Annotated in this window: 58 protein-coding genes, 3 tRNA genes and 4 pseudogenes (2 of these 65 running past the window's edge); 32 read left to right on the top strand and 33 right to left on the bottom strand. The window is 56.2% G+C overall.

All coding sequences use genetic code 11. The features are described 5' to 3' along the window. Positions 1-752, top strand: the 3' portion of a protein-coding gene (gene rssB / locus PMI32_RS16995; protein WP_032828718.1) for a two-component system response regulator RssB. 430 nt of this gene lie to the left of the window's left edge; only the last 752 of its 1182 coding nucleotides appear in the window; its start codon lies beyond the left edge, outside the window; the stop codon is at positions 750-752. Beyond that, entirely contained in the window at positions 752-1234 is a 483-nt protein-coding gene (rssC, locus tag PMI32_RS17000) for an anti-sigma factor antagonist RssC (protein WP_007935262.1), read from the top strand. The genes rssB and rssC overlap by 1 nt, the downstream gene beginning before the upstream one ends. Before the next feature lie 206 nt (positions 1235-1440). Here rssC and tal read toward each other — a convergent pair whose 3' ends face one another. Both tal and dusA read right to left on the bottom strand, forming a co-directional pair. Next, a complete protein-coding gene (gene tal, locus PMI32_RS17005) occupies positions 1441-2367 on the bottom strand; it encodes a transaldolase (RefSeq protein ID WP_008028427.1) in 927 nt (308 codons plus the stop codon). Between the two features lie 178 nt (positions 2368-2545). Further along, the gene (gene dusA / locus PMI32_RS17010; protein ID WP_081501765.1) at positions 2546-3556 is read right to left on the bottom strand and encodes a tRNA dihydrouridine(20/20a) synthase DusA; all 1011 of its coding nucleotides are present in this window, start codon (positions 3554-3556) and stop codon (positions 2546-2548) included. Between the two features lie 102 nt (positions 3557-3658). Here dusA and PMI32_RS17015 point away from each other — a divergent pair, with 102 nt between their 5' ends. Further along, complete coding sequence (locus PMI32_RS17015; protein WP_032828728.1) at positions 3659-4783, top strand: site-specific integrase; 1125 nt, start codon at positions 3659-3661, stop codon at positions 4781-4783. Position 4784: 1 nt separating this feature from the next. On the opposite strand, the gene PMI32_RS17020 is transcribed toward PMI32_RS17015, so the two are convergent. Together PMI32_RS17020 and PMI32_RS30280 are read right to left on the bottom strand one after the other, a co-directional pair. Then, positions 4785-5060 (bottom strand): pyocin activator PrtN family protein, encoded by a 276-nt coding sequence (locus PMI32_RS17020; protein ID WP_008028421.1) that lies wholly within the window; start codon positions 5058-5060, stop codon positions 4785-4787. Positions 5061-5066: 6 nt separating this feature from the next. Next, the gene (locus PMI32_RS30280; RefSeq protein ID WP_157214361.1) at positions 5067-5492 is read right to left on the bottom strand and encodes a DNA cytosine methyltransferase; all 426 of its coding nucleotides are present in this window, start codon (positions 5490-5492) and stop codon (positions 5067-5069) included. A 30-nt stretch (positions 5493-5522) separates the two neighbouring features. Here PMI32_RS30280 and PMI32_RS30620 point away from each other — a divergent pair. The 6 genes and pseudogenes from PMI32_RS30620 to PMI32_RS17040 all read left to right on the top strand — a co-directional run. Next, positions 5523-5714, top strand: a pseudogene (locus PMI32_RS30620) (phage tail sheath family protein); the annotation flags it as partial. Next, positions 5707-5949, top strand: a pseudogene (locus PMI32_RS0128795) (phage tail protein); the annotation flags it as partial. The pseudogenes PMI32_RS30620 and PMI32_RS0128795, both read left to right, overlap by 8 nt. Continuing rightward, positions 5924-6130: a tail protein X gene (locus PMI32_RS17025; protein WP_008028415.1), complete on the top strand. Its 207-nt coding sequence runs from the start codon at positions 5924-5926 to the stop codon at positions 6128-6130. The pseudogene PMI32_RS0128795 and the gene PMI32_RS17025, both read left to right, overlap by 26 nt. A 94-nt stretch (positions 6131-6224) precedes the next feature. After that, positions 6225-7271, top strand: a complete 1047-nt coding sequence (locus PMI32_RS17030; protein ID WP_008028412.1) for a phage late control D family protein — start codon at positions 6225-6227, stop codon at positions 7269-7271. A 56-nt stretch (positions 7272-7327) separates the two neighbouring features. Then, positions 7328-7891, top strand: a complete 564-nt coding sequence (locus tag PMI32_RS17035; RefSeq protein ID WP_008028409.1) for a glycoside hydrolase family 19 protein — start codon at positions 7328-7330, stop codon at positions 7889-7891. Beyond that, complete coding sequence (locus PMI32_RS17040; RefSeq protein WP_008028408.1) at positions 7873-8415, top strand: lysozyme; 543 nt, start codon at positions 7873-7875, stop codon at positions 8413-8415. Before PMI32_RS17035 ends, PMI32_RS17040 begins: the two co-directional genes overlap by 19 nt. Positions 8416-8539: 124 nt before the next feature. On the opposite strand, the gene PMI32_RS17045 is transcribed toward PMI32_RS17040, so the two are convergent. The 4 genes from PMI32_RS17045 to PMI32_RS17060 form a co-directional block, all read right to left on the bottom strand. After that, a complete protein-coding gene (locus PMI32_RS17045; protein WP_008028406.1) occupies positions 8540-9469 on the bottom strand; it encodes a DUF6236 family protein in 930 nt (309 codons plus the stop codon). A 70-nt stretch (positions 9470-9539) separates the two neighbouring features. Continuing rightward, positions 9540-9755, bottom strand: a complete 216-nt coding sequence (locus PMI32_RS17050) for a hypothetical protein (protein WP_008028403.1) — start codon at positions 9753-9755, stop codon at positions 9540-9542. A 300-nt stretch (positions 9756-10055) separates the two neighbouring features. After that, positions 10056-10412, bottom strand: coding sequence for a DUF6572 domain-containing protein (locus tag PMI32_RS17055; protein WP_008028400.1), 357 nt, complete (start codon positions 10410-10412; stop codon positions 10056-10058). A 10-nt stretch (positions 10413-10422) separates the two neighbouring features. Continuing rightward, positions 10423-11619: an S-type pyocin domain-containing protein gene (locus tag PMI32_RS17060; RefSeq protein ID WP_008028398.1), complete on the bottom strand. Its 1197-nt coding sequence runs from the start codon at positions 11617-11619 to the stop codon at positions 10423-10425. A gap of 170 nt (positions 11620-11789) precedes the next feature. Between PMI32_RS17060 and PMI32_RS17065 the strand changes: the two genes are divergently transcribed. The 4 genes from PMI32_RS17065 (at position 11790) to PMI32_RS17080 (ending at position 14387) form a co-directional block, all read left to right on the top strand. Continuing rightward, positions 11790-12041: a hypothetical protein gene (locus tag PMI32_RS17065; RefSeq protein ID WP_008028396.1), complete on the top strand. Its 252-nt coding sequence runs from the start codon at positions 11790-11792 to the stop codon at positions 12039-12041. Positions 12042-12253: 212 nt separating this feature from the next. Then, positions 12254-12607, top strand: coding sequence for a lamin tail domain-containing protein (locus PMI32_RS17070; protein WP_008028394.1), 354 nt, complete (start codon positions 12254-12256; stop codon positions 12605-12607). Positions 12608-12888: 281 nt separating this feature from the next. Further along, positions 12889-13203, top strand: coding sequence for a hypothetical protein (locus PMI32_RS17075; RefSeq protein WP_008028393.1), 315 nt, complete (start codon positions 12889-12891; stop codon positions 13201-13203). A gap of 311 nt (positions 13204-13514) precedes the next feature. After that, complete coding sequence (locus PMI32_RS17080; RefSeq protein ID WP_157214360.1) at positions 13515-14387, top strand: hypothetical protein; 873 nt, start codon at positions 13515-13517, stop codon at positions 14385-14387. Positions 14388-14576: 189 nt separating this feature from the next. On the opposite strand, the gene PMI32_RS30275 is transcribed toward PMI32_RS17080, so the two are convergent. The 4 genes from PMI32_RS30275 to PMI32_RS17095 form a co-directional block, all read right to left on the bottom strand. Continuing rightward, positions 14577-15359, bottom strand: coding sequence for a hypothetical protein (locus PMI32_RS30275; protein ID WP_157214359.1), 783 nt, complete (start codon positions 15357-15359; stop codon positions 14577-14579). 372 nt (positions 15360-15731) lie between these two features. Further along, the gene (locus PMI32_RS17085) at positions 15732-16004 is read right to left on the bottom strand and encodes a hypothetical protein (RefSeq protein ID WP_008028388.1); all 273 of its coding nucleotides are present in this window, start codon (positions 16002-16004) and stop codon (positions 15732-15734) included. Between the two features lie 218 nt (positions 16005-16222). Then, positions 16223-17101, bottom strand: a complete 879-nt coding sequence (locus PMI32_RS17090) for a hypothetical protein (protein WP_008028386.1) — start codon at positions 17099-17101, stop codon at positions 16223-16225. A 296-nt stretch (positions 17102-17397) separates the two neighbouring features. Beyond that, positions 17398-17607 (bottom strand): hypothetical protein, encoded by a 210-nt coding sequence (locus PMI32_RS17095; protein WP_008028385.1) that lies wholly within the window; start codon positions 17605-17607, stop codon positions 17398-17400. A 377-nt stretch (positions 17608-17984) separates the two neighbouring features. Between PMI32_RS17095 and PMI32_RS17100 the strand changes: the two genes are divergently transcribed. Continuing rightward, positions 17985-18422 (top strand): hypothetical protein, encoded by a 438-nt coding sequence (locus PMI32_RS17100; protein ID WP_008028381.1) that lies wholly within the window; start codon positions 17985-17987, stop codon positions 18420-18422. A gap of 239 nt (positions 18423-18661) precedes the next feature. Here PMI32_RS17100 and PMI32_RS17105 read toward each other — a convergent pair whose 3' ends face one another. The 3 genes from PMI32_RS17105 to PMI32_RS17115 all read right to left on the bottom strand — a co-directional run bounded on the left by PMI32_RS17105 (position 18662) and on the right by PMI32_RS17115 (position 20500). Beyond that, on the bottom strand, positions 18662-19396 hold the full coding sequence (locus PMI32_RS17105; protein WP_008028379.1) for a S24 family peptidase: 735 nt from the start codon (positions 19394-19396) through the stop codon (positions 18662-18664). Positions 19397-19432: 36 nt separating this feature from the next. Next, positions 19433-20026, bottom strand: a complete 594-nt coding sequence (locus tag PMI32_RS17110; protein WP_008028378.1) for a toll/interleukin-1 receptor domain-containing protein — start codon at positions 20024-20026, stop codon at positions 19433-19435. A 264-nt stretch (positions 20027-20290) separates the two neighbouring features. Further along, the gene (locus tag PMI32_RS17115) at positions 20291-20500 is read right to left on the bottom strand and encodes a hypothetical protein (RefSeq protein ID WP_008028375.1); all 210 of its coding nucleotides are present in this window, start codon (positions 20498-20500) and stop codon (positions 20291-20293) included. A gap of 432 nt (positions 20501-20932) precedes the next feature. Here PMI32_RS17115 and PMI32_RS30615 point away from each other — a divergent pair. From PMI32_RS30615 to PMI32_RS29705, 5 genes and pseudogenes are all read left to right on the top strand, one after another. After that, positions 20933-21097: pseudogene (locus PMI32_RS30615) on the top strand (site-specific integrase); the annotation flags it as partial. 353 nt (positions 21098-21450) lie between these two features. Then, on the top strand, positions 21451-22533 hold the full coding sequence (locus PMI32_RS17120) for an acyltransferase family protein (RefSeq protein ID WP_008028372.1): 1083 nt from the start codon (positions 21451-21453) through the stop codon (positions 22531-22533). A gap of 255 nt (positions 22534-22788) precedes the next feature. Further along, complete coding sequence (locus tag PMI32_RS17125; protein ID WP_008028371.1) at positions 22789-23766, top strand: hypothetical protein; 978 nt, start codon at positions 22789-22791, stop codon at positions 23764-23766. A gap of 95 nt (positions 23767-23861) precedes the next feature. After that, the gene (cysC, locus tag PMI32_RS17130; protein WP_032828725.1) at positions 23862-24488 is read left to right on the top strand and encodes an adenylyl-sulfate kinase; all 627 of its coding nucleotides are present in this window, start codon (positions 23862-23864) and stop codon (positions 24486-24488) included. Further along, positions 24481-24621: pseudogene (locus PMI32_RS29705) on the top strand (transposase); the annotation flags it as partial. The gene cysC and the pseudogene PMI32_RS29705, both read left to right, overlap by 8 nt. Positions 24622-24654: 33 nt before the next feature. Here PMI32_RS29705 and PMI32_RS17135 read toward each other — a convergent pair. The 3 genes from PMI32_RS17135 to PMI32_RS17145 all read right to left on the bottom strand — a co-directional run bounded on the left by PMI32_RS17135 (position 24655) and on the right by PMI32_RS17145 (position 28152). Continuing rightward, positions 24655-25461 (bottom strand): metallophosphoesterase, encoded by an 807-nt coding sequence (locus tag PMI32_RS17135; protein ID WP_223414622.1) that lies wholly within the window; start codon positions 25459-25461, stop codon positions 24655-24657. 9 nt (positions 25462-25470) lie between these two features. Next, positions 25471-27342 carry an acyltransferase family protein gene (locus PMI32_RS17140; RefSeq protein ID WP_008028364.1) on the bottom strand — a complete coding sequence of 624 codons (1872 nt, stop codon included), beginning with the start codon at positions 27340-27342 and terminating at the stop codon, positions 25471-25473. A 270-nt stretch (positions 27343-27612) separates the two neighbouring features. Next, positions 27613-28152, bottom strand: a complete 540-nt coding sequence (locus tag PMI32_RS17145) for a hypothetical protein (RefSeq protein ID WP_008028362.1) — start codon at positions 28150-28152, stop codon at positions 27613-27615. Between the two features lie 297 nt (positions 28153-28449). Between PMI32_RS17145 and PMI32_RS17150 the strand changes: the two genes are divergently transcribed. Continuing rightward, positions 28450-28668 carry a hypothetical protein gene (locus PMI32_RS17150; RefSeq protein WP_008028360.1) on the top strand — a complete coding sequence of 73 codons (219 nt, stop codon included), beginning with the start codon at positions 28450-28452 and terminating at the stop codon, positions 28666-28668. 68 nt (positions 28669-28736) lie between these two features. On the opposite strand, the gene PMI32_RS17155 is transcribed toward PMI32_RS17150, so the two are convergent. From PMI32_RS17155 to PMI32_RS17180, 6 genes are all read right to left on the bottom strand, one after another. Beyond that, entirely contained in the window at positions 28737-29522 is a 786-nt protein-coding gene (locus PMI32_RS17155) for a transporter substrate-binding domain-containing protein (protein ID WP_008028358.1), read from the bottom strand. Positions 29523-29614: 92 nt separating this feature from the next. Then, on the bottom strand, positions 29615-30550 hold the full coding sequence (gene copD, locus PMI32_RS17160; protein ID WP_008028356.1) for a copper homeostasis membrane protein CopD: 936 nt from the start codon (positions 30548-30550) through the stop codon (positions 29615-29617). 3 nt (positions 30551-30553) lie between these two features. Beyond that, positions 30554-30925, bottom strand: coding sequence for a copper homeostasis periplasmic binding protein CopC (gene copC, locus PMI32_RS17165; protein WP_008028354.1), 372 nt, complete (start codon positions 30923-30925; stop codon positions 30554-30556). 54 nt (positions 30926-30979) lie between these two features. Then, entirely contained in the window at positions 30980-31891 is a 912-nt protein-coding gene (locus PMI32_RS17170) for a copper resistance protein B (RefSeq protein WP_008028352.1), read from the bottom strand. 10 nt (positions 31892-31901) lie between these two features. Then, entirely contained in the window at positions 31902-33593 is a 1692-nt protein-coding gene (locus PMI32_RS17175; RefSeq protein ID WP_008028350.1) for a copper resistance system multicopper oxidase, read from the bottom strand. Between the two features lie 115 nt (positions 33594-33708). After that, a complete protein-coding gene (locus tag PMI32_RS17180) occupies positions 33709-34413 on the bottom strand; it encodes a murein L,D-transpeptidase catalytic domain family protein (protein ID WP_008028349.1) in 705 nt (234 codons plus the stop codon). Between the two features lie 81 nt (positions 34414-34494). Here PMI32_RS17180 and PMI32_RS17185 point away from each other — a divergent pair, with 81 nt between their 5' ends. Beyond that, the gene (locus PMI32_RS17185) at positions 34495-36240 is read left to right on the top strand and encodes a L,D-transpeptidase family protein (protein WP_008028347.1); all 1746 of its coding nucleotides are present in this window, start codon (positions 34495-34497) and stop codon (positions 36238-36240) included. A 135-nt stretch (positions 36241-36375) separates the two neighbouring features. Beyond that, the gene (locus PMI32_RS17190; RefSeq protein WP_008028345.1) at positions 36376-37167 is read left to right on the top strand and encodes a WaaZ-like lipopolysaccharide core biosynthesis protein; all 792 of its coding nucleotides are present in this window, start codon (positions 36376-36378) and stop codon (positions 37165-37167) included. 90 nt (positions 37168-37257) lie between these two features. Here PMI32_RS17190 and PMI32_RS17195 read toward each other — a convergent pair whose 3' ends face one another. Then, on the bottom strand, positions 37258-38100 hold the full coding sequence (locus PMI32_RS17195; RefSeq protein ID WP_008028343.1) for a LysR substrate-binding domain-containing protein: 843 nt from the start codon (positions 38098-38100) through the stop codon (positions 37258-37260). Positions 38101-38207: 107 nt separating this feature from the next. On the opposite strand from PMI32_RS17195, the gene PMI32_RS17200 reads away from it, so the two are divergent. The 3 genes from PMI32_RS17200 (at position 38208) to PMI32_RS17210 (ending at position 41356) form a co-directional block, all read left to right on the top strand. After that, a complete protein-coding gene (locus PMI32_RS17200; protein WP_008028342.1) occupies positions 38208-38912 on the top strand; it encodes a haloacid dehalogenase type II in 705 nt (234 codons plus the stop codon). A 16-nt stretch (positions 38913-38928) separates the two neighbouring features. Then, positions 38929-39720, top strand: a complete 792-nt coding sequence (locus tag PMI32_RS17205; protein ID WP_008028340.1) for an aldolase — start codon at positions 38929-38931, stop codon at positions 39718-39720. Positions 39721-39784: 64 nt separating this feature from the next. After that, positions 39785-41356: a GGDEF domain-containing protein gene (locus PMI32_RS17210; RefSeq protein ID WP_008028338.1), complete on the top strand. Its 1572-nt coding sequence runs from the start codon at positions 39785-39787 to the stop codon at positions 41354-41356. A 30-nt stretch (positions 41357-41386) separates the two neighbouring features. Here the strand turns inward: PMI32_RS17210 and PMI32_RS17215 are convergent, their stop codons facing one another. Continuing rightward, the gene (locus tag PMI32_RS17215; RefSeq protein ID WP_008028336.1) at positions 41387-41974 is read right to left on the bottom strand and encodes a GNAT family N-acetyltransferase; all 588 of its coding nucleotides are present in this window, start codon (positions 41972-41974) and stop codon (positions 41387-41389) included. A 192-nt stretch (positions 41975-42166) separates the two neighbouring features. On the opposite strand from PMI32_RS17215, the gene PMI32_RS17220 reads away from it, so the two are divergent. Further along, on the top strand, positions 42167-42994 hold the full coding sequence (locus PMI32_RS17220) for an arylamine N-acetyltransferase family protein (RefSeq protein WP_008028335.1): 828 nt from the start codon (positions 42167-42169) through the stop codon (positions 42992-42994). A 1-nt stretch (position 42995) separates the two neighbouring features. Here the strand turns inward: PMI32_RS17220 and PMI32_RS17225 are convergent, their stop codons facing one another. Both PMI32_RS17225 and PMI32_RS17230 read right to left on the bottom strand, forming a co-directional pair. Then, positions 42996-43328 (bottom strand): BrnA antitoxin family protein, encoded by a 333-nt coding sequence (locus PMI32_RS17225; protein WP_008028332.1) that lies wholly within the window; start codon positions 43326-43328, stop codon positions 42996-42998. Positions 43329-43331: 3 nt separating this feature from the next. After that, positions 43332-43613 carry a BrnT family toxin gene (locus PMI32_RS17230; protein ID WP_008028329.1) on the bottom strand — a complete coding sequence of 94 codons (282 nt, stop codon included), beginning with the start codon at positions 43611-43613 and terminating at the stop codon, positions 43332-43334. Positions 43614-43870: 257 nt separating this feature from the next. Here PMI32_RS17230 and PMI32_RS17235 point away from each other — a divergent pair, with 257 nt between their 5' ends. Then, positions 43871-45388, top strand: a complete 1518-nt coding sequence (locus tag PMI32_RS17235; protein ID WP_008028327.1) for a nucleobase:cation symporter-2 family protein — start codon at positions 43871-43873, stop codon at positions 45386-45388. A gap of 210 nt (positions 45389-45598) precedes the next feature. Here the strand turns inward: PMI32_RS17235 and PMI32_RS17240 are convergent. Then, positions 45599-45674, bottom strand: a tRNA-Asn gene (locus tag PMI32_RS17240). A 227-nt stretch (positions 45675-45901) separates the two neighbouring features. Here PMI32_RS17240 and PMI32_RS17245 point away from each other — a divergent pair. After that, complete coding sequence (locus PMI32_RS17245) at positions 45902-46132, top strand: hypothetical protein (RefSeq protein ID WP_008007186.1); 231 nt, start codon at positions 45902-45904, stop codon at positions 46130-46132. Here PMI32_RS17245 and PMI32_RS17250 read toward each other — a convergent pair. Both PMI32_RS17250 and PMI32_RS17255 read right to left on the bottom strand, forming a co-directional pair. Then, positions 46129-46338 (bottom strand): hypothetical protein, encoded by a 210-nt coding sequence (locus tag PMI32_RS17250; protein WP_008028325.1) that lies wholly within the window; start codon positions 46336-46338, stop codon positions 46129-46131. The genes PMI32_RS17245 and PMI32_RS17250 overlap by 4 nt on opposite strands. Before the next feature lie 236 nt (positions 46339-46574). Further along, positions 46575-47771, bottom strand: coding sequence for an amino acid aminotransferase (locus tag PMI32_RS17255; RefSeq protein WP_008028323.1), 1197 nt, complete (start codon positions 47769-47771; stop codon positions 46575-46577). A gap of 338 nt (positions 47772-48109) precedes the next feature. Here PMI32_RS17255 and uvrB point away from each other — a divergent pair, with 338 nt between their 5' ends. Next, positions 48110-50125, top strand: coding sequence for an excinuclease ABC subunit UvrB (gene uvrB, locus PMI32_RS17260; RefSeq protein ID WP_008028321.1), 2016 nt, complete (start codon positions 48110-48112; stop codon positions 50123-50125). A gap of 156 nt (positions 50126-50281) precedes the next feature. On the opposite strand, the gene PMI32_RS17265 is transcribed toward uvrB, so the two are convergent. Both PMI32_RS17265 and PMI32_RS17270 read right to left on the bottom strand, forming a co-directional pair. Continuing rightward, positions 50282-51832 carry an MDR family MFS transporter gene (locus PMI32_RS17265; protein ID WP_008028319.1) on the bottom strand — a complete coding sequence of 517 codons (1551 nt, stop codon included), beginning with the start codon at positions 51830-51832 and terminating at the stop codon, positions 50282-50284. Beyond that, the gene (locus tag PMI32_RS17270; RefSeq protein ID WP_008028317.1) at positions 51822-52871 is read right to left on the bottom strand and encodes an HlyD family secretion protein; all 1050 of its coding nucleotides are present in this window, start codon (positions 52869-52871) and stop codon (positions 51822-51824) included. The genes PMI32_RS17265 and PMI32_RS17270 overlap by 11 nt, the downstream gene beginning before the upstream one ends. A 220-nt stretch (positions 52872-53091) precedes the next feature. Here PMI32_RS17270 and gltX point away from each other — a divergent pair, with 220 nt between their 5' ends. The 3 genes from gltX to PMI32_RS17285 form a co-directional block, all read left to right on the top strand. Beyond that, positions 53092-54573, top strand: coding sequence for a glutamate--tRNA ligase (gene gltX / locus PMI32_RS17275; protein WP_008028315.1), 1482 nt, complete (start codon positions 53092-53094; stop codon positions 54571-54573). A gap of 240 nt (positions 54574-54813) precedes the next feature. After that, positions 54814-54889, top strand: a tRNA-Ala gene (locus PMI32_RS17280). Positions 54890-54968: 79 nt separating this feature from the next. Further along, positions 54969-54973: transfer RNA gene (locus tag PMI32_RS17285), tRNA-Glu, on the top strand; it runs 71 nt beyond the window's last position.

Here is a 54973-nt window from a genome sequence, read left to right as displayed (position 1 = left end):
AGCTCGAAGCCAGCCTGAACCTGCTCCAAGAAGACCAGAATGCCGGTCGCCAGGTGCAGATGAACATGCTGCCGGTCAGCCCCTGGACCATCGACGAGTTCCAGTTTGCACACCAGATCATCCCGTCTTTGTATCTGTCGGGTGATTTCGTCGACTACTTTCGGGTCGACGAGCGTCGGGTAGCGTTCTACCTGGCGGACGTTTCCGGTCACGGCGCTTCTTCAGCCTTCGTCACGGTGCTGCTGAAGTTCATGACCACGCGCTTGCTGTTCGAATCCAAGCGCAACGGCACATTGCCGGAATTCAAGCCTTCAGAGGTCCTTGGTCATATCAACCGGGGCCTGATCAGTTGTAAGCTGGGTAAACACGTCACAATGGTCGGTGGAGTCATCGACGAGGAGACAGGTTTGTTGACCTATAGCATCGGTGGTCATTTGCCGTTGCCTGTGTTGTACACGCCAGACAGTGTTCGATATCTGGAAGGGCGTGGTCTGCCGGTGGGCCTCTTCAATGAAGCCACCTACGAAGATCACGTGCTGGAGCTGCCGCCGACGTTCAGCCTGACGCTGATGTCCGATGGCATTCTGGACCTTTTGCCAGAACCTACACTCAAAGAAAAAGAAGCGGCTTTGCCCCAGCGGGTCAAGGCAGCGGGCGGCACCCTGGATGGGCTGCGGCAGGTTTTTGGATTGGCCACGCTAGGGGAGATGCCGGATGATATCGCCCTGTTGGTGTTGAGCAGGAATCTTTAATGAGTACCGGTAGAATCCAGTTCGCCGAGCAGGACGGCACCTTCGTCCTGAAGTTCGTCGGTGAAGTTCGCCTGACCCTGTGTTCGGCGTTGGATGCGACTATTGAGCGGATCTTCACGGCGTTGAACTTCAACGCGATCGTGATCGACCTGACCGAGACCCGCAGCATCGACAGCACCACCCTTGGCCTGTTGGCTAAACTGTCGATCCTGTCGCGGCAGAAAGTCGGCCTGCTGCCGACCGTCGTCACCACCCACGAAGACATCACCCGTCTGTTGCAGTCCATGGGCTTCGAGCAGGTGTTCAACATCGTTGACCGCCCGATCCCGTGCCCTGAGTGCCTGACCGACTTGCCTGACCAGGACCAGTCGGAAGAAGTGGTGCGGATCAAAGTGCTGGAAGCGCACAAGATCCTCATGGGGCTGAATGATTCGAATCGTGAAGCGTTTCATGATCTGGTGAATGCGTTGGAGCGTCATTGATCCTTTGAAAGGGTAGGGGCAGGACTTGGCCCCATCGCCGGCAAGCCGGCTCCTACAGTTGAATGATCACGTGTAGGAGCCAGCTTGCTGGCGATGGCGGCCTGAAATCCCCCAAATTCCCAAGCACAAAACCCGCACCAAACAAACGCACACAAAAAAGGGCGAACCCATCAAGGTTCGCCCTTTTTGCATTGCGCTGAACTAGATCACAGCTTGGCCTGCAACAGCGCCTCAAGCTTCTCCTGGTCCCGGGCAAACTGACGAATCCCTTCTGCCAGTTTCTCGGTCGCCATCGCATCTTCGTTGGACAACCAACGGAACTGCGCTTCATTCAGGCTCAAGCGCGCTTCACCGGTATGACCCGGCGCCAATTTACGCTCCAGCTTGCCAGTGTCCGCCGCCAGTTTATCGATCAAGTCCGGGCTGATGGTCAGGCGGTCGCAACCGGCCAGTTGCTCGATCTGATTCAGGTTGCGGAAGCTCGCGCCCATGACCACGGTCTTGTAGTCATTGGCCTTGTAGTAGTTGTAGATACGCGTCACCGACTGCACGCCCGGATCATCCGCGCCGGTGTAGTCGTTGCCGTTGGCCTTCTTGTACCAGTCGTAGATGCGGCCCACGAACGGCGAAATCAGGAACACACCCGCATCGGCACACGCCGCCGCCTGGGCGAACGAGAACAGCAATGTCAGGTTGGTCTGGATGCCTTCTTTTTCCAGGATTTCGGCGGCGCGGATACCTTCCCAGGTGGAAGCGATCTTGATCAGCACGCGGTCGCGGCCGATGCCGGCCTTTTCATACAGCTCGATCAGACGGTGCGCACGCTTCAATACGGCGTCAGTGTCGAACGACAGGCGCGCGTCCACTTCAGTGGAAATACGGCCCGGAATCACTTTCAGGATCTCTTGCCCTACCGCGACGCCAAAACGGTCGCTGGCCAGGCCCACATCGCCCTTGCAGTCGCTGACACAAGCGTTCAACAACTCGGCATAGCCGGGAATGGCCGCGGCTTTGAGCAGCAGGGAAGGGTTGGTGGTAGCGTCCACCGGTTTAACGCGAGCGATCGCTTCGAAGTCGCCGGTGTCGGCAACCACGGTGGTCATCTGTTTGAGTTGTTCCAGCTTGGAAGTCATGGGCGTGCTCTGTCCTATGGGTCTAATGACATTACCCGAGCGCTGACAGCCACTCAAGGGCACATGTACGTATCGAAGGCCCCGGCGGTAACATCTGGAAAACGGATGTTTGAAAGGCGGGGCGCGGTGTCCGTAAATACGATGCCAAATCCGGGCGCAGGTTCAACGCGGGTGACCGTTAACGCCCTTCAAGCAACTCCGCCGCCTGATCCAGCAACGCCAGAGGCTCCTTGGCCTTATGAATATCCACCGACAATAACTGCCGAAACTTGCGCGCCCCCGGAAACCCGGTGCCCAGCCCCAGCACATGACGGGTGATGTGGTGCATCGAACCGCCTGCATCAATATGCGCCGCGATATAAGGCCGCAACTGCGCCAGCGCTTGCGCCCGAGTGATCACCGGCGCCGTGCTGCCGAACAGTTGCTGATCCACCTCAGCCATCACATAAGGATTGTGATACGCCTCACGACCGAGCATCACGCCGTCAAAGGTCTGCAAATGCTCGTGACAGGCCTCCAGCGTCTTGATCCCGCCGTTGAGAATAATCTCCAGCTCCGGAAAATCCGCCTTCAACCGCGCCGCCACGTCATAACGCAGGGGCGGAATGTCGCGGTTCTCCTTCGGCGACAACCCCTCCAGAATCGCAATCCGCGCATGCACCGTAAAACTCGTGCACCCGGCGTCGCGAACCGTGCCGACGAAATCACACAGCTCTTCGTAACTGTCCCGTCCGTTGATCCCGATCCGGTGCTTCACCGTCACCGGAATCGACACCGCATCACGCATCGCCTTCACACAATCAGCCACCAACTGCGGATGCCCCATCAGCACCGCGCCGATCATATTGTTCTGCACCCGATCACTCGGGCAGCCGACATTCAGGTTCACCTCGTCATAACCGTGCTCCTGCGCCATGCGGGCGCAAGCAGCCAGGTCCAGCGGAACACTGCCGCCGAGTTGCAGGGCGAGGGGGTGTTCGGCTTCGTTGTGACGCAGGAAACGATCGTGATCACCGTTGAGCAGCGCGCCGGTGGTGACCATTTCGGTGTAGAGGAGGGCGTGCCTGGAGAGCAGGCGCAGGAAGAACCTGCAATGCCTGTCAGTCCAATCCATCATAGGCGCAACGGAAAACCGCCGAGATAGCGCAGGGCTTGAGTTTACTGGGCTGGAGTGGGTGTTTGGTACCATTTGGCTCAACGTATTTATAGCGTGTTTTTAGGCGTTTTCAGGCGTTTTTTCGATGGCGCTGGTACAATGTACCAATCACTTTCGGAATTGTACCAGTCGACTATGGCAACGATCAGAGCACGAAAACGCACCGATGGCTCAGTCAGTTACACGGCACAGATACGCCTGTTTCGCGATGGAGCGCAAGTCTACCAAGAGAGCCAGACCTTCGCCCGGAAACAGGCGGCACAAGCGTGGGTGCGGCGACGTGAGGCAGAGCTAGATCAGCCTGGTGCGATTGAGCGAGCGAACCGCAAGGGCGTCACCGTACAGGACATGATCAAGCAGTACCTGGATGAAATGGAGAAAGTCCGGCCGCTGGGTAAAACCAAGGAAGCCACTCTAAATGCTATCGCGGCGACGGAGTTTGGCCAGACCATTGATTCCGCCATCAACAGTCAGCGATTGGTGGATTTTGCACTCTGGCGTATGAGCAAAGAGGGCGGCGGTGTCCAGCCGCAGACGGCCGGCAACGATCTGGCGCACCTTGGGGCCGTCCTCTCGATTGCACGGCCAGCTTGGGGGTATGAGGTCGATATCCACGCGATGGCAGACGCTCGAAAGGTGTTGAGAAAGCTGGGTTACAACATGAAAAGCCGCGAGCGGGATCGGCGACCGACCAAGGACGAGTTGGATAAGGTGCTGGAGCACTTTGTGGGTATTCAGCAGCGTCGCCCCAGTTCGATCAACATGCTCAAAGTCACCGGCTTCGCGTTGTTCTCCACGCGTAGGCAAGACGAGATCGGCCGAATGCTTTGGGAGGACGTCGATGAAGAGCGTCAGCGGGTGATGGTGCGGGACATGAAGAACCCAGGCCAGAAGATTGGCAACGATGTTTGGTGTCACCTCCCGGATGAAGCCTGGCGCATTCTGAAAAGCATGCCAAAGGAGCGTGCCGAGATTTTCCCCTACAACTCGTCATCGATCGCCACTGCATGGGCAAAGGCGTGCAAGTTTCTAATGATTGAAGATCTGCACTTCCACGATCTGCGGCACGACGGCGTGAGCCGGTTATTTGAAATGGACTGGGATATCCCTCGAGTGGCCAGTGTTTCCGGGCATCGGGATTGGAATTCATTGCGTAGATACACCCATCTGCGCGGGCGAGGTGACCACTATGCCGAATGGCCGTGGTTAGAGAAGATCATTCAGGCGCCCGTGAAGCTGGGCGCCTGGGGCAAGCAGTAAGTTAGCTGGCTCGGCGGAGTCCGTTGAGCTGGTTACATTCTTTTACCGCAGCCTCCCGTTGTATGTCTAAGTAGGCCGCCAAGTCCGTAATGTGGATTCCCTTAGCACTTTTCTGGCTTGGCTCAAGTCTAGTTATGGGAATCCGGATCTGGCCGGCCATTACTTTGCGCTGAAGCATGTCAGTAGTGAGGTGGGTAAAATAGTCTTTGCAAACTTGGCTTAGTGGAATGATTGTTTGCCCATCATATTGGGCCATAAGCAAAAACAAAGTTTTCATGCTGCCTCACCAATTAGGTCTTGATAGCTTCTCGAATGCTGTTGCTGCCACAAGTGGAACTTGTCCATTGCCAAGGGCTTTAATTCGGTCCACCCGATAGGCCACCCCATGAGCCACTCGACCCATTCCGGGTTCAACTGGCCACCGTCTGAAGCCATTACCGCGTGGTCCAATCGATCGTTCGATCGGTCGGCACCGGACTTGCGGGTCAGAGCGGCCTGCGACGACCCTTTCGCCATACTCGCTACCGGCGTCGGCCAAGTCCGTGCGACTGCAGTCCTCAGGTTTAACCCTCCTTTTCGTCCTTGATTCCCAGTGCCGCCTGCTCCGTCCGATCTCGTTGGAGTAGGCCACAAGCCAGGTTCTGTCCCGCTTGTGGGGCGCTCCAACGTCGGATGCTGAAACAATGCACCACTGCGCGTCATACCCCATTTCGGCAAGCTCACCGAGGACCAAGGCAAGTCCTCTTCGGCGATCGCCAAAGCGGCTGCTGCGATCTATGTGCGGGCCAAGGCGGTGATCGTCGCGATCGGCGTGCCCAAGCTGGAAGATCCCGCGCTGCAAACCTCCGCCATCATCGGTGGCGTTTTGGCTTCGGGCCAGCGTACTGGATTGCAGGCGCTGCTGGACGGCAAGAGCAAGCACAACGCCCAAGGGGCAGATTTTCCCGGGCTTCAAGGGCGGGCTGAAGCAGCTCGACACGTTGCGCTCGATCGGCGGCCAGCTTCAGCCGCTGACGCTGACCACGGGCTATGGCGACGTGCTGGGCACCTGGTGCCTGGAGAGCGTCGACGAGGATCAAAGCGCGCTGATGCAAGGCGGGATTCCGCGTAAACAAGAGTTCACCTTGGAGTTCACGCGTTATGGCGACGACATGCAGAACGTCTGACGGGGACTTGCTCGACACCATTTGCCATAACTTCTATGGCCACCTCAACGGCAGCGTCGAGGCGGTGCTTGATGCCAATCAGGGGCTGGCCGAGGAAGAGCAGCCGTTTCGTAGCGGCTTGCTCATTGTGTTGCCGGATCTGCCGACCCCGGTCATCGAGGCGGTCACGCTGTGGGATTGACCCTTTCCGGAGTCGCTGTCGGCGATTGATCGCGTTACGCGTAACGCACCTTTCCCCAAGCCCGCCCCGTGCGGGTTTTCTTTTGGAAAAAAATATGACCCCCATGTTTCGCATCGTGGCCGATGGCGTCGATATCACCGGCCTGATCAATGATCGGTTGATCCAGCTCAGAACCACCGACAAGCCCGGCATGGACTCGGACGAGTTCGAGTTGCGCATTGATGACCGTGACGGGCGGGTTGCGCTGCCTCGGCGCGGAGGCGGGGTCGAAATCTATCTGGGCTATCTCGAAACCAGTTTGGCGAGGCAGGGCCCTTATGTGGTCGACGAAGTCGAGGTCTCGGGTCCACCGGACACGATCGTGATCAAGGGCAAGGCCAGCGACATGCGTGGTAGTGGCAAGACCATTCGCAGTGGAAGCTGGGAAGAGGTGCCGCTGTCGAAAATCGTCAGCGATATCGCCGCGCGCAACGGCTGGGAGCCGGGCTGTCCGGTGGCCACCAAGGTCGCCCGGGCGGACCAGCTCAGCGAATCCGATTTCAATTTCATCACGCGCCTGGCTAAGCAATACGACTGCACGGCCAAGGTCGCGGACGGCAAGCTGTTGGTGATGCCGCGTCAGGGCGGGCAAAGCGCAAGCGGCAAGGAATTTGGCGCGATCACCATCACCCGCAAGGACGTCAGCCGCTGGCAGTTTCGCCTTGGCGATCGCAACACGCACGGCAAGGTGGCCACCAAGCACCAAGACAAGAAGGGCGGCAAGCTGGCGGTGGTCTCCCTGGACAACGACGACGCGCCGGCGGGCCTGCCGTCGGTGCACACCGATCGGCACATTCACCCAAACAAGACCGCTGCTGAGTCCGCGGCCAAGGCGCGCTTGGCGGCGTTCAACCGCTCCGGGGCCGGGGTGCGTTTCGAAATGCCTGGCCGCACGGATCTGTTTGCCGAACGACCGATCAATGCTCAAGGCTTCAAGGTTGGGCTTGATGGCGAGTATCTGGCGGACTCGGTCGAGCAGGTTTACACCCAAGCCGGGTGGTCGACCACGGTCGAGTGCAACGGTGGCAACAAGGGTAAAGCCAAAGCCAAGGGCAAGAAAAAGAAGGAGGTGAAGCCGGTCAAGGTCGTCAATCTCGGCTAATGCTTTTGCGTCCCCATTAACCCGCCGCGAGCGGTTTTTTTATGTCTGGAGTTTGTATGTCCATCACAGAGCAACAGCTGCAACACATCATGCTCAACGCCCGCCGCCAAGCGGGCGTTTTTGTTTCTGCACTCAACGCCGCTATGGCCCACCGGCAAATCAATACGCCTAAACGCCAGGCGGCATTCCTGGCCCAGGTCGGCCACGAGTCCGGACAACTGCAATACGTTCGGGAACTGGGTGGCGATCAGTACCTGAGCAAGTATGACACCGGCACCCTGGCCACTCGGCTGGGCAATACCCCGGAGGCCGATGGTGATGGCCAGCGCTATCGCGGTCGCGGCCTGATCCAGATCACCGGCCGTAACAACTATCGTCTATGCAGCCTGGCCCTGTTCGATGACGAGCGCTTGTTGCGCACCCCTGAGCTGCTCGAGCTGCCGCAATGGGCCGCCGAATCCGCCGCCTGGTTCTGGGCGCAAAACGGCCTCAACGAACTGGCCGACCGTGACCAGTTCAATAGCATCACCCGCCGGATCAACGGGGGACTGAATGGTCTGGCGGAGCGGTTGCAGCTGTGGGAGCGGGCGAGGGCAGTGCTATGCGTCTCGTCGATCTGATCCCGGCCCCGTATCGGCTGCTTGCGATGGGTGTGTTGTTGGTTGTGCTGCTCGGTGGTTCCGCCGCGATCACCTGGCAGGTTCAAGACTGGCGCTACGGTCAGCAGCTGGAACAACAAGCCCGCCTTCAGGCGGAAACCCTCAATGAACTGACATTGGCCGCAGCCGCCCGGCAACGTGCCGAACAAGACAAACGCCTGGCGCTCGAGCAGCGACTGTCAGCCAGCGAACAAACCCATTACCGAGCCCTGAGCGATGCCCAACGTGATCAAGGTCGCCTGCGCGACCGTCTTGCCACTGCTGATCTGCGCCTGTCAGTCCTACTCGACGCCACCGAGTCAGCCAGCGGCAGCGCAGTGTCAGCCACCACCGCCACCGGCGGCGTGGTTCATGGCCCCACAAGAGCCCAACTTGACCCAGCGCATGCTCAACGAATTATCGGCATCACCGACGCCGGCGATCAAGGATTGATCGCCTTGGCGGCCTGCCAGGCCTATGCCAAAGAAGTCTCAACGCCAAAGTGAAAAAGAGCGACCGGAGTGGATGCGTCAACATCCATCCCGGCCGCCGTCCCTGCAAGTCCAGCCAAGGCTCTTACTCCGTGCACGAAGCGCGGCGAGCCTAGCCAGTCGACCTTGGTCGGAGCAGTCACGAACAAAGATCTCTCTCGACGAGGTAGGCGTATTTGTAGGGGGAACGTGGTCTATTGATTTTTTGAAAGCCTAACTCAGAGGAGAGTTTGATCTGGCTTACAACGGCCGCACCGGCGGCTGATATTGCTGAAGTTGTTTGGCTTAGACCAAGTTCCGTGCTAAGAAGTTTGTACGTGCTTGCTGCTGTGGCTACTGCATTTTTAAGATCAAAATTTAAAGTTGCTTTAGTGCTGGAGAGTTTTACGGGGAATTGCCATTCGCGGGTTGTTTTGATAAGGTTGGCACAGCTTTTATCAATTTCTATTAAGGTTTTTTTTAGTTCACTTTCCATGAAGTCGGCAGAGCTTATTCCTCCAAATAGCTTCTCAAAGTGATCTCTAAATGCTAGTAGTTCGTCCCTTCTTCTAGCTTTGAATTCGAGGATTTCCGCGAGCGGTACTTCTTTTCCCGGGATCGGTACAGCGTTCAAAAGCTGTATTACAGTGCCTGTTTGGACATAGTCGTCACCCACCCGCGTAATAGCGTTTGCACCTTCATGGATTGACCATGCTCCTTCGTCTTCCTGCTCATACATCATCAGTGTCAGCTCTCGCGCTTCGAGCAAAAAGCCGCCGATGTCGGTGACAGCGCCGTTAAAATTTATTTTCGGAAGGGACAATACTCCGCAGGTTTGAAGATATTCAATGTCTGCTGGTATTGGTGTCCCGATAATATTATTTTGTGTCCATGCAAGCCGATCCCAGTATGTAAGTGCAAAGCGTAGGTCTTGGGTGTCAAAAGTGCCTGCGGTTATTGAATCTCCGTCGAGCGTGAATGGGTGAGAAAGTATCAGCCCTTTTACTGTGGAAATCTTGTTTTTATATTTTGACTCCGCCTGTTTTCCGTAGTGTGGGTCGTTCGCTTTTCTGTACTTTGCCTCGCCCATGGTGAGTCCTTGTATATGAGGTTGATAATTTTTTCTGGATTAAATTGTCTTGATGATTTTCGACGCTTGCTCACGAGTTGATTGCAAATAATAAATCAGCGGACCCGTTGCAATTGCGCCAGCCCAGCATCCAGCGCTGTAGCAGCATCGACGATTCGTCGCACGGCAGGTGCTTTGAGTAATCCTTGAACATAGGGAAGCCACCCTTGTGTTTGGGCACCTCTAGGGCGAGCTGACTGTGGTAAATCCTTTCCAGCACATCTGGTAGTGAGTTATCACCTGGCATGGGGTCGACTCCTTTTCGAGAACCCCAAGCATAGCAGCGGCGGTGATGAATAGGTTTAGGGCAAAATTAGGGCAAGCCCGGGGCCGCCATGGGCCGGAGGACGCCATGAGCAAAAGACGAAAACACTGTAATTACTGGCCTTAAGCGGACTACAAGGATGCGAGAAGGGGTTCGAATCCCTATCTATATCAGGTCGTGACGGCGACCGTTCTTCTAACTGCGGACCCTGCACGATGGCAGGGACCGGCCGCATGCTCTGCAGTATGCAGAAAAGGGGCTCGGTACTGGCTATATTGCTGATCACATGTTGCGAATGTCTTCGTTTGCTTTGAGCACGAACTCAAAACCGATTCCCACTTCCTTTAGCGTCTGTGCAACGCGGTCAACGAAGAACTCGGCTTGCTCTGGCAGTTCGTACAGGCCGTTAATGCGGATTATGGGCAGCTTGCCTCTGGATGGCGGGTAGCTTTCCAATATCTCGCCGCTTTCTATGAAGGCAATGTAGGTATTGATTTTCTCTTGCAGCAACAGCAGGTGCTCACCCTGTTGGGCTTTGTCGCCCCATTTGAGGTGGTCGGTAATAACCAGAATTACGTTTTTGGGCTCCCACTCTGGTACGGCAATAATATCGACGACTTTCGTTTCTACGATGGACATGTCTGCTCCCTCAGAGGGGTGGATCAGGTCGAAGGATTTCGACTCTGGTGGGCGGTATCTTGGTGCCACCGGGGAAACCGGGTTTCCCTTTACCTACGATGGTTGCACCAGTTTTCTCAATTTCAGGGAAGGCTGCTTTCTGATTCTTGGTCAGTGGTGCGGTTTCAGATGACTTGCATTCAACGCATGAAATCTCGCCGTCAGTGTCCCGGCCCATCATATCAATCCGGGTCTTAACACCGCTGTCGGTTTTAACCGTAACCTCGCGGGCGGCTTCGGGCTTGGTTTTGCTGTACTCGCCATAAGAATCGTCTTCAAAGGCCTTGCCCTGTTTCTTGTTGTTCTCCAACTGTGTGCTAAGCACAATGTAGATTGGCTCAATACCCGAGTCAGGGAACCAGATAATTGCATCTTGGAACTCAGGGGGATGCGCGGGATTCGCCAGCACCGTGTCAGATTGTGCTGTCGGCGGATACACCCACACGGGGGGCAATTGTGGGGCGCCTTCCAGGGCAGGAATACCCAGCACACCGTCAGGACTTTCCGCTGGGGTCCAAGTGAGCCCAATCCCGTTGCCGATGTCAGCGACATATGTCTCGCCGACTTTCTCGCCCTTGATGACGGGGACATTTTCCCATTCCGCTTTACCGCCCGTGTAGAAGCCGTAAGCGTTGACGGAGCCGTCCGGCAATGTCTTCACGTTGACCCGCACACGGGTGCGGCCAGTTTCAAGTGTTGCGTACTGGTCGTTCGTGTAGAAAGCGCTGTCGGGTGAAATGCTGGTGTTCGGTATCAGCATTCCAACGATGCCCGTTACAAAGCCTGCAGCAACAACGCCTGATCCTTCCAGTAGACCCAGTGACAGTGATCCGCCGAGACGTTGAGCAATTGCACTGCCAGTAGCAGACCCGCCCACCAGTTGCAGTGGAGTGCCTTCGGCGGTAATCGCTGCCCCGGTGCCAAGCACAGCCCACAGTCCGTAGTCGGCCAGTTTCTCAACAGGCACAAATCCGGCTGGGTTCTTGTGATTGATTACGCCATCAGGGAGGTTACAGCTCTTGGCGAACACACAGCCCATTGTGTCAGGCTTGTCTTCTGGCTTCGGTGCAAAGTCTTTGTATTCCGCCCAGTGCTGAGCGTGAGTATCAACAGGTTCTACGCCGCTGTTGCGATAGCCTTTCGGCGGGTTTGGTACATAACCGCTCATGCAGCGTCCCTTGTTCGTCCTTGGAGGTTCCCGGCCTGAGGCTGGGGCAGAATGACGTTACCGGGAAGCACAAGCGCTGGCAGTAGGACAATTCCTGTTAGCAGTGCTGATTTTCCTGTTCCATGTCATTGCAGAGAGCGGATGGTAACCGCACTAGCATGAGGGTTTGAATGGTGGCATTTTGCGCACCTGCTGCCATCGTTACGAAAATTGGCTTCTGGCTGATTGCAATCATCATTGCGGGCCGGGCAGGGGTGAATGGCGAAGGGAGTGATCATGACCTGGGAGCCCTCGGCTTTGATAAGGCAGTTCTGATGTGGCTGGCCGATGTTCAGGATTGTTGCGGAGAGGGGGGCTCGTCGAAGCGCTGGTGTCTGTTTCTATTCGGTCGGCGTCTTAGAAAAACACAAACAGACACCTGAACAGACACCTAGTTGAAGCGGGTAAGGCTGGAGGCCTTGAAAATAGTGGAGCGGGTGAAGGGAATCGAACCCTCGTTATCAGCTTGGGAAGCGGAGGTCGATACGGGTCCCAACGACACCTGCGGCTATGAACAATTCACTCGGGTGATTCCAAAATGCTATCTTTTGGCTTGCGGTTGGTGATCCTTAACAGCAAGCAACAGGAGTTAGAGATGGATATCGCGGTTCTAAGCGTCCATGGCCACGGTAAGGCCGATGAGGAATACGTGCTACTGAAGGTAAGTGTTGATTGCGAGTTGTCCTACTACGCGCTCATCGACACGACGTACGACGGTGAGAAGATCACAGATAAAAATAGACACGTATTTTGGTTTCCAAAAAAGGAAGTAAAAGCCGGGGATGAGATTGTTCTGCGGACCAAGGTAGGGAAAAACTCTTGGTCTACCGCAACTTCAGGTCGTAGGCATACTCTTTATTGGAACCTGAAATCAGCCGTGTGGAACGACACCGGGGACGCGGCGACGTTGTTAAGGCTCCAGACTTGGAAAACCCTAAAAGTCAGGTGATGTCTCTTAATTGTCACCCCTTCGGGGGTGGCATTTACGTATTGAAGGCAACCTGGGCAACCTGGGCAGGTTGGCTGAGGCGGACATGGGATAGGGCCGGTCGGCCGACGCCGGGGACTATTGGTGACCCGCTAGCCTAAAGGTAAATTCCATCCCATACCAAGGCCAGTTGCAGCGGTTTTTGTGCCTGTCAGGTGACCTGATCAGACTAAATTGGTACAACCAGATAGCGCCTAAGTGATCCAAGGCTCATTCCGTCTACCCAACCCCAGGAAGTGCCCATGTCCCTGCCGCAAACCCTGACCTACCGGCAGCGCCTCGCCGAATTGCCCCTCGACGTGGCCGCGCTAACCTCCGATATCGCCGCCGCCTTGCGCCCGGAACAGCAGCGGCTACCTCTGGAGGATCTCGAGCGTGTGCTGTTCGAGCACGTGAATGCCGTCGCGCAGAAAATCCCCTCCTGCGCCACCCGCCTGGCTGTCTGGCTCAACCTCCTGGCCAATGCCAGGGTTCAGGCCATAGATCACCGCGAGGTAGAGGCTTTCGTTAATACGGCGGTCAAATTGGGCGGGCCGTCCAGCGTGGCGCCGGCATAAGCGGCTGATACGTTAACGTACCGTCTTGAAGCTTTTCCCCTGTTGCACCGACCCATAGGGAATGCCCATGCCTTGGGTTATCTAGCGTGATCATAAATAAGTGAAGGGCGGTGCTCGGGGGTGGGGCAAAAATGGGGCAAACCGTACGCCAATCCATGCCATTCAATGCCAATCATGCGTTTATGCATGCCGTGGTGATATGCGTTGAGCCCACATAAACACAGGGGTTTGGGCTTAACGAGCGAAATACTCCAGCACAATTGGCGTATGGATCAGCGCACTAGCTACAGGCATAGTAGGAGTCACCCTCTTTGAGCAGTTATGAAATCATGCACGAGCTGACATACACCTCCGTGTGCAGGAACAACGGCGTGATTATTTTTGACGCGCTTGCAAAGACAGAATTGCAAACTGGGCGGCGTCTGCATGAGGATCTATTAGATTTCAGCAATCAGATTGAACGACGTGGGTATTGCACCTATTACCCTGTTAAAAGCAAGCAGATGATGGTCGCTGCGTTGAAGACAGTACTAAACGAATGTCGGTCGGGAGTACTCTATCCAGTTCTTCACTTCGAATGTCACGGGGATCCAAGCAAAGGCATCTATATTCATGCGAGCGATGAGTACATTGGCTGGGACGAATTAGTACGCTACATAAACGAAATAAACGTGGCGACAAGAAACAACGTCGGCGTCGTTCTTGCCGCATGCTTCGGATTTGAAATCTCCAAGTTTGTTAATTTCGCATCACCCTGTCCTTTCAATTTTGTTATAGCGGCGCAGGATGAAATACTTGCAGGTCAACTTCAGGAAGTATTAATCGGGTTGTATAAGGCTACGATGAGTTCAGGGGATCTTGAAGCGGGGCTTCGTTCGCTCGACGATAGGCTGAATTTTTTTCACTGTGGTAAATGGTTCTATCAGAATTTGGCATCATATATGATAAATAACTTCAATGCGGTAGGCCGGAGCGACCTCGTTGAAGCGATTGTGAGCAGTCGAGTTGCTAAAGCCGGTTACCAAAGTCGTGAGCTGGTTAGATTTGAGCGAGCTCGAGCCAAAAAATATTTGAAAACTCCTCAGAACTTCTACAGGCAGGCGTCGAGGAGATTCTTCCACGATAAGGTGCCTATTTCGTACGAAGACTTCAATGCCTTCGTGGGAGCGAAAAAACGGAAATAGGTTGCGTTAATATTTCGGGCGTTCTAAGGGCTGTTACAGGTCGCTGCGGGCCACAGTCAGCCAAAAACGGTGGTCTACCTTGAACAACTCAGACGCCTCAGTCGACTCGCCCTGGAACAGTACAATTTGTTCGGCGCGTTCTTTGGGTGTGGTCGGCAAACTAAGGATAGTGCTCGGCAATGTCCGCTGTTACCTGTAAAAAAGTGGCGCAAGTTTGTATATTACTTCGTCGCGAACTATTTCTATGAGCTCGCTTAGTAGTCCGCTAACTACAAATCTAGAAGCTGGGCCATCCTCTTCAAATAACAAGTGCATGTCTAGTACTTCTATTTTTGCTCCTTGTGGAATACCATTTTCTGGAAGAGCGCCATATCCAAACTCTCTGCCATGCTGAATGTATACGCCAGCACTCAAGCTGGCTGGCTGTTGAAGGTTGTAGCTCTGACTCACGCCTCCACCTACACCCCCTACTATATTAGGAGACCTATGTTTATCTGCATTCCACAACGCGTGAAGTACAGATATACGGTGGGCGGGCAAGGTTCCATTATAAGGTTGGAGTCTTTCTATCAAGTCTTGCGCAGATTGTGGAAATTGTTTTATGGCGATTAGCTCGGGTGTCTCGATTTTTCTTTTGTATTCTTCTTCGGTTTTGAGAACTGGAAAATACAATCTGTCTGGTTTTGCTTTTTGATCAGTTGACAGATAGATTTTCCCAAGGCTCCATATGATGTTATCTAAAATGGAGCGCAGGTTATGTATGCAGTCGCCAGCGATGACTCCAAGGGCCTTTGGTGGATCTTGATGAACGTTGTAGGAAAATCTAATGCACTTTGCGCCATTGTCTTCATAGTTTTCTACGCGTATTCCAAAAGGACTGGTTGCGAGGAAAGCATCTGCTTCGTGTATGAACTCATTTAAATGTTTAATGGCTCGGTTAAGCTTGGCTGTTGAGTTTTCTAAGTAGTCCATGTGTATGCAGTTCGCTATATTGGTTTTAAGACGTCGTCATTCGTGGCCTATGGGCACCTCGCTTCAGTTAAGCTGAACGCATCTGAGCTTGAATGGTTAGGGCAGAATTAAGGGCAAATTCTAGGCCTCCATAGGCCGCAGCGCACCTTTTGAAGATTGTAAAATGGCCGTTTTTTCCAGCCTGGAGCGGTCCTTAGAGATTTGAGAAGGGGTTCGAATCCTTAGGCATGCCCCTCAAAGACGGTCGTGCCGCATTCGACCCTTTATAGATAGTCCCCTCCCCCTACCCGAATCGCCAAGGGCCTGCATCGATCCCTTGGCGACCCGGTGCACACGCCCCGCTTGTAACGTTTGTTAGGCAATGCAAACAGTTTATTTACAACTGAATTGAACTTCGGCACCAGCATATGATGAGTAGGGGGCATATGGTTTAGCAGTGGAGCTTTGTACGTAAAGCTCCTTACCTTGTTTTTTACAAAAAGCAGCAGACTCTTTTAGTATCTCTACCTTCACAGCGCTACCGTTATAGGCCATCGCATCCTCCTTTTCATATACGTAGTTGCCTCCGCCAAGGTCAACGATGCCAGAGTTCGTCGCGCAGCCGAACAACGCGAGGAGAGCAACTGTAGGGATAGCGATTCGCATATTTTTTCCTTAAAAATTGAATGGCCTAACTATAAGTAGACGACACATCTGTCGTAGCGACAACGTGCACAATACTGGCGCATTAGCAGCGTGTCCAAGGTCTGCTTTTGGCCGGTACCTGACGGTCACCATTGGCTGGGACCGTCCAAGTCAGATGTAACAGGTGGTCAATATGGACGCAACAGGCTCGGCAGACCGGTGCAAGTACGCAACGACCGTTACCAGGTATCCCCGATATCATCATTGTCCGCACTAAAGCATGCGTTGGTGATGTCTGCTATATCCAGAAGAGATAGGCCTAGTACGTTGTTGTACGGCGCCAGTTGTGCCCAAGCCTCGTCTTCCGTCATGTGGGGAAGATGCTTGACGAGTTCTAGCTCGCTACCCATCTCATTGCACCTAACGATCGCGTTGGCAAATCCGCCTTGCCGGCTGTTGACCAAGCAATAGGCCTGGCGAAGATCAGGTGCGCAGCCAGTGATTGATTCAATGAATGTGTAGGAGAGCGGCAGTGACATCGCGCCGGTAAAGTTCGTCGCCGTGCCGGTGCCAGGGTGCAGGGTGATGCACCAGACTGTGAGCGTGAAGTCGACGCGGCCCTGTGCATTGGCAAATGTCATCACAGTGGGGGTGTGATCCAGGCGGCTGTAATCGGGCGCGTGCGGACCAAATGGCACTTTGTGCTCCGTGCTGCTTCCCGGTGTCAGCGCGTCCGTAAAACTCCAGTACCGTAGTTTCGGATCACCTTCCGGGTCAGGCCTCGAGCAACTGGGCACGGAGAAGCCTGCTGGGTTCAAGGAATGCTTGGTCAGGTGATTGCGCACCTTATCCGGCAGCCGCCATGGAGCATCAATACCGGTGGTTATGAACGTCTTCGGTGGCGCGGACGGCACTTCGAGCAAGGCAATGCCAACATGGGTATTGTCGGGCGTGTGGTTGGGCAAGATTGCGCATGCCCCATTCCAGTCGTTGAAGCCGAGCAGCCTACTGAGCATTTCACGCTGAGCCGCGAGTTTGCTGAGACGGCCCAGAGCTTTTGATGTGGAGTGGAGGATCTGCGACAGCAGTTTTACATCGCTTGAAGATAGCGCGGACATACGAGGCACCAGATAATCGACCCATGTGCATCTGGTTCCCCCTCTTACAGACACTAGATCGAGTTGATTTAGGGCCTAGCATGAGTGTGTCGCGCCCTCCGTAGCGGAGGAGGAAAGCATTTACCGTGCACAGGCGTGCGATGGGGGAGGCTGGGGCTTCCAAAACCAACGATAGGTTATGGCCAATTCGGGTTCGCTGCAATAGGTACCGCTTTTCTGGAGATCGATACCTCATGGTGAGCCTACTGATCCTTGTGGGAGCTTTCCACTTTTGGCTGATAGCTGCCTCTAAGATTTCACTCGGGCGACATCAGCACCGCAAGCGTCAGTTTGATGAACTCCTCGTTCTTGTCGATGGTGTCCAGGGCGCCGCGCACGTTGTTCGCCACTTCGGCGGCGCCTCGTTGCTCGACCCAGTTAGACAGTTCGAGGATGGCGGCTTCAAGGGCCAGTTGGTTTTCGTTGATCTTGTAGAGCAGGGAAGGGAGCAGGTCTGAGTTTGGCATCGTGAATCCTCAATGGAGGTTTCAGCCTAGCAGTGGAGTCTGGGAAAACCAGAAACAGACACCTCAACAGACACCTAGTTGACGCGGGGGAGGCTGGAGGCCTTGAAAATAGTGGAGCGGGTGAAGGGAATCGAACCCTCGTTATCAGCTTGGGAAGCTGACTCCGGCTAGTGGCAGTCGGCACCTAGAAAGTAGAAAGCTGATCAACCTGCGTCCCATCCACCACATTGTCCGTCAGTACCCAAGCAACGTATGATGTGCATCCGGTGGAAGGTCTACAAACGTCTGAAACAGCACGCTCTGTAGCTGGCTATGACGCCAATGGACATCATGCAGCACTTATTCACGTATCGACGGACTGAGAAGGTAAAATTTTAATGGAGTTTCTGATCGGGGCAGTAGTCGCTGGACTTGTTATTTTTTTTGTCATAGTGAAATCCAAGACTGACAAATTCAACAAGCTTTCACGTATGCACTTTCCCAACTGGGTCGCCCTGTATTCCAATAGTCAAATGCCCGAAAACCTCGGCATGGCGCGTGCACTGATTCTCCAGACTTTCCACCTAGCAGCAGAATTTGGTGCTATCACTGCCCAGGAAAAGAAAGAGCTTGATGCACGCTCTATGAGGGAAGATCCTATATATCTGCTCAATGGTTGGTTCGAGCATGCCTTACCAGTCGTAAGACGCGTATTCGGTGATGCAGAAATCACGATATCAGAAGCTCGAATGATTGGAGTGTTGATGCTCGTTTCCATGAAGGGCATGAGTCCGGAACGTGACCTTTACGACTTCCTGCTACGCTTCAAAGGTTAGACTCGCTCGATCAAGCATAGCAGCGGCGGTGTTGAATGGTTTAGGGCAAAATTAGGGCAGATTCAAGGCCGCCATGAACCGCAGGACGCCATGAAGTGAATGCAAAAGTACCGTAATTTCTGGCCTTAAGCGGTCTACAAGGATGCTGGAAGGGGTTCGAATCCCTATTCTTTTGCTGACTATTATTGATTTACCCCTCGAATCTCATCCTCATATGACGCCTCGTCGAGCAGACACGATTATAATTTATGGACGTGCAGCTCAGACTCCTTTATCAGGTATTGTATTTCCGAAGACATTAGCGCAGCCTTCACTGATTGTTCTGATTTAATATCGCGTGAACTTAGAGCATTCGGTAGAAATGGCCAATTTGTTAGTATAAGGCCGCCGATGTCTACTATGGCTGTTTTTGTAACTCCCTCGTATTTGTAAATTATGGCATATGCTGCGTTTTCGTTATAAATTATCCCATTGAAATTTTGTGTGTTTCTAGCGGCAACTGCATAGCCTTCAAATTTCTTATGGTATTCCAGTGATGGCGGATTTGCGGTTTTGCACTTAATAATTCCGTTGTGAGTGGAGATATAGATTTCAAATAGCTTCGCTGAATAAGGGTTTAGCTCATACTGCTCTTCATTCAGGTAGTAGTTGGATACAGGGTCTGTATTTACTGCAAGGCTTTCTAAGCCTTTTATGACTAGTGGTGGATGAGGTTTATGAACGGACAAAATAACGTGCCGGTCTACAACTGCATAAATTTCGTGCACGGTTAAGGGTTTGTCTTTGAGGTTTGTAATTACGATATCGCTCAGGCGCGTCGCCGTTAATCTTTCGTGTAAAGTGCTATAAGAAATTTGGACTTTGTGTCCTATTTTTTTCCATCCCAGAAATAGGGTAAGCGGTAGTAAGATGATGCCGGGCGTTATTCGTAAGAAAGAATCAATATAAGGCCACGCAACATGAATCCATGACATGAATGTTCTCCATTTGCGGCTAAGCGCACTCTTGCGCTATTGAGTCCACTCTGACCATTTACATTCTTTGCAGGTTATTACGTAGTAAACTTCATCTCGCCGATTATCGGTCAGACTACGTCTTTCAAATTTATCCTCTCCGCATTCTGGGCAGCGCTTAAAGGGTAGAGGGTCGCCCGTTGTCTGATTGTCAAAGGTTAGTTCATTTATTCGCTCTTTTAGCCTTCTAACTAACGCGGCTTCAGAAGGATCTCCACATATCTGGGCTGCAATTTTCCCAAGAGATTTACTTGATCTTGAAGTAAACCCTCGGTAATCAGCCACCAATGTTGGAAGTGGCGTGTCGTCCATCATGATGGGGATTATTCGTAAGCTTTCGTCATCAACTCGGCGCCTGATATAGGCCCTAAGCTCTGTTCCAACCCAGTTAGATGCTGCTGCTTCCTTTGACCAAAGGAGAACGAACACGTCTGTGATGCTCAAGCCATCTTCGATGCTCCCAGTCAACGATTCGCCAGGGCGAATCGTCCACTCGTCGAACCACACGCTTTCTCCGTGCTCGACAAGAGCCATCGCGAGAAGACGTGCCTGAGACTTCTGCTTCTTGTTGTGACTTATGAAGATTTGCATTTGATTCTCGCTAACACGAAACTATAAATAGACACCAATGGGCGCATTTAAATACTCAATTGGTGTAAGACATAACGTATTGAGACCAGCGAACTGCTCTGGAGTAGGGGGCGAAGTGAATACGTGGATTAAATGCACCATTCCTACAGTTCCTTTATCTGGCGATCTTCAGGCTTGCGCAAGGCTAACCTCAGAGGAAGCCGCTCACAATACCGGCTCTACCAACCTATCGCGACCGACTGCTTTTGGCCTGCCTGTAAGATTTCACTCGGGCGACATCAGCACCGCAAGCGTCAGTTTGATGAGCTCCTCGTTCTTGTCAATGGTGTCTAGGGCTCCGCGCACGTTGTCCGCCACCTCGGCGGCGCCTCGTTGCTCGACCCAGTTGGACAGTTCCATGATGGCAGCTTCGAGAGCCAGCTGGTTTTCGTTGATCTTGAAGAGCAGAGAGGGGAGTAGATCTGAATTCGGCATGCGTGGTTCCTCCGTGAAAAGAAAATCGTAGCAGCTTGAAAGCTTCGTGAGACGGATGGATTCATGGAGGTTGGGCGCCAATGCACAAAGGTAATTGACAGTAGCGACAGTGCTCGGGATTGGAGCCGGAAGAGGTTGCTTAAAATTTGCTACATGGGCGGCGAGAGGAGACAGAATTTAATTATGGAGGAATATAGTTGGTACGAAATTGGTACGGAGATTTTTTGGCCGCCATGTGGGCCTTTATTTTATGGCGTGTGGCGGTAAGTAAGTCCAGTCCATCATGGGCGCCACACTGAAGCGACGAGACGGCTCAGGACGGGCAGGGCTAGTGTTTACAGGCGCTTCAGGTTTTTCGAAATTCATTGATACTGATCTTTTATACAGCGGTTTTTACCCATTTTTCCTTGTTTTCCAAACTCGGTTGCTACAATGTATCAACCGAATTCGGCAATGTACCAACTGGAAATGGGCACGATCACATCACGCAAGCGCAAGTACAACTCGACGGCCTAAATGGCGCAGATACGGATCAATCGGGACGGGAAAGCAGTTTATCAGGAAAGCCAAGCCTTCGACCGCAAGCAGGTCGCCCAACGATGACGCGCCTACGGGTTTGTGAGTTCCTGGTCGACTCGGTGGAGCAGGTGTTCATCCAGTCCGGCTGGAGCGCCTCGGAGGAATGCAATGCAGGGAGGTCGGCGGTCTTGGACGGGTTGTTCTGCTGAGCAAGGATTAGGTATCTCGGGTCTGGAGCAACTAGTGTGTATAGCGTGGCCGTGCGGTGGGGCACCATTGGAAAAAATGTCGGCGATTTTTCAATGAAAACCAAGTAGAGAATATGGGTTTTGATGTTTACAATGTGTCAGAGAAACGTTTGTCTCTTCGTTTGAAAAGAGTCGAAAATAAATACAATATTTGTTGGTGTGCAGCAAAGAAGGGACTCGTTCGTGATTAAAAATTTGACCAGTGGTCAGTCAGTTACCCTCAATGCAATACGAGCGTTGGCTGCATTTTCGGTTCTGGTGGGGCATACATTTGTAGATGTTGTCCCAAAAAGCTGGTTTGGGCAGATAATGCCATTTCAAAGCTTGGCCGTTGTTGTTTTTTTCTGGCTTTCAGGGTTTCTTATTGCCTATCAGTGTTTGAGTAAGGCTAATTATAGTTTTGGCGAATACATGATAGATCGGTTTAGCAGAATATATGTTTTATATGTTCCTGCGATGATCATTTCATATCTGGTTTTTATTGTTTTGTTGGGGCGTGTACCTCCAACGGTTTGGGATTTTGTTGGGCATGTATTGCAGCTTCAGCACACGCCGTTTTCCAGAATGATCGAAGGGATACCGCCTATAAAAGTTTATGGGGGTAACAGTGTTCTTTGGACGATAGCTATTGAGTGGTGGCTATATGTCTTCTTCGGCATTGCCTTTTTTTGGCAGTCGATGTCAACACTTGAAAGAGCGCTTGCGTTACTGCTAGCTGGTCCGGCGATCCTCGTTGTTGGGTACTTTACGGTTTGGGAGTCTGTCGCTTGGGAGTGGTTTCTTGGTGCAGCCTGTGCTGCGATATATTTTTACGCGCCACAGATTAGCTGGAAGCAAGTTGTTATCCCGCTTTTTGCTGTTGTGGCTGGGATATTGTGGAGGTTTCAGAGGCTCTCGCTTGCTAGTCATATGAATATGTATGACTTGCAGCTTATGATTTTAGTAGGTGTAGGGTTGATGCTTGTTTTATTGGCCAGCACGAACCTTCGTATCCCCTCGGCGGTAAGGTGGGTGGCTGCAAAAGGGGCTTTTGTATCTTATGCAATGTATTTGACGCATGAGCCGATTCGTGTGTTGATTGCTAATTATATAAGCGTAACTAATGTTTCTAATGTTTGGCTTTCAGTTTTCTTGTGTACGCTGTTTGCTGCTTTTTGCGCGTGGCTTCTAGAGGATAAACATTTGAATTTGCGTGCTTGGCTGAAAAGAAAGTTAATCGCTCCCAGGCGAGAACTGCTCAAAGTTCAGGCCTCGAAGCTGACCTAGATCTAATTGCCATAGCCTGCCATGTGCGGGCTTTTCGGAGGGAGGGCTGGTCGGGGGGCGTGAGAGTGATTGGGTTGTATTAGCCCAGAGCCTTGATTCTTTACGTTACCCATAGTCTTCCTGGCTGGAACCTCGAACTTTGATCGTTTGATAAGATTACGGCGATGAAACCCAAACATGCAGAATTCTGCCGATAGCTAAATTTATTCATGGGGGCGTCGATAGGTTTCGAGCGTCCCCTCGACAGGATATTTAATGAAGCTTATTCACATCGGGCTCCCCAAGGCCGCGTCAACTTACATTCAAGCCGCGGCACAGCAGCGGGGCGACGTGCAAGTACTGCAATGGCACAATTACGCGCAGAATATTGTTCATGCCGCTTCTCTGAAAGCTTATCTGAGAGGGCCAGGTGAATCGAGCATAGCCCCACACCAGCCTCTGGCTGGCGCCCCTGCTTTCGTTAGCAGTGAAGAGCTCTGCGGGTGGGCTCCGAGACCTGTAACGCAACTCGAAATTCAAACGTACCAAAACCTGGTGGCGGCGGCGCTGAAACGTGAATTAGCCGGAGCTAAAGTACTGATTGTAACAAGAAGTCCATTGTCATTTGTGGACAGCTATTACAATCAGGCTGTAAAGGAAGGCGCCTCTGAAAACCCATTTGTGTTTGCCGAGCGGTGGCGTGCCCTGTTGCTTGAGCTTCTGAATTACACCAGGCTGTGCGAACTTTACTCTTCATATTTTGGTGCATCGAACGTATTGGTTGTTCCCGTAGAGTTATTACGTGACGACCCCGCTCATTTTTACGACATGATTGAAGGGCACGCAGGCTTTACCCTGAGGCCTCGCTCTCCTGAGAGTATTCAGCACAACCGCTCACTAACCAGCCATGAACTTCAGGCTATGAGAGTGCTGAATCGAATTGTAAAAATACTTTCAGCAGATCAACAGGGCAAGCCAGAGCAATTCCTGCTGCCTCATTTAAACTCGATAAAGCGCAGTTTTTTATCGTATTACCTTGAAAATGATCCGAACTCCATGCGGCGCAGCCAGCGGTCGCTTCGGGCGGTCGGGGTTAGCGTCGACAAGCGTTTGGTATCAACGGTACTTCTTGAAAAATGCCGTACGCAAATCATTGGCGGCTTGAGCGGCCTGGGGCACCATTCCTTTCCGAGTAAATATCTATCTAAATACCTGGCGGAAGTTGGGGGTGATCGCCTAATGAACGGGTCATAACAGTAATGCCCAGGACTACTGATCACAATGGAACGATGCCGAGTAAATTGCTCGGCACGGACTAACCAATGCGCAGGGAGACGCTAGACTATTTTATGAATTCGCCAGTCAATAACCCTAATTTGACTTCTGTCAGCCACCATGTGACCCAGACTGAACGCGCCCATTACATGGGGCATCAAGGCGCCGTACTTTGGTTGACGGGCCTCTCGGCTTCCGGGAAGTCGAGTTTGGCAATGGCCTTGGAGGCGCATCTACTGAGGGCTGGTTACGCGTGCTACACACTTGACGGAGATAATGTTCGCAAAGGACTTAATGCCAACCTCGGCTTTTCAGAAGACGATAGAACAGAGAACATCCGCCGGGTTAGTGAGGTGGCAGCGCTTTTTGCCGATGCGGGCATGGTTTGCATCACTGCGTTTATTTCACCTTATCGCGAGGGGCGTGCTCGTGCTCGTGCTGCAGCCTGCAACACGTCTTTCCACGAGATCTACATAGCGGCAGACCTGGCAACCTGCGAGATGCGTGATCCCAAGGGCCTGTATCGCAAGGCCAGGGCCAGAGAGCTTCGCGATTTCACTGGTATAGACGCGCCATACGAGCCGCCTCTGACCCCTGATCTGGTCATTGATACGGCTAACCAGACGTTCGAACAAAGCCTGAGCAGACTGATTGAATACGTTGTTGAGCACATCCTGCCAAGAACTGACCGGCGTCGGTGAGTCGGCGCTACACCGGTGGGGCGACGAGGTTCAACAAGAACGCAAAGGCGTTACTCCGCAGAGCGATGCGCTGACTCTGGAGCAACAGAAAATCCAGGAGCTGGAAGCTCGTATCACTCGACTTGAGCGAGAGTTTTGGGGGGATATGTAGTGTTTTTTGGTTTTGCTACATCGTGCGCATGGAAACGTTTATGTTGGTCTGGGTGTTTAGTTCAATGAGGGTTAATGCCCCGTCATCAAAGGAGCAGCCGGTGTCGATGTATACCGCATTTCCCAAACGGGTAACTGAGGCAACTGTTGAGTGGCCGACATAAATTTGGTCTATGCCTTTGATTAAAACTTCATCCCGGGTTTCGATTTTATTTCTGGCATACAGCGCTTTTTCTAAAGCTAGACGCTGATAGGCCTCGCCAAGCCGACCAGTAATAGCGTCTTTGGCGTTCTGCCATGTGTGATTATTGTGTGTGAGTGGAGTTTCAGCATGCACAATCCCAATTTTTCGGCCATCCAACAATTCAACTTCAATTATTAGAGGGAGATTTTGCAATACGTTAGAGAGCTTTTTTTGGACTACAGGCGGTAGTTCATAAAGCCATGCACCACCATTGCGAGAATGTCTGGCAATGTCTCCATGGCCAGAAATACAGTCGATGAGCATCTGTTCGTGGTTGCCTCTCACAGCATGAAACCATGGCTCCTGCAGCCAGTCCATCACGTCGATGGAGTCGGGTCCTCTATCAATGAGGTCGCCCACGGAAAAAATTCGATCAAGGTTTTTATTAAATCCGGATTTTTTTAAAAGAAACGCTAAGAGCTTGAAGTGTCCGTGGATGTCGCCGACTACAAAATCTCGACCAATTTTGTTGGGTGTAAACGACTGGGTTTTGTGCATTGTCAGTAATTTAATGAGTTGATATTCAGATGATCGCAATGATTGCCCGGCGGAGGCCAGGCGCTGCTCTGGCAGCGCCATGCCGTGGTTTCAATGTGCGGGTTCGAGGGTTGCGGTGGCGCTGGTGGCGGTCGGTTGGCGATCGATAAACGCCTGGACGTACGGTGCGGCCACCTCGCCATAGGCCTTCGAGCCCACCTCATTGAGGTGATTCGCGTCCGAATAGATCAGGGTGCCGTTCAGCATCGGCACGTGGGCGAACAGCGGGGTGCGCGACAGGTCGAGGAAGGTGGCGTTGTCATGACGCGCGACGATAGCCTTGATCTTCTCGTTGGCACCCGCCCACTCCGCGTGCATCGACACTGTCATGTCTAGACCGAAATGATTGGCACGCTGGATGCGCAAGGGGTTCGCCGCCAGCATTGGCACTTGGGCCAGCACCAGCACCCGCTGGTTTCGGGCCGACGTTTCGCTCAGGAACTGCTCCAGCTGGGTGAGGAATGCGCTGCTCGGCGTATGGAATTGCCACATGCCTGCAAGGATGATCGCGTCGGCCGTCGGCGTGTACTTCCTGGCTTGCGCGATCTGCGCCCGACAATCGGCGCGCCCCCATTCGGCAATGCGCTCCACATCGAAACCTGGAATGGTCACGCAGTTGCTCGAGGAGATGACCCTGATCTGCGCGTGGGTGGCATTGCCCACCACGTCGGCGAAGTAGTTCAGTTGCGCGGCATGGCTGTCGCCAAGCATCAGCAGTGTGTGTTGAGAGGTTCGTTCACCTCGGATGCAGTCGCCGATCATATGGCTGTGGCAGAGTTCGGCATCGATCCCGTAGCGGGTCAGTGCGTCGGGAAGCGGCTCCACCAGCTTGCGGCTGAGTGTGGTGGCCGCCAGCACCGCCAGCAGCGTCACTCCCAGCATGCCGGCCAGGCGCCCGTAAGCTGCGGGGGTGGACATGCGCCGCCGGAAGGGCGACTCGACCCAGCGATAGGAAAGATAGCCCGACACGCCCGTCAGCACGATGAAGGCCACGGCAGCCAGGGGGGCCAGCTCATAAGTGCCGGACAGGTAGCGAATGCCCGCCAGGATCGGCCAGTGCCAGAGGTAAAGCGAGTAGGACAGGGCGCCGATGAACACCAGCGGCTTGAGCGAGAGGAGGCGGTTGACCAGGCTGTTCCGGCTCAGCAGCAGCAAGGCGGTACCCAGGCATGCCGGTATGGCCATCAGGCCAGGGAAGGTGCGTCCTTCGGCGATGAAGGCGAAACTGCCGGCGATCAGCAGTAAGCCCGATGCAGCCATGAGATGGGCCTTGCCGGTGGAGACGTCCTTGCGCGGGACCAGCGCCGCAAGGCTGCCGAACAGGAATTCCGGGATCCGCGCCAGCAGGGAGAAATACACCCGTTGCTGATGTTCGCCGTGCAGGCGGAACTCTGACCAGGCCAGCAATGCCGCCGTCAGCACCAGCAGCGAAGGCACCAGCCAGCGCCGAGGGGTCAACAGCAGGAGGGCCGGCAGCAGCAGGTAGAACTGCATTTCGATCGCCAACGACCAAGTGTGCAGCAATGGCAGCTCATGGACGGCCGGGCCGAAGTAATCGTGCTGCTTGGCGAAGAAGGTGTTGCTGTTGAAGTAGAGCGCCGACTTCACGCTGGCCCTGAACGCGTCGAAGTCGTTCGGAATGAAGAGTATTGCCGCGCACAGCGCCACGATGATGATCAGCACCAGGTAGGCCGGCACGATCCGTTTGATCCGGCTGGTGTAGAAGCTGATCAGTGAGAATTCATTCTGGCGCTTGCGGGTCAGGATGATCCCGGTGATCAGGAAGCCCGAGATCACGAAGAACATGTCTACGCCGATGAAGCCGCCGGGCAACCAGTATTTGTTCAGGTGGAAGATGATCACGCTGAGAACGGCAATCGAGCGCAAGCCCTGGATATCGTTCCTGAGTTCTTGAGTACTCATGTATTTCGCTCGTGATGCTCGCGGTGGCTCGAGTGCCGGTTTCTCGGCTTGAAGTACTGCTGGAGCATCGGTATGTATGCGGATAGATCAGACATTCAAGGCCTTGCCACAGGAAAGCTTTCAAAGGTGGTGAACTGGCCGATTCTACAGGGATTGTTCCATTTGTGTCGCCGCGCGGCCCCCTGTCGACAGATACGCGGCTTCAATGCGCGGCTTGGCCGGTGCCACATTGATCGGGGCGCGGCGCGGGGAATCACTCATGGTTAATGGTTAAAAATTAAAGCGTTCCTCAAAGGCAGTCTGCTGCCCCAACTTGACGGTGCACTGGCGTGCCACTTCGACGGGCACGACTTGGCCCAGCATTGGTAACAGTCCTGTGTAGAACACCTTGTCGCAGGCCGCATCCTTGCTGAAGGCCTGAGAGTTACCCGACGCATCGGCGGTAATGCGGCAGCCCGCGACCAAATCAGCAGGCAGTTCTTTTAACGGCAAAGGTTTTTGGGTGCGGCTTTCCTGAATGATGACCAGCTCGTTGCAACCACCGCTGACTGAACCTTCCTTGACGGTTTTTTCAAAGGCTACGCGTTGGTAGTCTGTACCGGTGAAGACCGCTTGGTCGTTAACGCTGACCCTGTACTGCGATGGTTGGAAAGCAATTGCCCTTATGCAGAAGCGGGTGGTGATCGGCTGGTTGTTTACCGTGGTAGTTGCCGTCTTGCAGCCCGGAACGGCATTCGCGAAGTAGGCATCAGGCGAGTTGGCGCAGCCGGCCAGCGATATCAGACACGCGCCAATCAAGATTTTTTTCATGGAATTCCCTGTGAGTCAGCGCGCCGGTTTTAAGTTTTTGCGCTGAAGGCACAATGATATCATTGTCGGACGAGTCATCGATCTGTCCTTTCTATAACCGGTTTGCAAACCAGGTGCGTCTTTCGGCACAACGATGTTGGAGACTGCCCACTCCGTTATTTGAGAGCGCCTGTTTACATCAAGAAACCCTGGAACCTGAACCAATGCTGTCGCCTGGCGAGGTTTCACCCTGCTTGATGACCCAGCGGCTTAGGATAAATCCATGTCCGGCACTTCCAGCCCATAGGGAACTGAAAAATGATCTCGAACCTCTTCAAAGTCGTGATGATCGGCGGTGTCTTGCTGTTGAGCGCTTGTTCAGGTGTGAGCACTCATAGCAATTATTCAGAAGACCTCCAGCCATCCGCCGGTTTCGGCCCTGGCCCGACCAATAACCACAGTCAGTTGAGTTTCCATGGCAGCGCGCTCGGTAGCAGCTTCGGCGAGTACAGTTCCGGCTTGTTGCACGACGATTAAGGTGTGACGCAACGGCGCGGTATTTCTGCCGTTGCGCATTCTCCGAAGGGCGGCTGCATGAAATACGGCTATTTGGCCTCAGGCGTCGCTATCCACTCACCCAAAACCTTCTGATACTTCCCAGTCACCTTGGCCAGGTGCAACCACTGATCGACATACAACTTCCACGTCATGTCATCACGCGGCAGCAGATACGCCTTCTCCCCATATTGCATGAACTGGCTTGGATTCACTGCGCACAATCCGGGTTTGAGTTTCTGCTGATACAGGGCTTCCGACGTGTCGGTAATCATCACGTCAGCTTTCTTGTCCAGCAGCTCCTGGAAGATGGTCACGTTGTCGTGAAGGCTCAATTGCGCCTTGGGCAGGAAGGCGTGAACGAACGCTTCGTTGGTGCCGCCGGCCGGTTCGACCAAGCGAACCGAAGGCTGGTTGATTTGCTCGACGGTCTGATACTTCGCCTGATCTTCGCAGCGCACCAACGGGATTTTGCCGTCGACGTCCAGCGTGGTGCTGAAGAAGGCTTTTTTCTGCCGCTCCAGGGTGACCGAGATACCGCCCATGCCGATGTCGCATTTGCCCGCCAGCATGTCGGGCATCAGGGTTTTCCAGGTGGTCGGTACCCACTCGACCTTGACGCCAAGGCTGTCGGCCAGCGAGCGGGCCATGGCGATGTCGATGCCCGAGTATTCGCCGTTCTCGGCTTTAAACGTGTAGGGCTTGTAATCGCCTGTGGTGCACACGCGCAGTTGGCCTTGCTGGATGACGCTGTCCAGGTGCGATTGTTCGGCCTGGGCGCCAAACGATAGTGCGAGCAGGCTACCGAGCATTACTGTGCATTTATTGGTTTTCATGTGTACCCGACTTCCATGATGGATTGGGGCTGAGAGTACTTAATTTTTCCCGCCGATGGTTATAAGTACTTCGGATTCTGCTGCTCGATTGGCTATTGCGCAGCGGCCTCCATTTCCGGACTCAGCGTTCCCAACCAGGCCACCAGCCCCACAATCAACACCGCGAGCGCCAACTCAACAACCATGCTGCGTCGCAACGCGTTGGCGGCAACTTCGTATTTCCCCTCCCGTAACGACCGTTCCAGAAACGGCCCAAGGTGAAACCGGTTCAACGCGGCGAGCACCAGCATCCCGGCAAACAACCCCACTTTGATAAACAGCAAAATCCCATAGGTACTTAGCAACAAGTCATCAAGCTTCGGCCCGACGATGAACAGGTAATTCACGACGCCCGTGACCGTGACGACGACCACGATCACCGCGCCCACCCATTCAAATCGAGCGACGGCCCGAGCCAGTAACCTGATGCGTTCCGCAGTTTGCAGCGCGTTGATTTTCGCCATCAGCGCAAACGCTACCAGCGCACCCAGCCACGCGCCTGCCGCCAGCAAATGCAGAATATCCATCGCAAAATGCCAATAACGACGGCTGCCTTCATCCATCGCCCCATGACCGCTCCAGGCCAGGGAGGCGAGGGCGATCGCGCCGCAAATCGACGCAACCAGCAAGCTGGCGCCGGGCAAGCGGTGGTTGACCATCAGCATCAAACCGGCCATCACCAGTACAACGACTCGAACCGACCAGGCCAATCCGAAATCCGTCTCGAACACCATCATCTGGACATGCGGTCGCAGCTCGGTGAAGTCCGACTCTCCGCTCATCGCACTCACCATCGTCAGCATGCTCGCCACGGACAACAGCACGCCGAACGCGGCCGTCACCAGCAGGATTGACCGAAACGGCAGCACCGCCCCGGACACCCGTTCCCGGCCCGCAAGGCTGTAGAGCCCGAACAAACCCAGCCCAAACAGCACCATCAAATCCACATACAACCCAAACCGCAGTGCAATGCTGACCCAGTCGCTCATCAATCACTTCACTTTGAACGTAACGTTGCCGGTGATCGGGTGAGTGTCCGAAGACACCGCGCGCCATTCGACTTTGTAGCTGCCGGCGGGCAACGGTGAGAGTGGGGTGATGAGCATGGTTTTCGGGTCGCTGCCGCCGGTGACTTTGGCTTTCATCGGCATCGGGGAATGCGCCATGCCTGGCATTTCGGTCATGACCAGTTTCGCGCCGGAAAACTGAGTCATGAGGCTTTCGGAAAAGTGCAGCTCAATCGTGCTCGGTGCCGCGCCATCCGCACCTTCGGTCGGGGTGGATGAGAGTAGTTTCGGGTGCGCCTGAGCCAGTGTGCTCATGAGCAAGCCGATGACAACAGCGGTGGTTTTAATTGTGCGCATGCAAGGCCTCTTTACCGCTCGAAGCGGTTTTTTTTGATGGTGATGTGAGTGCGATCAGAACCACAGCCGAACGCCGAGAACGACGCGTGCTTCACTGCGATCCTCGCCATCGTCTTTGGCGAAATCGGCGGTTTTGCCGTAGGTGCGGTTCCAGGTCACGCCGATGTACGGGGCGATTTCCCGACGAATTTCATAGCGCAACCGCAGCCCGGCTTCGGTGTTGGCGAGCCCGGAACCAATGCCCCGCTGCGGATCGTTTTTGCCGTAGACATTCAGTTCGGCGGTCGGCTGCACAATCAGCCGGTTGGTCAGCAGGATGTCGTAGTCACCTTCCAGCCGCACTGCGCTCTGGCCGCCTTCGCCGATGAACGCCGTGGCTTCGGCTTCGAAGTTGTACAGCGCCATGCCTTGCACGCCGAACGCGGCCCAGGTTTGCGGGGCGCCGGGTTTGAAGTCCTGGCGCACGCCGCTCACCACATCCCACCATGGCGAGATCGCGTGGCCCCATAACGCCTGGACTTCCGCGTCTTCGGTCTTGCCGTTGCTGCGCTCGCCTTCGGATCGCAGCCACAGGCGATCGATGTCACCGCCGATCCAGCCCGATAAATCCCAGGTCAGCGCGCTGCCATCGTCGGCGTCCTGCCATTCGAGTTTGTCGGCGAGGAAGTAGTGATTGAGTGCAGAGTCATGCACGTTATGGCCGCCGGGGCTGACGAACACGGCGGCGCGGTCGGCATCGGTCAGCGGCGGGATCGGCGTGCGGCTTTCAGTGGGCGCGGCGGGCTGCATCTGGCCGTCGTCCATGCTTTGCAGCTGGCTATGGTCCATGCCCTGCATCTGGCCATGGTCCATGCCCGGCATCTGGCTGTGATCCATGTTCTGCATGTCGTTGGTGGCGGCGCTCGCCGAAGAAAGCGTCAGGCCCGTCGTGCAAACGGCGAGAAAAATCGATGTAAGTCTGGTCATGGGTAGCGCCTCATTCTTCCACGCGAACTTCACGGAACATGCCCATTTCCATGTGGTACAGGAGGTGGCAGTGATAGGCCCAGCGGCCGAGTGCGTCGGCGGTCACCCGGTAACTGCGTCGGGAACCGGGGGGCATGTCGATGGTGTGTTTGCGCACCATGAACTCGCCGTTCTCGTCTTCAAGGTCGCTCCACATGCCGTGCAGATGGATGGGGTGGGTCATCATCGTGTCGTTGACCAGCACGATGCGCACGCGCTCGCCGTACTTGAGGCGCAGCGGTTCGGCATCGGAGAATTTCACGCCGTTGAACGACCACGCGAACTTTTCCATGTGGCCGGTGAGGTGCAGTTCGAGGGTGCGGCCCGGGTCGCGGCCGTCCGGGTCTTCGAAGGTGCTGCGCAGGTCGGAATAGGTCAGGACACGGCGGCCGTTGTTGCGCAAGCCAAGGCCGGGATCGTCGAGTTTCGGCGAGGTGCTCATGGCTTGCATGTCCACCAGCGGGTTGTCGTTTTCCGTCGCGGGATGCGCTTGCATGCCACCCATCGCGCTGTGGTCCATGCCGGCCATGCTGCCGTGATCCATCCCGCCCATGCCCATGTCATCCATGGTCACCAACGGTCGCGGATCGAGTACAGGCACAGGCGCGGACAAACCCGCCTTCATCGCCAGCGTGCCGCGCGCATAACCGGTGCGATCCATCGACTGGGCGAACACGGTGTAAGCGTCCTGCGTCGGCTCGACAATCACATCAAACGTCTCCGCCACCGCAATGCGGAATTCATCGACGCTCACCGGTTTGACATGCAGCCCGTCCGCTGCAACCACCGTCATTTTCAGCCCTGGAATGCGCACGTCGAAATAGGTCATGGCCGAACCGTTGATAAACCGCAGTCGCAGTTTTTCACCTGGCCGGAACACGCCCGTCCAGTTCGAGTCCGGCGCCTGGCCGTTCATTAAATAGGTGTAAGTGGCGCCGCTGACGTCGGCGAGGTCTGTGGGATTCATCTTCATTTCGGCCCACATCTTTCGATCGGCGACCGTGGAAGCCCAGCCGTTTTTGCTGACGTCGTCGATGAAATCGCCCACGGTGCGCTTGTTGTAGTTGTAGTAGTCGGATTGCTTTTTCAGGGTGCTCATCAGGCTGGCCGCGTCTTCGTCGGTCCAGTCGGTCAGCATCACCACGTGATCGCGATCGTATTCAAAGGGCTCCGGCTCCTTGGCGTCGATCACCAGCGGGCCGTAAACGCCGGACTGCTCCTGAAGGCCTGAATGGCTGTGATACCAGTAAGTGCCGTTCTGCCGGACCTGAAATTGATAGACGTACACGCCTCCCGGTTCGATGCCGTGAAAACTCAGGCCCGGTACGCCGTCCATGTTGGCCGGCAGCAAAATGCCGTGCCAGTGAATCGAGGTGGTTTCCTTGAGCCGGTTCTTCACCCGCAGCGTGACCGTGTCGCCTTCACGCCAGCGCAGCAGCGGGCCGGGAATGCCGCCGTTGATGGTCATCGCGGTGCGCGGATTGCCGGTGATGTTGACCGGGGTTTCGCCGATGAACAGCTCGAAATCGCTGCCGGTGAGCATCTGCGGTTCGCCAGGGCGGGTGAGCGCCCACACAGGCGTGCGCCATAACCCGAGGCCGCCGAGCAATCCGCCCGCGGCCAGCCCCTTTACGAAGGTGCGTCTTGAAGTGTTGGAGTGCATGCCGTTTTTATTCCCGGTCCGTCAGTTGGGAGACAACTTGACGACGAGGCTAACGGGCGATGCCTTTCAGCAGACTGAAGCGGGGATTACAGTTTTGACAGTTTCAACGTGGTGTTCAACGGTTGGTGGAAGGCTTGGCAGTCGACGCCACCGTCCCGCTACCGCAATTGATATACGAAGACTTTTTCAGCCAGCGCTGATCCGGGTAGTACGAAAACAACAGTTGCCCGTCTTTCATCGAGTCAATCAGCTTGTGCGCAATCGCCGGCCGTACCGCCGGGCAACCGAGGCTGCGGCCAATCCGCCCGTTTGCCCGTGCAAGCACCGGGCTGACATAAGGCGCGCCATGAATGACGATCGCTCGGTCGAAGGCGTTGTCGTTGAAGCCCGGTTCGAGTCCTTCCATGCGCAACGAATAGCCGTTTTGCCCGACATAACTTGACTGCGTGCGATACAAGCCCAGGCTGGTGGCGAAGCTTTCGTTTTGATTGGAAAACTTGACCGCCATGTTCTCGCCGCTGTTGCGACCGTGGGCAACCAGTTCGTGAAACAGCAACTTGCGCTGTTTAAGGTCAAACACCCAAAGGCGTTGTTCGGTGGAGGGCAGGGAGTAATCGATGACGGCAAGTCTTTGGACAGGCGCGGCACCTTGGGCCAAGCTGCATTGAGAGGCACGTACGGCCAGTGCAATCACCTTGGCGTTAGCGTCTGGAGCGGCTTTGACCAAAGCGGCTTCAAGTGAGTCGGCGTAGGCTGCCGTGACTGACATTGAACTCAGCAGCAGGGCCGTAATTAGGAAGCCGAAGCGGTCTAGCGCCATATGCGTGTCTCATCATGATTGTTTCGAGTCTAGCAGCGAGAGCGCGGCTAGCCGGTGAATGCGGGAGATTAAGGATTATCCATGGGGCAGTTAACAAGGTTATTCGTCATAAGCCGTGTGTTTTTTATGGGCTTTCTGATCAGCGGTGCAGCGATTGCGCAAACTTCGCCGATCGAGCAGTCATCTCCACCTATCAACGCCAGTGAGGCTGCAGCGGATGACATCGTCGGTCAGGCGATTCAGAGCATGCTGGCGCCGTTGGCTTCGGCGTTTCCGCCGCTGCTCACATCCCCCAGGCATCAACGGGTAGACGTCAACCGTGTGGTCATGGATTTCTATATGCATCGCAGCTATCGCGCAGCGTGGACACAAGACAGTGATGTCACCCAGTTGCTGAAAAGCCTGGGCAACACGCAAGCGGATGGTCTGGAACCGGCAGATTTTCATATTGATGAATTGGCCAAGGCACGAGCGTCGATGCAAACCCCGGCGCAGCGGGCGAGTTTCGATATCGTCGCCACCCGGACGTTCATCGCCGCGCTCCTGCAATTGCGGCGCGGCAAGGTCGACCCTTCGCGCCTGGACATTCATTGGAATTTCGACCCGGTCGGCGTCGATCCGCGTGAAGACGTGAACACCTTCTTCGCCGCCCTCGACAGCCATGACGTCGCCCGGGCATTCGCTCAAGCGCCACCGCAAGAAGCGGTTTATGGCAGCTTGCGCATGGGTTTGGCGCAACTGCGCAAGGTCCGGGATGCGGGTGGCTGGCCGAAGGTTGCCGAAGACAAGTCGCTCAAGCCGGGTATGGACGAACCTGCGGTCGCGCAGCTGCGAGCCCGTTTGGCGGCCGGTGGTTATCTGGCCCCACAGTTGAAAGCACGTAGCGACTACGACGCTGTCGTCACCGCGGCGGTCAAAAAGTATCAAGCCGAACAATACCTGGGCGCGGACGGTGTCGCCGGGGCGGCGACGCTCGCGGCGTTGAATGTGTCGGTTGAGGCGCGGATCGACCAGGTTCGGGTGAACATGGAGCGTGCGCGTTGGTTGCTGTACAAACTTCAGGGCACTTTTGTCATCGTTGACATAGCTGGTTACAAAGTTGCGCTCTACCGCGACGGCAAGCCGATCTGGCGTTCTCGTGTGCAAGTCGGCAAACCGTTTCGCAGTACGCCGGTGTTCCAGTCAGAGATTACTTACGTCACGTTCAACCCTACCTGGACCGTGCCCCCGACCATTCTGGTCAAGGACATGCTGCCCAAGATTCAGAAAAATCCCGGCTACCTTGCCGCCAACCGAATCAAGCCCATTGACCGTGAAGGGAACTTGCTCGACCCATCGACGGTCGATTGGTCCAACCCGCGCGGCGTTACGCTGCGACAGGATGCCGGGCCGGACAACTCGCTGGGCCAGGTCGTGATCCGGTTTCCCAATGAATACGCGATTTATCTGCACGACACGCCGCATCGCGAGTTGTTTGCTCAATCTCGCCGCGCCACCAGCTCAGGCTGCATCAGGGTCGAGAACCCGCTGCAGTTGGTGGAGCTGTTGTTCAACGATCCAGTGCATTGGAACAGCGCCGGGATCCAGGCGCAGTTGGCCAACGGCAAGACCGAAAACATCCGGCTTCCCGTCAAGGTGCCGGTGCTGTTGGCTTACTGGACGGTGGACCTGAGTAATGATGGTCGCGTGATGTTCAAGCCCGATGTCTACGGGTACGACTCTGCGGTTCTGCGGGGATTGAATCTGCGTTCGGAACTGCCTGCTCCGCAATGGCAGCAGGCAGGACCGCCTGCGCTGGCGGCCGGGCAAAAAAGCACTGGCGAGTAGCAGGGCGCGACAGTTGTAGAGGGCGGTTCCTGTTCATTCGGCGAGGCCAATCCGCAGCGGCTGCAGCGACGCGGTTTGCGCCATGGTTGAAAACTACCACAATGAAAAAGACCCAAAGGAACAGGGACAGTGAAGATGGATGTTGCGCCAGAAAATTCGGTACCCATTGCAGGTTTGCCTCATGTGCATGACCTCGATGAGTGCCGCAACATTCAAAAAGGGTCGGTGTTCATCATTGCCTCGGGGGCAACCGCCAAGGATTTTCCGCTGGAGAACTACGCAGGCATTCCGATGATCACGATGAACGGGGCCATCTCGAAGTTCATCGGTACCGATATCAAGCCGTTCTTTTATGCCTGCACCGACATTGCCTTTTACCGGGAGCAGCCCGAATTGCTGGCGGCGGGGATGCACCTCAGTGAGCGGGTTGCCGTGTGGGAAGAGCACATCCGGCGTTCGGCCGTCATGCCCGAAGGGGACCTGTACCTGCTGACCAAGGCGCCCAAGCTTTCCTGGAGTGACCTGGTCTTCAGGGGTGATAAGGAACTCATCAGAAGTCGCAGGCTTGGAAACGGTCGCAACAGAACCCTGGGGTTCAGCAAGAACCTCAAGCGCGGCTTTTTTGATGCGCGCACGGTGGCCTATCTGGCGCTGCAAATTGCCTACCACGCAGGTTTTAACAAGGTGTTTCTGGTGGGTGTCGACTTGAATCAGTCAGTGCGGCGTTTTTATGAAGAAGACGATGCCGACGCGTCACCGTGCATGCTCGATCAGCATTTTTTTACGAGAATTCTGCCCTCGTTCAAGATCCTGTCGAAGTACGTCGTGAATGATGATTTTCAGGTTTACAACTTGTCCGGTTCCTCCAGGATTCCTGTCGAACTTATTCCTCGGGTGACGTTGGATGAAGTCGACAGGATGCTCTGAGGATTGTCCATGCATTCATGAATGAGGCTTACGCCTTGAGGCCGGGTTTCGCGCACGAATGGGCGTTCATTGCGCGCCCATTCCTCATGCTCATGCCTTGCCCAGCTCTTCCTGCAAAAACGCCACCAAGGCTCGCTGCAACCCGGTCAACGCGCCCTCGCGGCTGATCAGCGCCAACTCGGTCGGCGGCAGTTCGGGCAGATCGCTGCACACGCGGTGCTCGGGCAGCACCGCCGAAGCGGGCAGCACCGACACGCCCAGCCCGGAGGCCACCGCTGCCTGAATACCCGTCAGGCTGTGGCTGCCAAACGCAACGCGCCAGGGCCGCTGCGCCACATCCAGCAGACGGATCGCCCGTTGCCGATAAATGCAGCCCTGTGGGAACAAAGCCAAGGGCAATACTCCATTGGCGGAGTCGACTCCCACACCCTTGACCCACACCAGCGTTTCCGGCCACGCCGCCCAGCAGGGGCCGCTGTCCGGTTCGCGTTTGACCAAGGCAATATCGAGGGTGCCCGCCGCGAGTTTTTGCTTGAGATCGGTGCTCATGCCGCTGACGGTTTCCAGGCGCGCTTCAGGTCTGGCCCGGTTGAAGCCGGCAAGGATCACGGCCATGCGCCGGGCATCGAAATCTTCCGGTACGCCGATGCGCAGGATTTCCAGGTCGAGGTCGCTGGCCAAGGCTTCCACCGCCTCCGAGGACAGGGCCAGCAAGCGCCGTGCGTAGTGAATCAGCATCTCGCCGTGCTCGGTCACGCTGATGTTCTGCCCGGTTCGGTCACGCAACAGCAGCGCATGCCCGACCAGTTCTTCGAGTTTGCGTACCTGTTGGCTTACGGTGGATTGGGTCCGGTGCACGCGTTCGGCGGCGCGGGTGAAGCTGCCTTCGTCCGCCACGCAAACGAAGGTCTTGAGCAATTCGAGATCGAGCATGGCGGCCTCTTGATATTCGATTTGTCACTGACAGGTCGTTATTAATTTAATTTCACACTATCACTGATCGCTTTTAACCTGAAGATCACCCTTCAGAGGAAACGAACATGACACTCACAATCACCCCGCGCCCCGAGTGGCTGACCTTCGATTGCTACGGCACGTTGATTCAGTGGGATGAGGGCTTGAAAGCCGTGGTGGCGGACATCTTGCGCGACAAGGGGGATCACAGCGTTGATGTCGATCGTCTGATCGAGGTGTACGACCGGTATGAGCACCGGCTGGAACAGATGCCGCCGCATCGCTCGTTCCGCGAGTTGAGCACTAGCGGGTTGCATCTCGCCCTGGAAGAACTGGCGTTGGCGAGTGCCCCCGAAGACAGCCTGCGCCTGGCCGCGGCGATCCCGCGGATGCCGCCGTTTCCGGAAGTGATCGAGACGCTCGCCGGGCTCAAGGCGATGGGCTTCAAGCTGTGCATTGTGTCCAATACCGATGACGACATCATCGCCGGCAACGTTGCGCAACTGGGCGGGCACATCGATCGGGTCATCACGGCGCAGCAGGCCGGCGCTTACAAACCGGATCCGCGACTGTTCGACTACGCTCACGAGCAACTCGGCGTGACACGTGAAAAAGTGGTGCACATCTGCGCCAGCCCTACGCTGGACCACACCGCCGCGCGGGACATGTACTTTCGCTGCGTGTGGGTCGATCGCGGCACCGGTCGGCAATTGCTGCCGGACTACCAGCCCGATGCGACAGTAAACACGCTGGATCAAGTCGAGCCCTTGTTCAAATCCCTTGGCTGGTAAACCCGGAGTCATTGCCATGGCACACACCCTTGCAGGCGGTTCCCGTCCCACCCGTTACACCGAGCTGAATCTGGATTCGCAGGCGGCCATCACCGCGCGCACGGAACTGGCAGCGTGCTTCCAGCTCGCGGCACTGCACGGCCTGGAGGAGGGGATCTGCAACCACTTTTCCGCGATGGTGCCGGGCCGGGATGATCTGTTTTTTGTGAACCCCTACGGTTATGCCTTCGAAGAAGTCAGCGCTGAAAATCTTCTGGTCTGCGACTTTCACGGCAATGTCGTGGCCGGCGAAGGGCAGCCTGAAGCGACCGCGTTTTACATTCACGCCCGCCTGCACCAACAGCTGCCAAGGGTGAAAGTGGCGTTCCATACGCACATGCCTCACGCCACGGCGTTATGTTTGCTGCAAGGCCCGCCGTTGTTGTGGCTGGGGCAGACGGCATTGAAATTTTACGGCCGCACGGCGGTGGACGAGGACTACAACGGCCTGGCCCTCGATGAATCCGAAGGCGACCGGATCGCCAGTGTCATGGGCAATGCCGACATTCTGTTTCTGAAAAACCACGGTGTGATTGTCGCCGGACCGACCATCGCCGAGGCGTGGGACGATCTGTATTACCTCGAACGTGCCGCCCAGGTGCAACTGATGGCGATGGCGACCCAGCGCGATCTCAAGCCTGTGCCCGAGCCGATTGCCCGGCGCGCCTACGAACAAATGCGCCTGGGGGATGCCGAAAGCGCGCGGGCGCATTTGCACAGTGCGATGCGCAGACTGTCCAAAGGACGATTGCCCCTCACTACGGCGTAGACTAAGCTCGCAAAAAATAAGGGTTTTGGGCCTTCGTCCATGCCTTACCCTTGCAGGATGAGCTTTGCCTAATCTCCAAAACGACCCGCACATCGCCACTGGCGTTGCTTTGAAACGGTTACCGCTGCGCAAGGCAGCGATGCTGTTCATTGCTGTGGTGTGCCTGTGCCTGTGCGGTTTGCTTTACCTGCAACTGGAGCAATCGCGCCGGCACGATCTGGCCGTGGCCGAAGTGGCGTCATCGAACCTGACGCGAGCCATGGCGCAGCAGGCCGAAGACACCTTCATGAAAGCCGACCTGGTGTTGACCAGTCTGGTTGACTGGATTCAGGCCGACGGCTTCGGTCCGCCGCAGCGCCCACGTCTTCAGAAAACGTTCGCCCAGCGGGTGCAGACGCTGAGTCAATTGCACGGGATCTTGCTGTTTGACCAGAAGGGCCAGTGGATCGTGACTTCTTTTGCGGATCTGCCTCGTGGTCGAGGCGTGGCGGACCGCGAATACTTTATGTATCACCAGCAGAACGTATCGTCCGTGGCGCACATCGGGCCGGCCATTCGCAGTCGTGAGAATGGCGAGTGGATCATTCCGGTCTCCAAGCGCATCAACGATAAAAACGGCCATTTCCAGGGCGTGTTGCTGGCCGGCATCAAGATGTCCTACTTCGACCAGTTCTTCAAAAGCTTCAGCCTTGATGACAATGGCTCGATGTTTTTGGGGCTGACCGACGGGACGTTGCTGGCGCGCCGGCCGTTTGTCGAAGCGCAGGTCGGCACGTCGTTGGCCAATGGCGAGATCTTTCAGACGTTGCTGCCAAACGCGCCCTCCGGCAATGCAACGTTCCGTTCGGTGGTCGACGGCACCGTGCGGTTGTATGGCTACCGACAGCTCGACGCCTACCCGCTGGTGGTGTCGGCGGCATCGTCCAGGGATTCGATTCTCAAGGGGTGGTACGACACTGCATTTCGATCCAGCGCCATCGTTGCCCTTGTCGTGCTGGGCATTGGGTTGTTCGGCTGGGTGTTCGTGCGGCAGGTTCGCCTCGGCGAGCAGGTCGAGGCGGATTTGCGCAAGGCCAAGGAGGCGCTGAAGCTCATCGCGACTCACGACAGCCTGACCGGCCTGGCCAATCGCCGACTGTTCGAGCAGGCGCTGGACATTGAGTTTGGCCGTGGCATCCGTCAGTCGAGCTCATTGAGCCTGATCATGCTCGATATCGATTACTTCAAGCGCTACAACGACGCTTATGGCCACGTGGCGGGGGACCATTGCCTGGCGCAAGTGGCGCGGGCAGTGAAGAGTTGCTGCCATCGAAAAGCCGATCTGGCGGTGCGGTACGGTGGTGAGGAGTTCGCAGTGTTGCTGCCGGATACCGATATTCACGGTGCGATGGTCATTGCCGAGCATATCCGTCGCGCCGTCATGGCCAAAAACATCAGCCACAGCGGTTCGCCCAACGGTTTCGTCACGGTCAGCCTGGGCTGCTATTCGTTTGTGCCCACGCGGCTGGACAGCACCGAAGTGTTCATCGGGCGTGCGGACGCCGCCTTGTATCAGGCCAAGCATTCAGGGCGAAACCGTTCGGCGGTGCTGTCCATCGACGGCGGGATCGAGGAGTTGATGCGCTCGGATCGTTGAGACGACTCAGGCGCGAGCGGTCTGTGCGGATTAGCGAAGGCTGTAATCGGCAAGTTTTTGTTCGAGCCGCTGACGCACCATCGGCCATTCATCATCGATGATGCTGAACCGCACCGAGTTGCGCTTGCGTCCGTCCGGCATGATCCGTTCGTGACGCACGATGCCTTCCTGTTGTGCGCCGAGCCTGAGGATTGCGTTGCGCGACTTCTGATTGTTCTCGTCGGTGGTGAACTGCACCCGCACGCAGTCCAGCACGTCGAATGCGTGGCGCAGCATCAGATATTTGGCTTCGGTGTTGACGAAGGTTTTTTGCCAGCGGGCCGAGATCCAGCTGCTGCCGATTTCGAGCTTGCGATTGAGCCGGTCGATTTTCCAGAAGCGCGTCGAACCGATGACCTCGCCGGTGTCCTTGAGCACGATGACGTAGGGCAGAACAGTGCCTGCATCCCGTCCGTCGAGGGCTTTTTTCAGGTAGCTGTGCACCGTGATCGGGGAGGGCACGACGGTGACAGTCAGGTTCCACAGTTCGCCATCTTCGGCAGCGTGTACCAGCGCATCGGCATCGGCGTATTGCAGTGGGCGCAGGCAGATTCTGTTGCCTTCCAGCGGTGTTTCCATGGCGTCGGTTTTCTCGGCAGATCAGGCAGGCGTCGAGCGCCTATTACGCCGTAGTTCCGACTGCCGACGCAACTGGCAGGGCTAATCGTCGTGTGGCGATTGGCGAAATCAATTGTCGGTCGTACCGTTTTATCCCTTATACATGGCGGCCATCGGCGCAGAGATCTGCGGCCACTGCATAAGGACCGAGCAATGAGCGAGCCACGCCTGAGCAATCTTGCGTTGTACCTGCAACGCCTGGGTTTCGATGCACCACCGGCACCGACCCTGGACACCCTGCGTCAACTGCAACTGCGTCACACCGGCGCATTCCCGTTTGAAAACCTCACCACGCTGTCAGGCGAGCCAGTGCTCATCGATCTGCCGTCCATCGAGCAAAAAGTCCTGCACGATGGTCGTGGTGGTTACTGCTACGAACTCAACAATCTGTTTCTGGCGCTGCTTCAGGCGCTGGGCTTCAACGCTCGTGGTATCTCCGGCCGAGTGGTCATGGGCCAACCCGAGGGTGCGTGGACAGCGCGGACACATCGCTTGAGTCTGGTCACCCTGGATGACGTGCGCTACATCACCGATGTCGGCTTCGGTGGCATGGTGCCTACGACACCGCTGCTGCTCGATACCCCGGCCGAACAGCGCACGCCCCACGAACCCTATCGCATTGAGCAACATGCCGATGGCTACACCTTGCGCGCCAACGTTGCCGGTGAGTGGCGGGCGATGTACATCTTCGACCTGCAACGGCAGGAAGACATCGATTTCGCCGTCGGCAACTGGTACGTCTCGACCCATCCTGAATCGTCTTTTGCCAGGCAACTGATGGTGGCGCGAACGGGAGAAGGTTGGCGGCGCACGCTCAACAACGGCAGTTTTGCGATTCACCGGATGGGCGGCGAGAGCGAACGCCTGCAGGTGACGGATGTGGATGAGCTGGTCGGATTGCTGGGGCGCGAGTTCGGGATTCGGGTGCCGGAGCACGCAACGCTCAAACAAGTGCTTGCGCGGTTGATCGTGGCGGCGTAGCTCAAGGCTTCATCACACGATGAATTTCACTGAGCACCTCCGATAGTTTTTTCTCCAGGCTTTTTAGCTCGGCGGCCGTTATCCCTTCTTTGAAATGTCCGGCATTTACAACAGCGGTGTTCGGGATGGCCGCTGCGCTCTTGCTTCCATCGCCGAGCAAGGCCTTGCGCAAGGTGTTGTTGATCACCGTCTGATAACCGAAACCTTCGCTCTCGGCGGCGAGGCGCGCCGCGTCTAACACGACATCGTCGAGCATGATGGTGATGCGGGTTTTGCCTTTGTTCGAAGCTACCGCTCCGCGTTTGGCCTTGCTGAAATCGTATTCGTCTTTCATGGTTCAAGCCTCCAGATATCGGCGCCGCTCATTTTTGGTAGCGGCGCGCGCGGAAATGATTCGAACGAAATTCGGCTCGCGGCAGGTGTACGCAACGACCAACAATCGACCTTTGGCATCCAGCCCCATGATGATCCACCGCTGCTCATCGTGATGGTTGTCCTCCAGCGAGAGGGCTCTCTCGTCATAAAACACCGCCTCGGTCTCCGCGAGGCTGATCCCTTGGTGCTTTAATTTGTTAGCTGCGTTCTTTGCCTTGTGAAACTGAATCTCGAATGACTTCATTATGCATACTTTATATGTATAAGCGAGAAGGCGTCCGTGCCGGCGGTCGCTTGGAATGCCAAAGACTAGCGGGCGGGGGAGATGGCGCAGGAAGGATGTATTTCAAATGTTTTTTTGGAGGGGGAAGCAGCGCAGGGAAAGGACTGCATGGACACATGTCCATAATCTGACTGATGAGTTGTATACAACTCTATAGACATTTGTCCTGAGTCTTGCATACAGTGTGCGCATAACAAAAACCAGGGAACCCCCCAACCATGAAAACGCCCCATGTTTCACACCAACGGCCTGAGGACGAAAACCTCGGTGTCGGCGCGAATATGGCTTACGGCCTGCAACACGTTCTGACCATGTACGGCGGCATCGTCGCGGTGCCTTTGATCATCGGCCAGGCGGCCGGGCTCTCGCCGGCGGACATCGGTTTGTTGATTGCTGCTTCATTGTTTGCGGGGGGCTTGGCAACATTGCTGCAGACCCTCGGTTTACCGTTTTTCGGTTGTCAGTTGCCGCTGGTGCAGGGCGTGTCTTTCTCGGGCGTCGCGACGATGGTGGCGATTGTCAGCAGTGGCGGGGAGGGCGGGTTTCAGTCGATTCTGGGTGCGGTGATTGCCGCGTCGTTGATCGGTTTGCTGATCACGCCGGTGTTCTCGCGAATCACCAAGTTTTTCCCGCCGCTGGTGACGGGCATCGTGATCACCACCATCGGCCTGACGCTGATGCCGGTGGCCGCGCGCTGGGCCATGGGTGGCAACAGCCATGCGCCGGATTTCGGCAGCATGGCGAACATCGGCCTGGCGGCGGTAACGCTGGTGCTGGTGTTGTTGCTGAGCAAGATCGGCAGCGCGACCATCTCCCGGTTGTCGATTCTGCTGGCCATGGTCATCGGCACGCTCATCGCGGTATTCCTCGGTATGGCGGACTTCTCGTCCGTCACCCAGGGCCCGATGTTCGGCTTCCCCACGCCATTTCACTTCGGCATGCCGACCTTCCACTTCGCTGCGATCCTGTCGATGTGCATCGTGGTCATGGTGACGCTGGTCGAAACCTCGGCGGACATCCTCGCGGTCGGTGAAATCATCGACACCAAAGTCGACTCCAAGCGCCTGGGCAACGGTCTGCGCGCCGACATGCTGTCGAGCATGATCGCGCCGATCTTCGGTTCTTTCACCCAGAGTGCGTTCGCCCAGAACGTCGGGCTGGTGGCGGTGACCGGGATCAAGAGCCGTTACGTGGTGGCCACCGGCGGCTTGTTTCTGGTGATCCTCGGCTTGCTGCCCTTCATGGGGCGGGTTATCGCCGCGGTACCGACCTCCGTGCTCGGCGGCGCCGGGATCGTGCTGTTCGGCACCGTAGCGGCCAGCGGAATTCGTACGCTGTCCAAGGTCGACTACCGCAACAACGTCAATCTGATCATCGTCGCCACTTCCATCGGTTTCGGCATGATCCCCATTGCCGCGCCGAACTTTTACGACCACTTCCCAAGCTGGTTCGCCACGATCTTCCACTCGGGCATCAGCTCCTCGGCAATCATGGCCATCGTGCTGAACCTGGCCTTCAACCACCTCACTGCCGGTAACTCGGATCAGCAGTCGGTGTTTGCTGCCGGTACTGAGCGAGTCCTGCGCTATCAGGATCTGGCAGCGTTGCGCGAAGGGGATTACTTCAGCGAAGGCAAGTTGCATGACTGCGACGGAAAGGAGATCCCGGTGATAGAGACGGATCATGGGCATGGCGAGCCGAAGGCGGTGCATGTCAAAAGCAGTGAACATGTCTGAATAAAAAAGGCGCCCCCAGGGGCGCCTTTTGCATGAGATGACCCCGTACTGTAGGAGCCGGCTTGCCGGCGATGGCGACCTTGAGAACGATGCATTCTTCAAGGCCCTCATCGCCGGCAAGCCGGCTCCTACAGTACGGGGTCATCTTTTCCAACGCCCACAAAAAAGCCCCTGAACCTTTCGATTCAGGGGCTTTTCGATCTTGCTGTCTGGCTCCACGACCTGGACTCGAACCAGGGACCCAGTGATTAACAGTCACTTGCTCTACCAACTGAGCTATCGCGGAATGGCGTGTATGTTACTGATTCAAAAAGAGAAGTCAAGCACCTGTTGGCAATTTGAGCGATTCGTCGGGACGGACGGCGGTTTATCGGCGATTGGCGGTTACCAGAATCGCACCAGAGGTCTACCATGGCCGCCCGGAAGTGGTGACACGCGCTGCCGGCCATTCGCCGAAAAGGTACGCGCCATGAATCACCCAACCCTCACACTTCGCCATAACGAGGTGTTCGCATGAGCATCGCTCAGATCAGCCTGCCCAAAGGGGTCGGTCCGCACGCCGAAAAACTGTTCGACGCAATCACTCAGGCCAGCACCGCTGACGAATTGAATCGCGCTGGCGGCAAGGCCGAAGGTTTTGTCCTGGGCCTGGAAAGCACCAAGGCCATCAAAAGCCAGGTCGCCGAGTCGCTGTACGTCGCTTATGACGATGCAGCCAGCCAACGCGCGACCGAACTGGCTTAACCGCCGAACGTAATGGTGGCGAGCATCAGCTTGGCGTACAGCAGTGTCGCGCCCAGTTGAACCAGCCACAGCGCCAGGCCGCCAAGAAAGACCCCCGCAGCCACTTGCAGCACCAGATTGTTGCCGCGTTTGGCCGGGGTGCGGGGGATGAAGTCATTCAGGTCATCCAGGTCATCGCGCTCAGCGCGCAGGTCATCGTTTTTCATATCGGCTCACATCGAATTCGGTGGTGTACACAGACCTTGTAGGAGCCGGCTTGCTGGCGATGGCGTCCGTCCAGCCAATAAATAAGCTGACTGACCCACCGCTATCGCCAGCAAGCCGGCTCCTACAGGGTAGATGTGTGCAGTCTAGAGGGCTTGGTTGGCGGGTTGAGAATTATCTGCGGTCAATAAAAAACGGGAAGCCCAAGGGCTTCCCGTTTTGTTTAGCGCTTGAGGACTCAGATCACCGCAACGATGGCCTTGGTCACCACGTCGATGTTGCTCTGGTTCAGCGCGGCAACGCAGATGCGGCCGGTGTCCAGGGCGTAGATGCCGAACTCGCTGCGCAGACGGGTCACTTGCTCAACCGTCAGGCCGGAGTAGGAGAACATGCCGCGCTGACGACCGACAAAGCTGAAATCGCGCTGAGGAGCCTGTTTCGCCAGCAGGTCAACCATCTGGGTGCGCATGCCGCGAATCCGCAGGCGCATTTCGGCCAGTTCTTCTTCCCACTGGGCGCGCAGTTCCGGGCTGTTCAATACAGCGGCAACGATGCTTGCACCGTGGGTCGGCGGGTTGGAGTAGTTGGTGCGGATCACGCGCTTGACCTGCGACAGCACGCGCGCGCTTTCTTCTTTCGATTCGCTGACGATCGACAGGGCGCCCACGCGCTCGCCGTACAGCGAGAACGATTTGGAGAACGAGCTGGAAACGAAGAAAGTCAGGCCCGACTCAGCGAACAGACGCACGGCTGCGGCGTCTTCGTCGATGCCATCGCCAAAGCCCTGGTAGGCCATGTCGAGGAACGGCACGTGACCTTTGGCTTTCACCACCTCCAGAACGTTTTTCCAGTCCGCCGGGCTCAGGTCAACACCGGTCGGGTTGTGGCAGCAGGCGTGCAGCACAACGATCGAGCCGGACGGCAGGGCGTTCAGGTCTTCCAGCAGGCCGGTACGGTTAACGTCGTGGGTCGCGGCGTCGTAGTAGCGATAGTTCTGCACCGGGAAACCGGCGGTTTCGAACAGCGCGCGGTGGTTTTCCCAGCTCGGGTCGCTGATCGCCACGACGGCGTTCGGCAGCAGTTGCTTGAGGAAGTCGGCACCGATTTTCAGCGCGCCGGTACCGCCAACGGCCTGAGTGGTGATGACGCGGCCAGCAGCGATCAGCGGCGAGTCATTGCCAAACAGCAGTTTTTGCACGGCCTGGTCGTAGGCAGCGATGCCGTCGATCGGCAAGTAGCCACGGGAAGCGTGTTGAGCGACGCGAATCGTCTCGGCTTCGACAACGGCGCGCAGGAGTGGAATTCGCCCCTCCTCGTTGCAGTAAACACCGACCCCCAGGTTGACCTTGTTGGTACGTGTATCGGCGTTGAATGCTTCGTTGAGGCCCAGGATTGGATCGCGTGGTGCCATTTCGACAGCGGAGAACAGGCTCATTTTTGCGGCGGCTCTGAATGGAGTGTGGAGGGACGTGTCGCGCTCCAGCCGAATGCACTAGAGCGGTGCACAAACGGGGAGCTAGTATAGAGGTCATCCGCGATTGATGGCGACAGTCGATTCGGCTTTTACCGTAAGTTTTTCCGATTATTTTTCGACCGTTAGTCGATTGATCGCGTCAGAGGCTTCAAGGGATGTAGGACGTTTGCCTTGAAAGAGAGGGCAATCGACTCCACATTGAGCACAATCCAGTTTTTTCCTCGGGCGACGTCGGTCGTTTGCGGTCTTTCTCGTTCCTGTCCGGTTTGACCGCGTACGGGTGAACCCAGAGGTATTTCATGTCTGAATTCCAGCTAGTCACCCGCTTCGAGCCCGCCGGCGACCAGCCGGAAGCCATCCGCCTGATGGTCGAGGGCATCGAGGCCGGGCTGGCGCACCAGACGTTGCTCGGTGTGACCGGTTCGGGCAAGACGTTCAGCATCGCCAATGTCATCGCCCAGGTTCAGCGCCCGACGCTGGTACTGGCGCCAAACAAGACCCTGGCCGCGCAGTTGTACGGCGAATTCAAGGCGTTTTTCCCGAACAACGCTGTCGAGTATTTCGTTTCCTACTACGACTACTACCAGCCTGAAGCGTATGTGCCGTCCTCGGACACCTTCATCGAGAAAGACGCCTCGATCAACGATCACATCGAGCAAATGCGACTCTCGGCGACCAAAGCGCTGCTGGAGCGCAAGGACGCGATCATCGTCACCACGGTGTCGTGCATCTACGGTCTGGGCAGTCCGGAAACCTATTTGAAAATGGTATTGCACGTGGATCGTGGCGACAAGCTCGATCAGCGCGCCTTGCTGCGCCGTCTCGCCGATCTGCAATACACCCGCAACGACATGGATTTCGCCCGTGCGACCTTCCGCGTGCGCGGTGATGTGATCGATATCCACCCGGCAGAATCCGATTTTGAAGCGATCCGTATCGAGCTGTTCGACGACGAAGTCGAGAGCCTGTCGGCCTTCGATCCGCTGACGGGGGAGGTGATTCGCAAGCTGCCGCGTTTCACCTTCTACCCGAAAAGCCACTACGTGACGCCACGAGAAACCCTGCTCGACGCCATCGAGGGGATCAAGGTCGAATTGCAGGAGCGCCTGGAATACCTGCGTTCCAACAACAAACTGGTGGAAGCGCAGCGCCTCGAACAACGTACCCGTTTCGATCTGGAGATGATCCTCGAACTGGGTTATTGCAACGGCATCGAAAACTATTCCCGCTACCTCTCGGGTCGCGATCCAGGTCAAGCGCCGCCGACCTTGTTCGATTACCTGCCGGCCGACGCCTTGCTGGTGATCGACGAATCCCACGTCAGCGTGCCGCAAGTCGGCGCCATGTATAAGGGCGACCGCTCACGTAAGGAAACGCTGGTGGAATACGGTTTCCGCCTGCCGTCAGCGCTGGACAACCGGCCAATGCGCTTCGACGAGTTCGAAGGCATCAGCCCGCAAACGATCTTTGTCTCGGCCACGCCGGGCAACTACGAGGCGGAACACGCCGGGCGTGTCATTGATATGGTGGTGCGTCCGACCGGCCTGGTGGACCCGCAAATCGAAATCCGTCCGGCGTTGACCCAGGTCGACGATCTGCTTTCGGAAATCACCAAGCGCGCTGCAGTGGATGAGCGGGTATTGGTCACGACGCTGACCAAGCGCATGGCCGAAGACTTGACCGATTACCTGGCCGACCATGGCGTGCGCGTACGTTATCTGCACTCGGACATCGATACCGTGGAGCGCGTGGAAATCATCCGCGATTTGCGCCTCGGCACGTTTGATGTGCTGGTGGGGATCAACCTGTTGCGTGAAGGCCTGGACATGCCGGAAGTGTCCTTGGTGGCGATTCTCGATGCGGACAAGGAAGGCTTCCTGCGTTCCGAGCGCTCGCTGATCCAGACCATCGGTCGTGCGGCGCGTAACCTCAACGGTCGGGCGATTCTGTATGCGGATCGCATCACCGGTTCCATGGAGCGGGCGATCGGTGAAACCGAGCGTCGTCGCGACAAGCAGATCGCCTTCAACCTGGCCAACGGCATTACGCCGAAGGGTGTGTTCAAGGACGTCGCCGACATCATGGAAGGCGCCACCGTGCCGGGTTCGCGCAGCAAGAAGCGCAAAGGCATGGCCAAGGCTGCCGAGGAAAACGCCAGGTACGAAGCGGAATTGCGTTCGCCGGGGGAAGTCGCCAAGCGGATCAAGGCGCTGGAAGAGAAGATGTATCAACTGGCCCGCGACCTGGAATTCGAAGCGGCGGCGCAGATGCGGGACGAGATTGCCAAGTTGCGGGAGCGGTTGATCGCGGTTTGAGATTTGTGATGAATATGCGGGCCTCTTCGCGGGCAAGTCGGATCGCCGCACCGCTCGCTCCTACAGGTTTTGTGTCGTTTATCAATTTTGTGAACGACACAAAACCTGTAGGAGCGAGGCTTGCCCGCGAAGAGGCCGGTAAAGCACTACAAAAACTCAGTGCGCTTCGCCAGCCTTCAACCCCGCCGGCAACTGCTTGGTCAACAACACCGCAATCATGCTGATCCCCAGCGCAATCCCGACAAAGTGAAACGCATCGTTGTAAGCCATGATCGACGCCTGTTGATGCGCAATCTCACTGAGCTTGCCCAGCGCCGCCGCTTCACTGCCTAACCGGTCCGTCAGCGACGCCATGCGCTCGGCCACTTGCGGGTTGCTCGGCACAATCGACTCACGCAAATAATCAAAGTAGGTCTTGGTTCGCGCATCCAGCAACGTGGCTAGGAGGGCGATGCCAATGGCGCCGCCGAGGTTGCGCAGGATGTTGAACAGGCTCGACGCCGAGCCCGCGTCCTGCGGCAGGATATACGCGGTGGCGATCAGCGAGATGGTCACCATGATCAACGGCTGGCCGAGTGCGCGGATGATCTGGATCTGGTTGAACTGCGGCCCGGCGAAATCCGGGTTCAGCACCCCCGAGGAAAAACTCGCCAGGCCGAACAAGCCGAAGCCCAGGGTGCACAGCCATTTCGGCGAGATGACCTTCATCAACTTCGGCACCAGCGGAATCAGGAACAGCTGCGGCACGCCCATCCACATGATCACTTCGCCGATCTGCAGGGCGTTGTAGTTCTGGATCTGCGCCAGGTACAGCGGCAACAGAAAGATCGAACCGTACAACCCGACCCCCATTCCCAGGCTGGAAATACTCGATAAGCCGAAGTTGCGATTGCCCAGGATCCCGAGGTTGATCAGCGGATTGGGTTTGGAAAACTGCACAATCACAAAGGTGATCAGGCTGATCAGCGCAATGCTGCCCAGGGTCACGATCAGGTTTGATTCCAGCCAGTCTTTGCGATGGCCTTCCTCCAGAAAAACCTGCAGGCAGCCAAGGCCGATACCGAGCGTAAGAATCCCCATGTAGTCGGTGCTTTTCAGCAGTTCCCAGTGCGCTTCTTTTTTCTCCAGGCCATACATCAGGCCGGCGATCATGATCAGGCCAGGCGGAATGTTGATGTAGAAGATGTATTCCCAGCCCCAGTTTTCCGTCAGCCAGCCGCCAAGCGTCGGGCCGATGGAGGGCGCGAACGTTGCGGTCATGGCGAACATGGCCATGCCTTTGGCGCGATGGTGTTCGGGAAGCTTGATCAGCGTCAGGGTGAACGCCAGCGGGATCAGCGCGCCGCCGGTGAAGCCTTGCAGCGCGCGGAAAATGATCATGCTTTCCACGCTCCACGCCATCGAGCAGAGCAGGGACGAGGCAAGAAATCCAAGCGAAACCCACACCGCCAGACGGCGTGCGGACAGCAGCTGCACCAGCCACGCCGTCAGCGGAATCATGATGATTTCCGCGACCAGGTACGACGTGGAAATCCATGAGCCTTCTTCCAGCGTCGCCGACAGCGCGCCCTGAATGTCCTTGAGCGACGAGTTGGTGATCTGGATATCGAGCACCGCCATGAAGGCGCCGAGCATCACGCTCATCACGGCGATCCAGTCCCGCCGGGTGGGTTCGCCGGCCGGGCGGATCAGTTGATCACCGGCCATCGTCAGGGGTGTCTTTGATGTTCACTTTGGCGGTGACCGACATGCCCGGACGAATCTTGCCGTGCAGCGGGTTGTCTGCGGCGAAGGTCAGTTTTACCGGAATCCGTTGTACGACTTTGGTGAAGTTGCCCGTGGCATTGTCCGGCGGCAACAGACTGAACTGTGCGCCCGAGGCAGCGAACAGGCTGTCGACCCGCGCTTCGATTGGCGTGTCGCCGTAGGCGTCGAAGGTCAGTTCGGCTTTCTGGCCGGGCTGCATGTGGCCGATCTGGGTTTCCTTGAAGTTGGCCTGAATCCAGATGTCCTGATCCGGGACGATCGACAGCAAATAAGCGCCGGCCTGCACGTATTGGCCTTCGCGGGCGGCACGCTGGCCGATCATGCCGCTGATGGGCGCGTGGATTTCGCTGCGGGTCAGGTTCAATTCTGCCTGGGCCAGATCGGTCTTGGCGTTGGCTATCATCGCGTCGAGGCGCTTGATCTCGGCGCTGAGGGAGTTGACTTGCTGGCGCTGACTTTGTGCGTCTGCCTGGGCCTTGGTCACCTGCGAGCGGGCGATGTGGGTATCGGCGGAAAGGGTGGTCACGCGCTCTTCCGACACGTAGCCGGGTTTGCGCAGGGTTTGCGCGCGGGACAGGTCAATCTGCGAGCGACCGAGGCTGGCCTGGCTGGATGCGACTTGCGCCTCACTGGAGGCGATCAGGCTGGCTTGCTGCGTCAGTTTGCTCTGGGCTTGCAGGCGTTCGGCCTGGCGGGTGGCGAGAGCGGCGTTGGCGCGGTCGACAGCGAGGTGGAAGTCATCGCCTTCGAGCTTGATCAGCAACTGGCCCTTTTCGACGTGCTGGTTGTCCTGCACCAGCACCTGATCGATGCGTGCGCCCAACTGGCTCGACACACGGGTGATCTCGCCTTGGACATAGGCGTTATCGGTGCTTTCATAAAACCGTCCTTTGAAGAACCACTGGGCAAACAAGGCCCCGGCAATCAGCAGGACGATCAGCAGGAAAATAGACAGGCGACGCTTGAGTTGGGCAGGCATGGGGCAAACTGTAGTCGAGAATTTGTAAGGAAAGTTATCAGCAGGCGAATTTGGCATACAGTCGATAGTGGGTAAATGCCATCGGCTGATAATCCACCATTCATCCCGGCCCAGGCCCGTTGTAGACGCAAACTTGGCTTAAATGCCCTGCTCACTGGAGCCGGGCGGGCAACGCCTGTTACCATTCGCCCTTTGTTTTATCTTCATTTCGAGACTTGCCATGACCACCGTCCGCACGCGCATCGCGCCATCGCCTACCGGGGACCCCCACGTAGGTACCGCTTACATCGCTTTGTTCAACTACTGCTTTGCCAAGCAGCACGGCGGTGAGTTCATCCTGCGGATCGAAGACACCGATCAGTTGCGTTCGACCCGTGAGTCCGAACAGCAGATTTTCGACGCCCTGCGCTGGTTGGGCATCGACTGGAGCGAAGGCCCGGACGTCGGCGGCCCGCACGGTCCTTACCGTCAAAGCGAGCGCGGCGATATCTATCAGAAGTATTGCCAGCAATTGGTCGAGATGGGCCATGCCTTCCCGTGCTTCTGCACCGCTGAAGAGCTGGATCAGATGCGCACCGAGCAAATGGCTCGCGGTGAAACCCCGCGGTACGACGGTCGTGCGCTGCTGCTGTCCAAGGAAGAAGTTGCACGTCGCCTGGCCGCTGGCGAGCCGCACGTGATCCGCATGAAAGTGCCGAGCGAAGGCGTGTGCGTGGTGCCGGACATGCTGCGTGGCGACGTCGAGATCCCGTGGGATCGCATGGACATGCAAGTCCTGATGAAGACCGACGGCTTGCCGACGTACTTCCTGGCCAACGTGGTCGATGACCACCTGATGGGTATCACCCACGTGCTGCGTGGCGAAGAATGGCTGCCTTCGGCACCGAAACTGATTCTTCTGTACGAATACTTCGGCTGGGAACAACCGGAGCTGTGCTACATGCCGCTGCTGCGTAACCCGGACAAGAGCAAGCTGTCCAAGCGCAAGAACCCGACCTCGGTGACGTTCTACGAGCGCATGGGCTTCATGCCGGAAGCGATGCTCAACTATCTTGGGCGCATGGGCTGGTCGATGCCGGACGAGCGTGAGAAGTTCTCGCTGCAGGAAATGGTCGACAACTTCGACCTGAGCCGTGTCTCCCTCGGCGGGCCGATTTTCGACATCGAGAAACTGTCGTGGCTCAACGGCCAGTGGCTGCGTGACCTGCCGGTGGAAGAGTTCGCCAGCCGTTTGCAGACCTGGGCGCTGAACCCCGAGTACATGATGAAGATCGCGCCGCACGTGCAGGGCCGCGTTGAAACCTTCAGCCAGGTCGCACCGCTGGCCGGGTTCTTCTTCGCCGGTGGCGTGAACCCGGATGCCAAGCTGTTTGAATCGAAGAAATTGTCGGGTGATCAGGTTCGTCAGTTGATGCAGTTGATTCTGTGGAAGCTGGAAAGCCTGCGTCAGTGGGAGAAGGACAGCATCACCGCGACCATTCAAGCGGTGGTCGAGTCCCTGGAATTGAAGCTGCGTGACGCCATGCCGCTGATGTTCGCAGCGATCACTGGTCAGGCGAGTTCGGTGTCGGTGCTCGATGCGATGGAAATCCTCGGCCCGGACCTGACGCGTTTCCGTCTGCGCCAGGCCATCGACCTGCTCGGTGGCGTGTCGAAGAAGGAAAACAAGGAGTGGGAAAAACTCCTGGGCAACATCGCCTGATTCCCACGGTCCTGTAGGAGCGTTGCTTGCTCGCGAAGAACGATGACGCGGTGTGCCAGACACACCTAGGCGTCCCGTTCGCCGGCAAGCCTGGCTCCTACGGATCCATGTATACCCCCGGATTTACGGGGGGAGGGCGGTAAGTGATTGTTATGTCGGCAAAAAACTTTGGAAATTGTTAAAAATAAATTTGACACGTTTCCGAAGCGCCATTAAGATTCGCCCCGTCCTCAGCGATGAGGGGCTATAGCTCAGCTGGGAGAGCGCTTGCATGGCATGCAAGAGGTCGACGGTTCGATCCCGTCTAGCTCCACCAATTTACACTTCAAGGTCTGGCCACACCGGCCTTGAAGCGATCAACACTCAGCGTTGATCTGTTGTATAGAAGGGTTTGCGTCCC

The sequence above is a fragment of the Pseudomonas sp. GM60 genome (assembly GCF_000282415.1).
Lineage (GTDB): Bacteria > Pseudomonadota > Gammaproteobacteria > Pseudomonadales > Pseudomonadaceae > Aquipseudomonas > Aquipseudomonas migulae.
This window is presented reverse-complemented; position numbering and strand designations above follow the sequence as displayed.

Coding starts and splice junctions, on each gene's coding strand:
- rssC (WP_007935262.1), top strand. CDS start 752: ATGAGTACCGGTAGAATCCAGTTCGCCGAGCAGGACGGCACCTTCGTC.
- tal (WP_008028427.1), bottom strand. CDS start 2,367: ATGACTTCCAAGCTGGAACAACTCAAACAGATGACCACCGTGGTTGCC.
- dusA (WP_081501765.1), bottom strand. CDS start 3,556: ATGGTACCAAACACCCACTCCAGCCCAGTAAACTCAAGCCCTGCGCTA.
- PMI32_RS17015 (WP_032828728.1), top strand. CDS start 3,659: ATGGCAACGATCAGAGCACGAAAACGCACCGATGGCTCAGTCAGTTAC.
- PMI32_RS17020 (WP_008028421.1), bottom strand. CDS start 5,060: ATGAAAACTTTGTTTTTGCTTATGGCCCAATATGATGGGCAAACAATC.
- PMI32_RS30280 (WP_157214361.1), bottom strand. CDS start 5,492: ATGGGGTATGACGCGCAGTGGTGCATTGTTTCAGCATCCGACGTTGGA.
- PMI32_RS17025 (WP_008028415.1), top strand. CDS start 5,924: ATGGCGACGACATGCAGAACGTCTGACGGGGACTTGCTCGACACCATT.
- PMI32_RS17030 (WP_008028412.1), top strand. CDS start 6,225: ATGACCCCCATGTTTCGCATCGTGGCCGATGGCGTCGATATCACCGGC.
- PMI32_RS17035 (WP_008028409.1), top strand. CDS start 7,328: ATGTCCATCACAGAGCAACAGCTGCAACACATCATGCTCAACGCCCGC.
- PMI32_RS17040 (WP_008028408.1), top strand. CDS start 7,873: ATGCGTCTCGTCGATCTGATCCCGGCCCCGTATCGGCTGCTTGCGATG.
- PMI32_RS17045 (WP_008028406.1), bottom strand. CDS start 9,469: ATGGGCGAGGCAAAGTACAGAAAAGCGAACGACCCACACTACGGAAAA.
- PMI32_RS17050 (WP_008028403.1), bottom strand. CDS start 9,755: ATGCCAGGTGATAACTCACTACCAGATGTGCTGGAAAGGATTTACCAC.
- PMI32_RS17055 (WP_008028400.1), bottom strand. CDS start 10,412: ATGTCCATCGTAGAAACGAAAGTCGTCGATATTATTGCCGTACCAGAG.
- PMI32_RS17060 (WP_008028398.1), bottom strand. CDS start 11,619: ATGAGCGGTTATGTACCAAACCCGCCGAAAGGCTATCGCAACAGCGGC.
- PMI32_RS17065 (WP_008028396.1), top strand. CDS start 11,790: ATGGTGGCATTTTGCGCACCTGCTGCCATCGTTACGAAAATTGGCTTC.
- PMI32_RS17070 (WP_008028394.1), top strand. CDS start 12,254: ATGGATATCGCGGTTCTAAGCGTCCATGGCCACGGTAAGGCCGATGAG.
- PMI32_RS17075 (WP_008028393.1), top strand. CDS start 12,889: ATGTCCCTGCCGCAAACCCTGACCTACCGGCAGCGCCTCGCCGAATTG.
- PMI32_RS30275 (WP_157214359.1), bottom strand. CDS start 15,359: ATGGACTACTTAGAAAACTCAACAGCCAAGCTTAACCGAGCCATTAAA.
- PMI32_RS17085 (WP_008028388.1), bottom strand. CDS start 16,004: ATGCGAATCGCTATCCCTACAGTTGCTCTCCTCGCGTTGTTCGGCTGC.
- PMI32_RS17090 (WP_008028386.1), bottom strand. CDS start 17,101: ATGTCCGCGCTATCTTCAAGCGATGTAAAACTGCTGTCGCAGATCCTC.
- PMI32_RS17095 (WP_008028385.1), bottom strand. CDS start 17,607: ATGCCAAACTCAGACCTGCTCCCTTCCCTGCTCTACAAGATCAACGAA.
- PMI32_RS17100 (WP_008028381.1), top strand. CDS start 17,985: ATGGAGTTTCTGATCGGGGCAGTAGTCGCTGGACTTGTTATTTTTTTT.
- PMI32_RS17105 (WP_008028379.1), bottom strand. CDS start 19,396: ATGTCATGGATTCATGTTGCGTGGCCTTATATTGATTCTTTCTTACGA.
- PMI32_RS17110 (WP_008028378.1), bottom strand. CDS start 20,026: ATGCAAATCTTCATAAGTCACAACAAGAAGCAGAAGTCTCAGGCACGT.
- PMI32_RS17115 (WP_008028375.1), bottom strand. CDS start 20,500: ATGCCGAATTCAGATCTACTCCCCTCTCTGCTCTTCAAGATCAACGAA.
- PMI32_RS17125 (WP_008028371.1), top strand. CDS start 22,789: ATGAAGCTTATTCACATCGGGCTCCCCAAGGCCGCGTCAACTTACATT.
- cysC (WP_032828725.1), top strand. CDS start 23,862: ATGAATTCGCCAGTCAATAACCCTAATTTGACTTCTGTCAGCCACCAT.
- PMI32_RS17135 (WP_223414622.1), bottom strand. CDS start 25,461: ATGGCGCTGCCAGAGCAGCGCCTGGCCTCCGCCGGGCAATCATTGCGA.
- PMI32_RS17140 (WP_008028364.1), bottom strand. CDS start 27,342: ATGAGTACTCAAGAACTCAGGAACGATATCCAGGGCTTGCGCTCGATT.
- PMI32_RS17145 (WP_008028362.1), bottom strand. CDS start 28,152: ATGAAAAAAATCTTGATTGGCGCGTGTCTGATATCGCTGGCCGGCTGC.
- PMI32_RS17150 (WP_008028360.1), top strand. CDS start 28,450: ATGATCTCGAACCTCTTCAAAGTCGTGATGATCGGCGGTGTCTTGCTG.
- PMI32_RS17155 (WP_008028358.1), bottom strand. CDS start 29,522: ATGAAAACCAATAAATGCACAGTAATGCTCGGTAGCCTGCTCGCACTA.
- copD (WP_008028356.1), bottom strand. CDS start 30,550: ATGAGCGACTGGGTCAGCATTGCACTGCGGTTTGGGTTGTATGTGGAT.
- copC (WP_008028354.1), bottom strand. CDS start 30,925: ATGCGCACAATTAAAACCACCGCTGTTGTCATCGGCTTGCTCATGAGC.
- PMI32_RS17170 (WP_008028352.1), bottom strand. CDS start 31,891: ATGACCAGACTTACATCGATTTTTCTCGCCGTTTGCACGACGGGCCTG.
- PMI32_RS17175 (WP_008028350.1), bottom strand. CDS start 33,593: ATGCACTCCAACACTTCAAGACGCACCTTCGTAAAGGGGCTGGCCGCG.
- PMI32_RS17180 (WP_008028349.1), bottom strand. CDS start 34,413: ATGGCGCTAGACCGCTTCGGCTTCCTAATTACGGCCCTGCTGCTGAGT.
- PMI32_RS17185 (WP_008028347.1), top strand. CDS start 34,495: ATGGGGCAGTTAACAAGGTTATTCGTCATAAGCCGTGTGTTTTTTATG.
- PMI32_RS17190 (WP_008028345.1), top strand. CDS start 36,376: ATGGATGTTGCGCCAGAAAATTCGGTACCCATTGCAGGTTTGCCTCAT.
- PMI32_RS17195 (WP_008028343.1), bottom strand. CDS start 38,100: ATGCTCGATCTCGAATTGCTCAAGACCTTCGTTTGCGTGGCGGACGAA.
- PMI32_RS17200 (WP_008028342.1), top strand. CDS start 38,208: ATGACACTCACAATCACCCCGCGCCCCGAGTGGCTGACCTTCGATTGC.
- PMI32_RS17205 (WP_008028340.1), top strand. CDS start 38,929: ATGGCACACACCCTTGCAGGCGGTTCCCGTCCCACCCGTTACACCGAG.
- PMI32_RS17215 (WP_008028336.1), bottom strand. CDS start 41,974: ATGGAAACACCGCTGGAAGGCAACAGAATCTGCCTGCGCCCACTGCAA.
- PMI32_RS17220 (WP_008028335.1), top strand. CDS start 42,167: ATGAGCGAGCCACGCCTGAGCAATCTTGCGTTGTACCTGCAACGCCTG.
- PMI32_RS17225 (WP_008028332.1), bottom strand. CDS start 43,328: ATGAAAGACGAATACGATTTCAGCAAGGCCAAACGCGGAGCGGTAGCT.
- PMI32_RS17230 (WP_008028329.1), bottom strand. CDS start 43,613: ATGAAGTCATTCGAGATTCAGTTTCACAAGGCAAAGAACGCAGCTAAC.
- PMI32_RS17235 (WP_008028327.1), top strand. CDS start 43,871: ATGAAAACGCCCCATGTTTCACACCAACGGCCTGAGGACGAAAACCTC.
- PMI32_RS17245 (WP_008007186.1), top strand. CDS start 45,902: ATGAGCATCGCTCAGATCAGCCTGCCCAAAGGGGTCGGTCCGCACGCC.
- PMI32_RS17250 (WP_008028325.1), bottom strand. CDS start 46,338: ATGAAAAACGATGACCTGCGCGCTGAGCGCGATGACCTGGATGACCTG.
- PMI32_RS17255 (WP_008028323.1), bottom strand. CDS start 47,771: ATGAGCCTGTTCTCCGCTGTCGAAATGGCACCACGCGATCCAATCCTG.
- uvrB (WP_008028321.1), top strand. CDS start 48,110: ATGTCTGAATTCCAGCTAGTCACCCGCTTCGAGCCCGCCGGCGACCAG.
- PMI32_RS17265 (WP_008028319.1), bottom strand. CDS start 51,832: ATGGCCGGTGATCAACTGATCCGCCCGGCCGGCGAACCCACCCGGCGG.
- PMI32_RS17270 (WP_008028317.1), bottom strand. CDS start 52,871: ATGCCTGCCCAACTCAAGCGTCGCCTGTCTATTTTCCTGCTGATCGTC.
- gltX (WP_008028315.1), top strand. CDS start 53,092: ATGACCACCGTCCGCACGCGCATCGCGCCATCGCCTACCGGGGACCCC.